This is a genomic window from Psychrobacter sp. GTC18467 (assembly GCF_055397455.1).
On the sequence record NZ_AP038920.1, the window covers coordinates 1,609,946 to 1,666,805 of the forward strand.

At 46.0% G+C, this 56,860-nt stretch carries 54 protein-coding genes (2 of these 54 cut by a window edge); 31 read left to right on the plus strand and 23 right to left on the minus strand.

Going from position 1 to position 56,860, the window contains the following annotated elements; all coding sequences use genetic code 11:
• Positions 1-56: the 5' portion of an electron transfer flavoprotein-ubiquinone oxidoreductase gene (locus tag ACZ5XY_RS07025; protein ID WP_464743811.1), read on the minus strand. 1,582 nt of this gene lie to the left of the window's left edge; 56 of the gene's 1,638 nt are visible here — the first part of the coding sequence; the start codon lies at positions 54-56; the stop codon falls past the left edge of the window.
• Positions 57-717: 661 nt separating this feature from the next.
• On the opposite strand from ACZ5XY_RS07025, the gene ACZ5XY_RS07030 reads away from it, so the two are divergent.
• From ACZ5XY_RS07030 to ACZ5XY_RS07045, 4 genes are all read left to right on the plus strand, one after another.
• Positions 718-1,359, plus strand: coding sequence for a DUF1285 domain-containing protein (locus ACZ5XY_RS07030; RefSeq protein ID WP_464740231.1), 642 nt, complete (start codon positions 718-720; stop codon positions 1,357-1,359).
• Between the two features lie 61 nt (positions 1,360-1,420).
• Positions 1,421-2,317 (plus strand): glutamate racemase, encoded by an 897-nt coding sequence (murI, locus tag ACZ5XY_RS07035; RefSeq protein WP_464740233.1) that lies wholly within the window; start codon positions 1,421-1,423, stop codon positions 2,315-2,317.
• Positions 2,318-2,467: 150 nt separating this feature from the next.
• Positions 2,468-3,499 carry a DUF4062 domain-containing protein gene (locus tag ACZ5XY_RS07040; RefSeq protein ID WP_464740235.1) on the plus strand — a complete coding sequence of 344 codons (1,032 nt, stop codon included), beginning with the start codon at positions 2,468-2,470 and terminating at the stop codon, positions 3,497-3,499.
• A 139-nt stretch (positions 3,500-3,638) separates the two neighbouring features.
• The gene (locus ACZ5XY_RS07045) at positions 3,639-3,926 is read left to right on the plus strand and encodes a hypothetical protein (RefSeq protein WP_464740237.1); all 288 of its coding nucleotides are present in this window, start codon (positions 3,639-3,641) and stop codon (positions 3,924-3,926) included.
• A gap of 93 nt (positions 3,927-4,019) precedes the next feature.
• On the opposite strand, the gene ACZ5XY_RS07050 is transcribed toward ACZ5XY_RS07045, so the two are convergent.
• The 3 genes from ACZ5XY_RS07050 to msrA form a co-directional block, all read right to left on the minus strand.
• On the minus strand, positions 4,020-5,456 hold the full coding sequence (locus ACZ5XY_RS07050) for a lytic murein transglycosylase (RefSeq protein WP_464740239.1): 1,437 nt from the start codon (positions 5,454-5,456) through the stop codon (positions 4,020-4,022).
• A 205-nt stretch (positions 5,457-5,661) separates the two neighbouring features.
• On the minus strand, positions 5,662-6,333 hold the full coding sequence (gene tmpT, locus ACZ5XY_RS07055; protein WP_464740241.1) for a thiopurine S-methyltransferase: 672 nt from the start codon (positions 6,331-6,333) through the stop codon (positions 5,662-5,664).
• 184 nt (positions 6,334-6,517) lie between these two features.
• Positions 6,518-7,039 carry a peptide-methionine (S)-S-oxide reductase MsrA gene (gene msrA, locus ACZ5XY_RS07060; protein WP_464740243.1) on the minus strand — a complete coding sequence of 174 codons (522 nt, stop codon included), beginning with the start codon at positions 7,037-7,039 and terminating at the stop codon, positions 6,518-6,520.
• A 121-nt stretch (positions 7,040-7,160) separates the two neighbouring features.
• On the opposite strand from msrA, the gene cmoA reads away from it, so the two are divergent.
• Together cmoA and cmoB are read left to right on the plus strand one after the other, a co-directional pair.
• On the plus strand, positions 7,161-7,934 hold the full coding sequence (gene cmoA, locus ACZ5XY_RS07065) for a carboxy-S-adenosyl-L-methionine synthase CmoA (RefSeq protein ID WP_464740245.1): 774 nt from the start codon (positions 7,161-7,163) through the stop codon (positions 7,932-7,934).
• Positions 7,935-7,985: 51 nt separating this feature from the next.
• The gene (gene cmoB, locus ACZ5XY_RS07070) at positions 7,986-9,005 is read left to right on the plus strand and encodes a tRNA 5-methoxyuridine(34)/uridine 5-oxyacetic acid(34) synthase CmoB (RefSeq protein WP_464740247.1); all 1,020 of its coding nucleotides are present in this window, start codon (positions 7,986-7,988) and stop codon (positions 9,003-9,005) included.
• Between the two features lie 90 nt (positions 9,006-9,095).
• Here cmoB and ACZ5XY_RS07075 read toward each other — a convergent pair whose 3' ends face one another.
• Positions 9,096-9,314 (minus strand): DUF2788 domain-containing protein, encoded by a 219-nt coding sequence (locus ACZ5XY_RS07075; protein ID WP_201533622.1) that lies wholly within the window; start codon positions 9,312-9,314, stop codon positions 9,096-9,098.
• A gap of 286 nt (positions 9,315-9,600) precedes the next feature.
• Here ACZ5XY_RS07075 and argS point away from each other — a divergent pair, with 286 nt between their 5' ends.
• From argS to ACZ5XY_RS07090, 3 genes are all read left to right on the plus strand, one after another.
• Positions 9,601-11,430: an arginine--tRNA ligase gene (argS, locus tag ACZ5XY_RS07080; RefSeq protein ID WP_464740249.1), complete on the plus strand. Its 1,830-nt coding sequence runs from the start codon at positions 9,601-9,603 to the stop codon at positions 11,428-11,430.
• A gap of 154 nt (positions 11,431-11,584) precedes the next feature.
• Positions 11,585-12,403, plus strand: a complete 819-nt coding sequence (locus ACZ5XY_RS07085) for an SPOR domain-containing protein (protein ID WP_464740251.1) — start codon at positions 11,585-11,587, stop codon at positions 12,401-12,403.
• A gap of 90 nt (positions 12,404-12,493) precedes the next feature.
• A complete protein-coding gene (locus ACZ5XY_RS07090) occupies positions 12,494-13,585 on the plus strand; it encodes a PTS sugar transporter subunit IIC (protein WP_464740253.1) in 1,092 nt (363 codons plus the stop codon).
• 96 nt (positions 13,586-13,681) lie between these two features.
• On the opposite strand, the gene ACZ5XY_RS07095 is transcribed toward ACZ5XY_RS07090, so the two are convergent.
• From ACZ5XY_RS07095 to rdgB, 5 genes are all read right to left on the minus strand, one after another.
• A complete protein-coding gene (locus ACZ5XY_RS07095) occupies positions 13,682-14,659 on the minus strand; it encodes a c-type cytochrome (protein ID WP_464740255.1) in 978 nt (325 codons plus the stop codon).
• Between the two features lie 560 nt (positions 14,660-15,219).
• The gene (gene clpX, locus ACZ5XY_RS07100) at positions 15,220-16,497 is read right to left on the minus strand and encodes an ATP-dependent protease ATP-binding subunit ClpX (protein ID WP_464740257.1); all 1,278 of its coding nucleotides are present in this window, start codon (positions 16,495-16,497) and stop codon (positions 15,220-15,222) included.
• Between the two features lie 168 nt (positions 16,498-16,665).
• Positions 16,666-17,244: an ATP-dependent Clp endopeptidase proteolytic subunit ClpP gene (gene clpP / locus ACZ5XY_RS07105; RefSeq protein WP_464743813.1), complete on the minus strand. Its 579-nt coding sequence runs from the start codon at positions 17,242-17,244 to the stop codon at positions 16,666-16,668.
• Between the two features lie 328 nt (positions 17,245-17,572).
• Complete coding sequence (gene tig / locus ACZ5XY_RS07110; protein ID WP_464740259.1) at positions 17,573-18,907, minus strand: trigger factor; 1,335 nt, start codon at positions 18,905-18,907, stop codon at positions 17,573-17,575.
• A gap of 187 nt (positions 18,908-19,094) precedes the next feature.
• A complete protein-coding gene (gene rdgB / locus ACZ5XY_RS07115; RefSeq protein WP_464740261.1) occupies positions 19,095-19,760 on the minus strand; it encodes an RdgB/HAM1 family non-canonical purine NTP pyrophosphatase in 666 nt (221 codons plus the stop codon).
• Between the two features lie 417 nt (positions 19,761-20,177).
• Here rdgB and ACZ5XY_RS07120 point away from each other — a divergent pair, with 417 nt between their 5' ends.
• Positions 20,178-20,807 (plus strand): superoxide dismutase, encoded by a 630-nt coding sequence (locus ACZ5XY_RS07120; RefSeq protein ID WP_201533606.1) that lies wholly within the window; start codon positions 20,178-20,180, stop codon positions 20,805-20,807.
• A 59-nt stretch (positions 20,808-20,866) separates the two neighbouring features.
• On the opposite strand, the gene ACZ5XY_RS07125 is transcribed toward ACZ5XY_RS07120, so the two are convergent.
• The 4 genes from ACZ5XY_RS07125 to ACZ5XY_RS07140 all read right to left on the minus strand — a co-directional run bounded on the left by ACZ5XY_RS07125 (position 20,867) and on the right by ACZ5XY_RS07140 (position 23,862).
• Positions 20,867-21,439 carry a hypothetical protein gene (locus tag ACZ5XY_RS07125; RefSeq protein WP_464740263.1) on the minus strand — a complete coding sequence of 191 codons (573 nt, stop codon included), beginning with the start codon at positions 21,437-21,439 and terminating at the stop codon, positions 20,867-20,869.
• Positions 21,440-21,504: 65 nt separating this feature from the next.
• Positions 21,505-21,894: a hypothetical protein gene (locus ACZ5XY_RS07130; protein WP_464740265.1), complete on the minus strand. Its 390-nt coding sequence runs from the start codon at positions 21,892-21,894 to the stop codon at positions 21,505-21,507.
• A gap of 27 nt (positions 21,895-21,921) precedes the next feature.
• Positions 21,922-22,740: a DUF72 domain-containing protein gene (locus tag ACZ5XY_RS07135; RefSeq protein ID WP_464740267.1), complete on the minus strand. Its 819-nt coding sequence runs from the start codon at positions 22,738-22,740 to the stop codon at positions 21,922-21,924.
• An 81-nt stretch (positions 22,741-22,821) separates the two neighbouring features.
• On the minus strand, positions 22,822-23,862 hold the full coding sequence (locus ACZ5XY_RS07140) for a polyprenyl synthetase family protein (RefSeq protein ID WP_464740269.1): 1,041 nt from the start codon (positions 23,860-23,862) through the stop codon (positions 22,822-22,824).
• Positions 23,863-24,316: 454 nt separating this feature from the next.
• On the opposite strand from ACZ5XY_RS07140, the gene fadB reads away from it, so the two are divergent.
• The 3 genes from fadB to ACZ5XY_RS07155 all read left to right on the plus strand — a co-directional run bounded on the left by fadB (position 24,317) and on the right by ACZ5XY_RS07155 (position 28,604).
• A complete protein-coding gene (fadB, locus tag ACZ5XY_RS07145) occupies positions 24,317-26,476 on the plus strand; it encodes a fatty acid oxidation complex subunit alpha FadB (RefSeq protein ID WP_464740271.1) in 2,160 nt (719 codons plus the stop codon).
• Between the two features lie 110 nt (positions 26,477-26,586).
• Complete coding sequence (fadA, locus tag ACZ5XY_RS07150) at positions 26,587-27,759, plus strand: acetyl-CoA C-acyltransferase FadA (RefSeq protein WP_464740273.1); 1,173 nt, start codon at positions 26,587-26,589, stop codon at positions 27,757-27,759.
• A 269-nt stretch (positions 27,760-28,028) separates the two neighbouring features.
• Positions 28,029-28,604 carry an isochorismatase family protein gene (locus tag ACZ5XY_RS07155; RefSeq protein WP_464740275.1) on the plus strand — a complete coding sequence of 192 codons (576 nt, stop codon included), beginning with the start codon at positions 28,029-28,031 and terminating at the stop codon, positions 28,602-28,604.
• Between the two features lie 103 nt (positions 28,605-28,707).
• Here ACZ5XY_RS07155 and asd read toward each other — a convergent pair whose 3' ends face one another.
• Complete coding sequence (gene asd / locus ACZ5XY_RS07160; RefSeq protein WP_464740277.1) at positions 28,708-29,553, minus strand: archaetidylserine decarboxylase; 846 nt, start codon at positions 29,551-29,553, stop codon at positions 28,708-28,710.
• A 167-nt stretch (positions 29,554-29,720) separates the two neighbouring features.
• On the opposite strand from asd, the gene dtd reads away from it, so the two are divergent.
• The 4 genes from dtd to ACZ5XY_RS07180 all read left to right on the plus strand — a co-directional run bounded on the left by dtd (position 29,721) and on the right by ACZ5XY_RS07180 (position 33,316).
• Entirely contained in the window at positions 29,721-30,173 is a 453-nt protein-coding gene (gene dtd, locus ACZ5XY_RS07165) for a D-aminoacyl-tRNA deacylase (RefSeq protein WP_464740279.1), read from the plus strand.
• Between the two features lie 148 nt (positions 30,174-30,321).
• Positions 30,322-30,972, plus strand: coding sequence for a winged helix-turn-helix domain-containing protein (locus ACZ5XY_RS07170; RefSeq protein WP_464743815.1), 651 nt, complete (start codon positions 30,322-30,324; stop codon positions 30,970-30,972).
• An 18-nt stretch (positions 30,973-30,990) separates the two neighbouring features.
• Positions 30,991-32,406: a phosphate regulon sensor histidine kinase PhoR gene (gene phoR / locus ACZ5XY_RS07175; RefSeq protein ID WP_464740281.1), complete on the plus strand. Its 1,416-nt coding sequence runs from the start codon at positions 30,991-30,993 to the stop codon at positions 32,404-32,406.
• Between the two features lie 232 nt (positions 32,407-32,638).
• Positions 32,639-33,316: an LOG family protein gene (locus tag ACZ5XY_RS07180; RefSeq protein ID WP_464740283.1), complete on the plus strand. Its 678-nt coding sequence runs from the start codon at positions 32,639-32,641 to the stop codon at positions 33,314-33,316.
• Positions 33,317-33,563: 247 nt separating this feature from the next.
• On the opposite strand, the gene ACZ5XY_RS07185 is transcribed toward ACZ5XY_RS07180, so the two are convergent.
• Positions 33,564-35,165: an FAD-dependent oxidoreductase gene (locus ACZ5XY_RS07185; RefSeq protein ID WP_464740285.1), complete on the minus strand. Its 1,602-nt coding sequence runs from the start codon at positions 35,163-35,165 to the stop codon at positions 33,564-33,566.
• 478 nt (positions 35,166-35,643) lie between these two features.
• Positions 35,644-36,243 carry a YceI family protein gene (locus ACZ5XY_RS07190; protein WP_464740287.1) on the minus strand — a complete coding sequence of 200 codons (600 nt, stop codon included), beginning with the start codon at positions 36,241-36,243 and terminating at the stop codon, positions 35,644-35,646.
• Between the two features lie 325 nt (positions 36,244-36,568).
• Here ACZ5XY_RS07190 and ACZ5XY_RS07195 point away from each other — a divergent pair, with 325 nt between their 5' ends.
• Complete coding sequence (locus ACZ5XY_RS07195; RefSeq protein ID WP_464740289.1) at positions 36,569-36,838, plus strand: type B 50S ribosomal protein L31; 270 nt, start codon at positions 36,569-36,571, stop codon at positions 36,836-36,838.
• 90 nt (positions 36,839-36,928) lie between these two features.
• Here the strand turns inward: ACZ5XY_RS07195 and ACZ5XY_RS07200 are convergent, their stop codons facing one another.
• Positions 36,929-37,702, minus strand: a complete 774-nt coding sequence (locus ACZ5XY_RS07200; protein WP_464740291.1) for an SGNH/GDSL hydrolase family protein — start codon at positions 37,700-37,702, stop codon at positions 36,929-36,931.
• A gap of 2 nt (positions 37,703-37,704) precedes the next feature.
• Positions 37,705-38,754, minus strand: a complete 1,050-nt coding sequence (locus ACZ5XY_RS07205) for a bifunctional nicotinamide-nucleotide adenylyltransferase/Nudix hydroxylase (protein ID WP_464740293.1) — start codon at positions 38,752-38,754, stop codon at positions 37,705-37,707.
• A 208-nt stretch (positions 38,755-38,962) separates the two neighbouring features.
• Here ACZ5XY_RS07205 and nfuA point away from each other — a divergent pair, with 208 nt between their 5' ends.
• Positions 38,963-39,622, plus strand: coding sequence for a Fe-S biogenesis protein NfuA (nfuA, locus tag ACZ5XY_RS07210; protein ID WP_464740295.1), 660 nt, complete (start codon positions 38,963-38,965; stop codon positions 39,620-39,622).
• 153 nt (positions 39,623-39,775) lie between these two features.
• Complete coding sequence (locus ACZ5XY_RS07215; RefSeq protein WP_464740297.1) at positions 39,776-41,074, plus strand: O-acetylhomoserine aminocarboxypropyltransferase/cysteine synthase family protein; 1,299 nt, start codon at positions 39,776-39,778, stop codon at positions 41,072-41,074.
• Between the two features lie 95 nt (positions 41,075-41,169).
• Here ACZ5XY_RS07215 and ACZ5XY_RS07220 read toward each other — a convergent pair whose 3' ends face one another.
• Complete coding sequence (locus tag ACZ5XY_RS07220) at positions 41,170-42,192, minus strand: adenosine kinase (RefSeq protein WP_464740299.1); 1,023 nt, start codon at positions 42,190-42,192, stop codon at positions 41,170-41,172.
• A gap of 53 nt (positions 42,193-42,245) precedes the next feature.
• Positions 42,246-43,160: a 16S rRNA (cytidine(1402)-2'-O)-methyltransferase gene (gene rsmI / locus ACZ5XY_RS07225; protein WP_464740301.1), complete on the minus strand. Its 915-nt coding sequence runs from the start codon at positions 43,158-43,160 to the stop codon at positions 42,246-42,248.
• Positions 43,161-43,346: 186 nt separating this feature from the next.
• Between rsmI and ACZ5XY_RS07230 the strand changes: the two genes are divergently transcribed.
• The 8 genes from ACZ5XY_RS07230 (at position 43,347) to hisC (ending at position 50,942) form a co-directional block, all read left to right on the plus strand.
• Entirely contained in the window at positions 43,347-43,757 is a 411-nt protein-coding gene (locus tag ACZ5XY_RS07230; RefSeq protein ID WP_464740303.1) for a YraN family protein, read from the plus strand.
• 210 nt (positions 43,758-43,967) lie between these two features.
• Positions 43,968-44,738: a BON domain-containing protein gene (locus tag ACZ5XY_RS07235; protein ID WP_464740305.1), complete on the plus strand. Its 771-nt coding sequence runs from the start codon at positions 43,968-43,970 to the stop codon at positions 44,736-44,738.
• 117 nt (positions 44,739-44,855) lie between these two features.
• The gene (locus tag ACZ5XY_RS07240) at positions 44,856-45,839 is read left to right on the plus strand and encodes an alpha/beta hydrolase (RefSeq protein ID WP_464740307.1); all 984 of its coding nucleotides are present in this window, start codon (positions 44,856-44,858) and stop codon (positions 45,837-45,839) included.
• Positions 45,840-46,001: 162 nt separating this feature from the next.
• The gene (locus ACZ5XY_RS07245; RefSeq protein ID WP_464740309.1) at positions 46,002-46,247 is read left to right on the plus strand and encodes a BolA family protein; all 246 of its coding nucleotides are present in this window, start codon (positions 46,002-46,004) and stop codon (positions 46,245-46,247) included.
• A 76-nt stretch (positions 46,248-46,323) separates the two neighbouring features.
• Entirely contained in the window at positions 46,324-47,595 is a 1,272-nt protein-coding gene (gene murA / locus ACZ5XY_RS07250) for a UDP-N-acetylglucosamine 1-carboxyvinyltransferase (protein WP_464740311.1), read from the plus strand.
• A gap of 88 nt (positions 47,596-47,683) precedes the next feature.
• Positions 47,684-48,385, plus strand: a complete 702-nt coding sequence (gene hisG, locus ACZ5XY_RS07255) for an ATP phosphoribosyltransferase (protein ID WP_464740313.1) — start codon at positions 47,684-47,686, stop codon at positions 48,383-48,385.
• Between the two features lie 129 nt (positions 48,386-48,514).
• The gene (gene hisD, locus ACZ5XY_RS07260; protein ID WP_464740315.1) at positions 48,515-49,813 is read left to right on the plus strand and encodes a histidinol dehydrogenase; all 1,299 of its coding nucleotides are present in this window, start codon (positions 48,515-48,517) and stop codon (positions 49,811-49,813) included.
• A 31-nt stretch (positions 49,814-49,844) separates the two neighbouring features.
• Positions 49,845-50,942: a histidinol-phosphate transaminase gene (gene hisC, locus ACZ5XY_RS07265; RefSeq protein WP_464740317.1), complete on the plus strand. Its 1,098-nt coding sequence runs from the start codon at positions 49,845-49,847 to the stop codon at positions 50,940-50,942.
• 95 nt (positions 50,943-51,037) lie between these two features.
• Here the strand turns inward: hisC and ACZ5XY_RS07270 are convergent, their stop codons facing one another.
• Positions 51,038-52,636: an anthranilate synthase component I family protein gene (locus ACZ5XY_RS07270; RefSeq protein WP_464740319.1), complete on the minus strand. Its 1,599-nt coding sequence runs from the start codon at positions 52,634-52,636 to the stop codon at positions 51,038-51,040.
• A 34-nt stretch (positions 52,637-52,670) separates the two neighbouring features.
• Entirely contained in the window at positions 52,671-53,906 is a 1,236-nt protein-coding gene (locus ACZ5XY_RS07275) for a beta-ketoacyl-ACP synthase II (protein WP_464740321.1), read from the minus strand.
• 383 nt (positions 53,907-54,289) lie between these two features.
• On the opposite strand from ACZ5XY_RS07275, the gene ACZ5XY_RS07280 reads away from it, so the two are divergent.
• The 3 genes from ACZ5XY_RS07280 to rpsG all read left to right on the plus strand — a co-directional run.
• Positions 54,290-55,564, plus strand: coding sequence for an EcsC family protein (locus ACZ5XY_RS07280; protein ID WP_464740323.1), 1,275 nt, complete (start codon positions 54,290-54,292; stop codon positions 55,562-55,564).
• A 345-nt stretch (positions 55,565-55,909) separates the two neighbouring features.
• Positions 55,910-56,284, plus strand: coding sequence for a 30S ribosomal protein S12 (gene rpsL, locus ACZ5XY_RS07285; RefSeq protein ID WP_025646352.1), 375 nt, complete (start codon positions 55,910-55,912; stop codon positions 56,282-56,284).
• A gap of 146 nt (positions 56,285-56,430) precedes the next feature.
• Positions 56,431-56,860, plus strand: the 5' portion of a protein-coding gene (gene rpsG / locus ACZ5XY_RS07290; protein WP_464740325.1) for a 30S ribosomal protein S7. The gene runs 44 nt beyond the window's last position; 430 of the gene's 474 nt are visible here — the first part of the coding sequence; its start codon is at positions 56,431-56,433; its stop codon lies off the right edge, out of view.

The window sequence follows — 56,860 nt, forward strand, 5'->3', positions numbered from 1 at the left end:
ATTGCCGCCGACAGTCCGGCAGGACCGCCGCCAACGACAACCACATCAAATTCCATCGACTCACGCTCAATCTCAGGGGCGCTTACTTGCGGCTCAACCGTTGCCGTTGGAATCACATCGGGCGCCAAAGCCCCATCAATGACTTCAACCGGTTCTTGATTGGCTAAAGCTTCAGGGCTGAGCTCTGCTTGGTTGGTGGGCGTTGAAAGAGGTGGGTTCATGACCGTATCAGCATAGGCGGGCGAGGTGTCTTGTTCTTGCATAGCTACTCCTAGATTTTTCGGGGCTTCTCTGCGGCAAGCGGCGTGACAATAAAATGATGGCGCTTTGATTAGCCTCAGTCACAAGCGATCTTAACCCCACTTTGATGTCATCAAAGACAGTTGCCAAACTAACAATTTGGCATGATATCAAGATGCGGTGTGAAATTGTGATTAAAACGGACACTCGTAAGACCATTTTAATTCAATGACTTTATATAAAAATTGCTTAGAAAATGTTTTACAATCGTGATACGAAATCAGGATTCTGATCGCGCTATGTTGGTTTATATTCTCAAAATTGAATAACCGAGCAACCATCATACCGCAACCGCACAAAAACTTAAACAAAAACGACAGGGTCTGCCGATGATAGCAAACTTTACCGCAGCCTTAAGGCAAAAAGCAAAAGGTTTTTAACAATTTTTAGCGCTGATTTTAGCTAAGGTGACCACTCATGAATCGCAATTCAGAAAAGCAAAAAAATCCTCAATATAAGGCGGATTTCGCCATCGAGCAGTTGACGACGCAGTTGCCCTCAACCTGCCAATCTGGCTTGCGCATTCCTCCGCTTGAAAACTGGCATCCCACTCAACTTGGTACTATAGATATTGTCATCAAAGCCAATGGCGAGTGGTGGCATGAGGGGCGACCGATATTGCGGCAAGCGTTGGTTGACTTGTTTGCGACCATTTTATGGCAAGAAGTGATCCATGGCGAGGTGCAATATTTTTTAAAAACGCCCGTCCAAAAGCTGAAAATCGAGGTGGAAGATGCGCCCTTATTGATTGATTCGGTGGCAGAGGTTATTGAAAATGGTGTGTCGATCCTTGAGTTTTATACCAAAACCGGTGATGTCGTTCGTTTGGATGATGAGCATTTGATAAGCTTACGACCTTGTTTTGCTAAAACAGCCACTCAAGCCACCGACATTCGCCCTTATATGATGGTTCGTCAAGGTTTGACCGCCCTCATTCATCGCAATACTTTTTATCATTTGGTTGACATGGGAGAGCTGATTGAAGAGGAGGATAGCACAAGTTTGCTGTTATCAAGTGGCGGTAAAGAATATCGGCTTACGATGCCTACGGCAGGTTAAAAAGTGCGGGTGATTGATGATAAACTGGTATTTTGCCATCTTGATTGGGTAGGTGAGGACAATGATTGCACAACCTATGGCTGATTTAAGCGATTTTTTTAGGGAGCCGGCAGCTCAGCTAACGTCTTTAACCGCTAAAAAAGTGGACGCTCACTCGCCGATTGGGCTTTTTGACTCAGGCGTTGGCGGCTTGTCGGTGTATCAGCATTTGGCAAAGACCTTGCCCAATGAGCGTTTTGTCTATTTTGCAGATACGTTAAATGTCCCTTACGGCAGCCGCGACAGTGCAGAGATTGAAGCTTTAACTTTAACGGCGGTTGATTGGTTATGCGCTCAAGGTTGCAAATTAATTGTCATTGCTTGCAATAGTGCCTCAGCTTATGGTTTGGTGGCAGCGCGCCGCCGTTATCCAAAAGTGCCTATTGTGGGATTGGTTCCGGCGCTAAAGCCTGCGGTGCTGGCCAGTCAGTCGCGGCACGTGGCAGTCTTGGCAACCCAAGCCACGTTAACAGGTGAGCTGCTTAATCAGGTCATTGCCGAGGTAGCAACGCCGCATCAAACCCAAGTCACTAAGCACTTTGATCCTGAGTTGGTGCCGTGGGTAGAATCGGGGATGCCGACCACTGCCATTACCGCCCGCAATCTTTGCCAAAAACTTGCGGACTTTGCGGAGCAAAATGTAGATCACTTGGTGCTTGGTTGTACCCATTATCCTTTTTTTAAAGATTTTTTAATGGAAGAGATCACTAAAAATAAGCTTAATATTCAAGTGATTGATTCAGGACAAGCCATTGCCGCTCGTGTTCGCCAATTACTAATGCTGCACCAATTAACGGCGCCCAATTATCAAACAACCTCGACCGCGCAATTGCTGTTTCATGCCAGTAAGCTTGATGACCACACCAAACCACTAGTTCAGCGCCTGATAGGAGAGGATTTTTTTATGGCATCGTTATAAAACCTTAATAAAACAAGGGTTTTGTTAACATCCGGCAATATTTTTCGAATTATGCTTAGAAATTTCGGCGATAAAGCCAAGATTATGCTAGGCTATTGAGTTTAATTGTGAGCTAATTTTAACATCATGACGTAAGTTATAGAGGTTACTGTGCCCAATCGTCGCTATCATATTCATATCATTTGCGCTGCAAACGATCAGCTGTTGGTGCTTGATCGGCTGGCAATTTTTTTTCAATCGCGCGCATTTTTGACGTATGATGTGTCCAGTCAGTTGCCGCAAGCCGCGCTTTATGGTCGCCAATGTATTGACGCTTGTGATTTTAGTTTGGTGGTTATTGGTGAAACTTATGGCGCAACTCACAAAACAGGGGTCAGCCAGCTGCATTTGAGTTATTTAAGTGCCAAAGCCAAGCTAAAGCCCATGCTGATTTTAATCAAAACGCTTCCTGAGGGCACATTAATTACGCGCCAGTTGCAGGACTTCACCCGAACGGTTGAGCAGCAAGCCAGTCACGTTTATTATTATGATGATCGCACCGACTTCAATCAGCTGCTCACTTATGCGTTTAATGACTTGCTTGAGCGCTACTCAGCAACAGGCTGGATTCGTGCTGAGCCAACCAACGCGGCTTCAAAGGCTGCGCCGAAAACCACCAGTGGCATTCCGGCATCGGCGCTATCTTCCATCAATACCAACTCGCCAAACCGCTTGTTTTCCCCCAATCGCTTGTTTGTGGATAAAGCGGCGGCGCTCGATGACGAGCCTCATGATGACGCTGTCACCAGACCGCTTAATTTGCAAGACGATTTTAATTTTCAATACAATGCCCAAGCTTATGAAGGTGGCAATTTAAGTGATGTTACCATGACCTTAAGCTGCTCTTGGGGTGAGATTTTACAAGCGCTGATTAGAATTCCAGCAGCGTTTTCAAGCTATGGTCTGCAAAGCTGTATCAATCGCTTAATCGTTCCTAAAGCTGAGCGCGATATCAAAAAAATGATGCCCAATGTTCATGCCGTTTCGCGCTGCCAAATTCATCAAAAAGACGTTATTCGCTTGCAAAAGCTACTGGTTGCTGCCAATTGGATTCAGCTCACTGCTTCGGGTAGCCGATCAACTCAAGAGCTTTGGAAACTGACCTTTTACGCCAAAAAACTGTTTGACGAAAACTATAAGTAAGTTAAGTTTGCCGTTTAAACTACGATTTGTAATAAAACTGCTACTGTCATGGCAAACCCTTTGGGCAATAATAAGATAACTGCCAATTATAATAACGACACAGTTATAGACATAATTATAAGAGCTAAAGGAGTCAACCATGACAGACCAAAAAAAATTGCAAGAACTGGAAGCCCTTGAAAGAACCATGCACGACACGGAGCAGTTTCATACGCTAGAAGAGCAAGTGGCGGATATGAAGCGGCGCGGTCTTGACCCAAGTAAGACCTATAACGATTGGGATGCCAAAGAAGACGAGGATTGGGGCGATGCCACGTGGCGTGAAAATGGCAAATGGGAGCACAAAACGCCTGCGGATTTAGACGAAAAGGCGCGCGAAAATTGGGATGGCGACAACGGTAAGCCCATTCCGCCGCCGTTTGTTTAAACCCTAAAACGGTTATCTGGGTTTCTAAATCCAGTTGCTTTAAAATAAAAAAACCACGCTCATAAGCGTGGTTTTTTATTGCGGTTAACTCAACTATTGACCCTCATCTACCCGAACGAGGCGCACCACGCCGTCCGCGCCTGCCATTCGGCGATAACGGGCATTGCCAACTTGGGCGGATGGCGCAATCTTCGTTGGCGTTGCATTGGGGCTATAGGTAGGAGTGCTAGAGGGTTTGGGCGCTTGCTGTAAAATCAGTTGCCCGATGCGGTCGGTGGATGATGATACAGGCGCTTGCGCGGCTTTGTTGGCAGCGATTTGGTTATAAAACTTTTTGCCGGCGCGACCATCGGCGGGGAAAATGCCGCGACTGGCTTGATATTCTCTAATGGCTTTTCGCGTATTGTCACCGATAATGCCATCAACCGCGCCGATATCGTAGCCGGCGTTTAATAGCGCTTGCTGAATGTCTTTGGCTTCTTGACGGCTGATGCCAGGGTCATCGGTTGGCCAAGCAGTAATAAAGTCAGTCTTTGAGCTGTCCTCGCGAGTGATTAAGTCGGACAAATGAGCAATGGCTAAGGCGTAATTTTCTGAGGCGTTATAAGAGTAGAAGGTATCAAAGTTTTTGCCAACCAAAAACGCAGGACCATCTTTTCCGGCAGGCAATAACAATCCGGCGCTGCTTAGGTCATAAGGCAATGGGCTACCGTTCGCAAGCGTTAAGCCTTGGTCGCGCCAGTGGCTTATCGATTTTTTATCTTTACGATTGGACGCTGCCCAATAGCCGCTTGGGAGTTTGACTTCATAGCCCCAAGGCTCGCCGGATTTGTAGCCGCGTTTTGCTAAGAAATTGGCAGTAGAAGCAAGGGCGTCCGGAACGCTATTGACCAAATCACGGCGACCGTCACCATCAAAATCAACTGCCAATTCTAAAAAGGTGCTTGGCATAAACTGCGTTTGCCCAAATGCGCCTGCCCAAGAGCCGGTCATGTCACTGGCGTTAATGTCGCCGTTTTGCACGATTTTTAGGGCGTTGGCAAACTCACCGCGAAAATAGCTTTGGCGGCGGTCAAAACAAGATAAGGTGGCAAGCGACTCAAACAACGGCTTTTTGCCAAGCGTTTGCCCGAAGTTGGATTCAACGCCCCAAACGCCTAGCACGTGCTCCGCTTTGACCCCGTAACGCGACTCAATCTGACGCAGCACGTCCGACCATTGACGCTTAGCGCGAATGCCATCTTCAACGCGCTCTTTATCGACAAGCGAGGATAAGTAATCCCAAACGTCCTTTTGAAATTCAGGCTGATAGTTCAGCGATTGAATGACGCTTGGGTCAGGATTGCTTGGGCGATAGCGCTCAAAGGTTGCCGCGCTCACCCCGCGAAACTGACTGGAGTTTTTAAGGGTAGTTAAACACTGCTGAAGCTCGCTGTTGGATAAATTGGGCGCCTCAGCGGCTTGACTGGTAGCCGCTAACATCAGTCCTGCAGCTACGGTTAGGCTTTGATAAAAGGTGGTGCGATTCATAAATTTTGACCTCAAGTGACCCTTTTTCTTGTTAATTGCAAAATTAAGCTGATAATTCGGCGTTGATTTTAGCTTTAGTTGTCATTATGACTGCTAGGGTAACGAATAATTTCAACAATTAAAAGAAAATTGCACATCTTCTTACTATAAGCGGACGTTCAATCAGATTGCCGTAAGATGATGGGCGTGCGCTGGCGTATTTGGTTTACTCGACCTCAGGTTTTGGGCACAGCAGCCAAGCCTGCTCTGTCACCGCAAGCTCTGGGGCAGCGTTTAATGTTGAGGCGGCATTAAAAATCTTCTTAATCACATAACGATGTTGATAATAGTCTAAAATTTGCTTCGGGGTTACGGAAAATGGCGGACCTTCAAAAGCGCTTTGGTCATAATTTAAGGTAAGAATCAACTGCGGCGCGTTTTGAGTGAGCGCTTGGATTTGAGAGCTATACGCCTCGCGCATGTCTTTGGGTAAGGCAATAAGGGCAGCTCGGTCATAAACACCGTCAATTTCGCCCAAATTCTTATCGGTAAGCGCAAACATATCGCCGGTGATAATGGTGATGCTTTGCTTATTGATTTTGCTGCGATAAAAGCGAATGCTTGAATGATAAAGGTGCGGGGTCACGGTAAAATCAAGCTTATTTTCTTGAAAAAATGCCAGTACCGCTTCTTCAACAAGCTCAGCCCCAACCACGTGAAAGCCTTGCTCAGCAAGCCAAATCATATCCACCGACTTGCCGCAAAATGGTACAAACACTCGACTGCCAACGCTCAGTCGCAACGTTTCAAAATACTTGATTAATAACGGGTTGGGCGCTTCTTGGTTAAAGCCAATGCGACCGGTTTGCCAACGCGATTGCCAAAATTCAGGATTCATAATACCGCCTTGATGATAAAACGCTTATGTCATAACCTATTCAAAGCCCTTATCATGACCCATATGGCTTAAAAAATAAACCCAAAAGCGGCGCAAAGGTTTAAAAATAGGCAACCGCTTTTGGGAATCTAAGTTTTAGGAGGCTAAGTTTTAGAAATATAAGAAGGGTTGAACCAAAACCGCCTTAACTGGTCATATACTGACCAAGCGACTGTCGCAATTTGGCAAGCTTGGGCGGGATAGAAAAGTTGCAATAGGCTTGATTGGGGTTTTTATTATAAAAGTCTTGATGATAATCCTCGGCCTCATAAAACTGACTTGCCGGATGAACCTCGGTCACTACGTTTATGTCGCCATCGCGAAGCTCATTAATCACGCGGTCAACCGTTGGTTTTTGGTCGTCATCGGTATAAAACACCACGCTTCGGTATTGACTGCCAACATCGTTGCCTTGGCGGTCGCGGGTCGTTGGGTCGTGAGTGGTGAAAAAGGCATCAAGGATGATTTCAAGCGGAATCACGGTGTCATCAAAAGTGACTTTAATCACCTCAATGTGACCGGTATCACCACCACAAACCGCTTGATAATTTGCCGTTGCTGCCTCCCCGCCCATGTAGCCTGAAACGACCGACTCAACACCTTTTAAATTTAAAAAAACCGATTCGGTGCACCAAAAGCAGCCACCGCCTAAGATAATGGTTTGCATAAGTTATCCTTTTGATTCACAGTAAAAAACGCGTTTTGATTAGCTTATCAGCCTAATTGCGCCGCTATTGTCACAAACAGTAATGTTATAATGCGCTTTTGCTAAGTTAAAGAGTGCTGCCATGACCACGACTTCCCAAGCCGGACTGGATACCTTATTCACCACGCCCCTTGATAAAGCGGCGCGGTTTTCGTTTGATGAGCAAGTGGTGGCGTGTTTTCCGGACATGATTCGCCGAAGTGTCCCCGGTTACGGTCAAGTTTTGGCGATGCTGCCTATTTTTGTTCGCCGTCATGCCAAGTTTAATCAGCAAAATGCGGCAGGACTTCGGGTCAGCCGCGTTTATGATTTGGGCTGCTCACTTGGGGCGGCAAGTATGGCGCTGGCAAGTGACTTTGCGCCGAGCGATTTGCAAATCAGGGCGGTCGATATCTCCCCTGCGATGACCCAAAAAGCCAAAGCAGTGCTTGACGAGCATTTCCCTGAGCATGATATTGAGGTCATCACCCAAGACGTTCGTGAGATTAATTTTGAGCCTTGCGATGTGGTCATTTTAAATTTAACGCTGCAGTTTTTGCCCAAAGATGACCGCTTGGCACTATTGACCAAAATTTATAACGCGTTAGACAGCGGCGGGATTTTGATTTTAACCGAAAAAACCCACGCCTTAGATGAGCAATTTGATGCTTGGCTGATTGAGCGCTATTATGATTTTAAACGCGCTAATGGCTACAGCGAGCTTGAAATCAGCGGCAAACGCAATGCTTTAGAGAACGTATTAATCACGGATACCATTGACGAGCATCATCAGCGCTTAAACATGGCGGGATTTGAGCGCCAGTTAACATGGTTTCAGTTTTTAAATTTTGCCTCAATGATTGCTTTTAAAGCTTAACTAATTTTCTAACTTTTTCATTTTTTTATTGTTCAACAATCACGGTTTTTTATGAGTTCTGACACCATCATCAGCGCCGAGCGCGAGCTTTATTTAACCTTGCTTAATTTGGCAAAATACCACCCCAAAGCTTTTGAGTGGCTCAAATTGCTTCCCGATTGGCTCGGCGATATTAAAGATAAAAATAACTACGCCCATGCGCCCGAATATCAAGCCGTTATCAATAAATTGCCAAAAATTGCTGCTAACAAAGTCGCGCTTGATTCGGACAATCTGCAAATTGAAGTTTGCTTTACTCAAGCGGAGTTTAAGCAAACTGAAGCCTTATTAAAAAAGCTTGCGCCATGGCGAAAAGGGCCTTTTTTAATCGGTTCTGATGAGACGCAACTCTTTATCGATACCGAATGGCGCAGCGATTTTAAATGGCAGCGCGTTGCCCCGCATTTATCCAACCTTGAAAATCGGCGCATTTTGGACGTCGGCGGCGGCTCAGGCTACCACGGCTGGCGAATGGCAGGACTTGGCGCCAAAACGGTGATTATCATTGACCCGTCGTGCTTGTTTTACCATCAATTTATGGCGATTCGGCATTTTATCGGTGATAAAGACGGCTTTCGAACTCATTATATCCCCGTGCCGCTTGAGGCGCTTCCTGAGCAAAGTCAGCTGTTTGATACCGTCTTTAGCATGGGCGTTTTGTATCACCGAGCCTCACCGTTTGAGCATTTGCAGCAATTAAAGGGTCAGTTGGTGAAAGGTGGTGAGTTGGTGCTTGAAACTCTTGTGGTTGATGGTGATGAGACCACCGTTTTAGTGCCAAGTGACCGTTACGCGCAAATGAACAACGTTTATTTTTTGCCGTCGATTGCAGCCCTCACGCTTTGGCTTAAAAAAGCAGGATTTAGCGAGGTTCGCTGCGTTGATGTGGCGGTCACAAGCCTTGAGGAGCAGCGCAAAACGGACTGGATGACCTACCATTCACTTGAGGACTTTTTAGACCCCAATGATTTAAGCAAAACCATTGAAGGTTATCCTGCGCCCAAACGCGCCACCTTCATTGCAAAAAAATGATAGGTCACCATAAATATAACGAGTATTGACGACCGCGATGAACGCTTAGAAAGTTTGAAAGCGGCTAAGCGCTGCAATCTTATCTTAATTTTAAATAAACCAGCGCTTAAAGCCTTCTTCAATCAGCACCTTTAAGATAAAACCAATAAACCCTGCCCCTAACGCTAAAAACATCCAAAACGTGCCGGCGCGACCGGCTTCAGATTTTTTGGACAAATCCCAAATAATAAAAAATAAAAACGCAATAAAAATAGGCAAAAGGACATAAAGTCCCCAACTGGTTACCGTACTTGCGGCAATGGCAAACATAGCATCTCCTTAATTTTGTGATATTTAAACCAATAAGCTTTGAAGTGACGTTAATTATACGCCCAAAGCGCCTTTACTATAAACGAACAAAACGCTTGGGCAACCGAAACGCTACAATGATAGGTCGGTCAATGCTGCTTGATACTTGCTTAACGCCCGCAAAATAAATTTTTTTCGCAAAAAAACGGTCTCAAGGCAGCGCTAATGGGTGCAATGGCGACTAAAGCTTGTTATATTTATCAGTTATCCGCTTTTTGCCAATTTTTATTTTTTGAGTGCAATTGTTATGTCCCAATCCCAAATCGACACCTTAGCCGCGCTAATTTTGCAGGCAACCCAAACGTTAAAAGAGCAAGGCGAGTTGCCGCCGGATTTTGACAACAGCGGTCAGATTACCCGAACGCGCGACCCAAGTCACGGCGATTTTGCCAGTAACATTGCGCTTGTCGCGGCAAAAGCTGCGAAAACCAACCCGCGAGCGCTTGCGCAAAAAATCGTTGACGCCCTCCCTGAGAACAGCGACATCCGCCAAGTTGAAATCGCAGGCCCCGGATTTATTAACGTATTTTTAAATTCAGACGCCAAATTTGCGGTTCTTGATGACATTTTAGCCAAAAAAGAGCGCTTTGGGCTTAGCGATGAGTTTGCCGGCAAGCGCGTTCAGGTGGAGTTTGTATCAGCCAACCCAACGTCAAGCCTTCACGTCGGTCACGGCCGCGGCGCAGCTATCGGCATGAGCGTTGCCAATTTGCTTGAAGCCATTGGCTATGACGTCACCCGCGAGTATTACGTCAATGACGCCGGTCGGCAGATGGATATTTTGGCAACGAGCACTTATTTGCGCTATTTAGAGTTAAACGGCGAGCAAATCAAATTTCCAAGCAATGGCTACCAAGGCGATTATGTTACCGATATTGCCCAAACTTTAAAAAATCAGCACGGCGCTAGCTACGTCCATCCGTTTAGCGACGTTGCCGGCGGCGTTGCTGATGATGCGGTGTTTGAAGTGAGCGTTACCGGTGAAAAAGTGCTGTTGTCGGGCGATAAAGAAGCTCATATTGACGGGTTGATTGCCAACAGTAAAGCGCTGCTAGGCGAAGGCTACGCGCTGTTTTTAAACGCGGCGCTGTCAAGCATTTTGGCGGACATTAAAGACGATTTGGGTGAGTTTGGCGTTCATTTTGAATGCTGGTTTAGCGAAAAATCAATTGAAGATAAAATTGCGCCGGTACTTGCCGAGCTTGATGCCAACGGTTATTTGTACGAAAAAGACGGCAATACGTGGTTTAAATCAACCGAGTTTGGCGATGAAAAAGACCGCGTGGTTCGCCGCGCCAACGGTCAAACCACTTATTTTGCTTCCGATATTGCCTATCATAAAGACAACTTTGACCGCGGTTTTGATAAAGTGGTCAATGTTTGGGGCGCTGACCACCACGGCTACGTTCCACGTGTGAAAGCAGCGCTCAAAGCCCTTGGCATTGATGATGATAAATTGGATGTGGTTTTGGTTCAGTTTGTTGCCCTTTGGCGCGGTGATCAAAAAGTTCAGATGTCCTCGCGCTCAGGAAGCTTTGTCACCTTACGCGAATTGCGCGAAGAGGTGGGCAATGATGCGGCGCGTTTTTATTACGTGGCAAGAAAGCCGGAAGTTCACGTTGATTTTGACTTAGAATTGGCAAAATCGCAAAGTAAAGACAACTTGGTGTACTACATTCAGTACGCCCATGCTCGCAATTGCCGACTGTTTGAAAAAGTGGCAAGCTTTGGTTTAAGCGTTGATGACGCTATGGGCAAAGCTGAGGAATCACGATTGACCGCCGCTAATGAAGAGGCGCTGATTAAACTGCTCGCCGCGTATCCTGCCACCATTCGCCGCGCTGCAACGGGTTATGAGCCGCACATTTTAACCAACTATTTAAAAGAGCTTGCCGCCTTATTTCACGGTTGGTACGACAGCAACCGCATTTTGCCGATGGCACTGAGCCAAAATGATGCCCCAAGTGATGAGGAGTTAAAACTCATGCAAGCTCGACTGCGCTTGTCAAAAGCGGTGTCGCAGGTACTTGCCAATGGCTTACAACTTTTAGGATTGAGCGCTCCTGAAAGCATGTAGCCGCTTTTATAACGCTTGATTTTTGCGCGGTTGGGATTGGGATTTGGGGTTTTTGCCGTCATATACCAAAGCTTACGATAACTTGCGCAAAGTCTTGCTACTATAGCGCCGATTTATATGTCCTGATTTATCGACTCGCGAGGGAGAAGATGTTATGTTAGCCAAAAAACCCAAAGGTGCCACCGCCAAGCGCCAGCCGAGTAGCGCATCAGGACTGTTATGGATGTTTGTGGGCGCGGTTTTGACCTTAATGATTGGGGTGTTTTTGTATTTGTCGCCGCTGTTTGATTTTAAACCGGCGGCAACGGCGGAACCTGAACGGCAAGTTCAGCCTAAAGTGGCAACAAACCAAGATGACGGCGATTATGAGTTTTATGACATTTTGCCCAATCAAGAAATGGCAACCATTCCCGATGAAAATATTTTAGACCCCAGTAAAGCGCCCTCAAGCAATCCGTTTGAGCCTGATGTGGTGGTGGTTCAGCCGCGCGAGGACAACAGCACGCAAGCGCAAGACAATAACAATGCTCAGGCAGGCGCTAATAATGACTCAAGCCAAAACCGAGAGCCTGCGGTAAGCGGCGATGACGACATTGTGATTATTGAAGAAAACTCCACCTATGAAGGGTCGCCAAGCCAAAACAATCAAAATGGCAATGCCCCAACTCCTGCCGCCAATCAAAACCGCTCAGGCGCAGAAGCCACCGGCGCAAGCATTCAGCGAAGCGCTCCTGCAGCAACTTATATTTTGCAAATCAACAGCTTTAGCAATGCCGATGAAGCTGACCGCCGCCGCGCTCAAGTGTTGATGGCAGGGGTTGATGCTAAAGTGGTAAAAAATAAAACCGCCAATGGCGAGCCGATTTATCAAGTGGTATCAAGACCGATGGACAACCGCAAAGCCGTTTCAGGGGCTCAGCAGCGATTGCAAAATAACGGCATTGATTCCATCATCGTCGAGCAGCGCCGATAACGGTTTAAAAAAGCGTCCATGATGGCGCTTTTTTCAAATTTGACTAAATTATTTAACGGGCGATTTTCCAATGGATGGTGAGCGGACATTATGAGTCAACTTGCAGCAGCCGAGGCGCGCTTGACCCTCAAAGCGTTTTTTCAAAAATACTTTATCGATGCCTTTACCGGAATGGCACTTGGGCTGTTTGTCACCTTAATTGCAGGGCTTATCATCTCGCAAATTGGCGGCTGGGTTCATCTGCCGGTGCTCGTTGCGGTTGGCAAATTGGCATCCGTGTTGATGGGTGCTGGCATTGGCGCGGGGATTGCTTATTATTTAAAAGCGCCAACGTTAGTGATTTTAAGCTGCTTGGTGGCAGGGATGCTGGGCGCGCATTCTGAAGCGCTCATGGCAGGGTCGTTATTTATTGCTCAAGAGAACGCGCCTGCAACCTTTGCCGCCGTTCCGGGCAATCCCATTGGCGCCTATTTAGCCGCCGTTTTTGCCTATCGCGCCGGAAGCTTGATTGCCGGAAAAACGAAATTGGATATTTTGCTCATTCCGCTGACCGTTTGCGTGGTGGCGCTTGCGGTTTGCGCGGTTTTAAATCCGCCGGTCGTTGCTGCCATTGACGCCATTGGTCATGGTATCCAAGCCGCAACGGCATTGCAGCCGCTGCTTATGGGGATTGTTATTGCTGTTGTCGTTGGATTGCTGCTAACCCTACCAACGTCAAGCGCAGCCATTTGTATTGCCATTGGTCTTGGCGGCGTTGCTGGCGGGGCAGCGGTCGTTGGCTGCGCAGCGCACATGGTCGGCTTTGCGGCGGCAAGCTTTAAAGATAACGGTGCAAGTGGCGTTATCTCGCAAGGTCTTGGCACCAGTATGCTGCAAATCCCCAACGTCTTTAAAAAGCCCATTATTTTATTACCGGCAGTGATTGCAAGCGCGGTGGTTGGTCCTATTGCAACGGTCGGCTTTAACTTAGCTTGTACCGCAACGGGTGCGGGCATGGGAACGGCAGGACTGGTGGGCGTTTTTGGGGTGATTGACGCCTCAAAAGATATCATGAGCCCTTTGCAGCTGTGGTCAGCGATTATTTTACTGATGTTTGTGCTGCCTGCCATCATTGCTTGGGGAGTCGCATTTATCATGCGCCGAATGGGGCTGATTGTTGATGGCGATATGAAGCTGCCTTAGCGTTTTTTTTATTTTTTTAAAGCTGAAATAAACCTCCCAACCACTTAAGTAAAGCAGTTGGGATTTTTTTAACGGTAAATTTTTACTAATAAACGCTTATTTTCGAGCATCTTTTGGCGCATCGCCATTTGGCCAGTCTTTGTCTTTATTGGCTTTGACGGGTCTTGGCAAGTGGGTAAAGTACTGCGCAATGTCCACCGCTTCTTGGTCAGTTAGGGTGTTACCTTGACCAAACGGCATTTTACCTTTAATAAAGGCCGCTGCGGTATAAGTTCGCGCCATTCCTGCGCCATCGTTGAATGAGTCCTCACCGGCAACCGCAGGATAAGTGTATGAGCCATCTTCATTATACTGACCTTCGCCGTTCGCACCGTGACAAACCGAGCATTTTTCAGCAAACAGCTTTTTGCCGTTATCCTCGTTAGGGGTAAGCGACTTGTCAATTTTCACAAAGCCGCGACCTTCAGGGGATACGCCCATCGGTAAGCCTTGTGACAGCCAATTCATATAAGCCACCATTGCATTCATGTCGTCGGAGTCAAGCGGTAAAGGCTTGCCGTTCATCGAGCGCTGAAAACAGCCATTAATCCGCTCTTGAATGGAGTTGACCCGACCAGCGCGCGAGCGATAAATCGGATAAATTCCTGACATGCCATTCCAAGGCGCGGCAAATGCTTCTGAGCCGTTTCCTAAGTGGCAACTGGTGCAGTTAAGCCGGTTGCCCACATAATCTGGAAGTTCTTTATAAGTGTGGTTGGCAATCTGCATGCCGCGGCGGATGGCTTCACCGGTTTCATCATCAGGAATCGTTGACTCATCGGGCATTTTAATTTCAGCGCTACCACCTGTTGCAGGCGCTGCTGCCTCGCCACTGGCTGCAGGAGCAGGGGCGTTGCCCTCAAGCTGCGCCGCCCGCGCTTCCAAATCTTGAACCCGAGCAATGGCCTCCGCCTCGCTAACGCGGTCGGTAGCTTTTACGTCTTTATCATTGCTACAGCCTGCCATTCCCGTTGCCGCCGCTGCTATAAGCATCGCGGAAGCCAAGGTTGTTTTGGCGGTTAAAAATGTTTTCATGAGCATATCCTTATAATGAAAAATAATATGTAAAAGGGTTTTAATATGATAACTTATCCGGCAGCATCCCTAATTGCAGCTCAAAATTAACTGGCAGCTATCGCCACAAACTTTACCGCAAACCATTAGTCATCATTGATAAGGGTCAAAAGCTATGGCTGCTTGGATTTTTAATGGCATCTTAAGAAGATAAAAACCCAACGTGGCTAAGCTTGCTATAGAACCGCCTTTATTTTTAATAACATTATAGCAAGCACGGCAATGCTAAATGTTATCAATCTGCCATCAAGTATTAATTCACGTAACGACGCGGCGACCGCTAACCGCTCAATACTGCTCAGTAATTTAGGAACGACAAAAATAGGGCGACCAACCGCGCCGCCTTCAGTGAATCCCAGCTGAACTATCAAAAAAACCTATTCTACAAAAATTAAAAAAATAACCGCCAAGCACCCCTATGTTTTTCATAGGGCGCAAGTAGGTTATCAGCACTATTAAGTTTTGAGTGAACGCTTAAGCAAGAGGGCTTAAACGCTCGGCGGGGAATTGTAACACATTTTTTAAGCGATTTTAGGCGTTTTGCCGTCGTTGATGACCGCCTCGTCAACGGTAACCGTGGTGATGCCTTCCATGGAGGGGATTTCATACATGGTATCAAGCAGCGCATTTTCAACGATGGAGCGCAGACCACGGGCGCCGGTTTTACGTGCCATGGCTTGTTTGGCAATGGCTTTGAGCGCATCTTCGGTGAAATCAATCGCCGCGCCTTCCATTTCAAACAAGTAGCGGTATTGCTTAACCAAAGCATTTTTTGGCTCGGTTAAAATCTGCATCAGCGCCGCTTCATCAAGTTCTTCTAAAGCCGCAATGACTGGCAATCGACCAATCAGCTCAGGAATTAAGCCAAATTTGATTAAATCTTCCGGCTCAACTTCTTTAAATAAGTCTGAGCTTTTGCGGCTGTCGTCTTTTGAGCTGACGGCAGCGTTAAAGCCAATGCCGGTTTTTTCAGTGCGCTGCTGAATGATTTTATCAAGCCCTGCAAACGCGCCGCCAACGATAATCAAAATATTGCTGGTATCAACTTGAATCAGCTCTTGCTGCGGGTGCTTGCGACCGCCGTGCGGTGGAATGGCAGCAACCGTGCCTTCAATCAGCTTGAGCAGCGCTTGCTGAACGCCTTCGCCTGACACGTCACGGGTGATGGATGGATTGTCGCCTTTTTTGCTGATTTTATCGATTTCATCAATATAAATGATGCCTTGTTCGGCTTTACTGACGTCATAATCTGACGCTTGCAGTAGCTTTTGAACGATATTTTCAACGTCTTCACCCACGTAACCGGCTTCGGTTAAGGTGGTGGCATCCGCCATAGCAAATGGCACATCCAAAAGGCGAGCAAGGGTTTGCGCCAGTAGCGTTTTACCTGACCCTGTCGGACCAATCAGCAAAATATTACTTTTTGCCAATTCAACCATGGCGTCATCGGCGCCGATTTTGGCTTTTTTGCTGTCTTGGGCAAACTTTTGGCTCACTTTTAGGCGTTTATAGTGGTTATAAACGGCAACGGCAAGCGCCTTTTTGGCGGCATCTTGACCGATGACGTACTCATCTAAATGGGCGCGAAGCTCTTTTGGGGTAGGCAGTTTTTTATTGACCCAAGAGGTGTCAATATCCTCGTCTAAAAAGTCGCTGTCACGGTCGCTATCGGCGATCAAATCGGTGCAAAGTTCGATACATTCGTTACAAATATTGGCATCATCGGCGGCAATGAGTTGTTTGACTTCATTTTTGGCCTTGCCGCAAAACGAGCAGTGGGGAGTGTTGTCATCGGCCATAAACGGCGCTCCTAAATGTTCACGCAGGGTTTACGCTAATTGGGTGGTCAATGTAACGCATCAAAGCGCAGTGACGGCACTTTGATGGTCATAGCTATCATTGTTAAGATAGTTATCATTGTTGGATGATTGGCATGGTTAAATAAAGGTCGGAGTCAAAAGCCAAAATTATAACCCTTCAGGGCGGCGCTCAAGCACTTCATCGACAAGACCGTAAGCTTTGGCAGCAGCGGCGCTCATAAAGTTATCGCGGTCAGTGTCTTTTTCTAAGCGCTCAACCGGTTGACCGGTATGCTCAGCCAATAAGCGGTTGAGTTTGGCTTTTAATTCGATGATTTCGCGGGCATGGATTTCGATGTCGGAGGCTTGACCGCGAAAGCCGCCTAACGGCTGATGAATCATCACGCGCGAGTTGGCAAGGGCGTAGCGTTTGCCTTTGGCGCCTGCCGATAACAAAAACGACCCCATCGATGCCGCTTGACCTAAGCAAATGGTTGACACGTCAGGCTTGATAAAATTCATGGTGTCATAAATTGCCATTCCCGCCGTCACCACGCCGCCAGGGGAGTTGATATATAAATGGATGTCTTTGTCGGGGTTTTCTGCTTCCAAAAATAAAAGCTGAGCGACAATCAAATTTGCCATATTGTCTTCAACTTCGCCGGTCAAAAAGATGACGCGCTCGCGAAGCAGGCGTGAGAAAATATCAAATGAGCGCTCGCCGCGAGAGGACTGCTCAACGACCATAGGAACTAACGCGTTTTTGGCAGGAATGGCGTTAAGAACGGTCTCAAAATGCGGATTTGACGTGATACGATCATAATCGGTCATAAAAATATCCTAAAAAATAAACTTTTAACGAAAAAATAAAATTATTGGAAGCAAGCGCCAAAATAAAAATTAAGTGACCTATTAATAAGGCGTTTGGTATGAATTATCAAGACTTGAAGCGTAATTGAGCGGCAAATTTAGCAATTTTGCTACAAATTTCGCCAAGCTCCTGCGTTATTTTTAATTGCTTGAAGAAAAATGCCCCAACAACAAGTCAGGGCATTTTTTTAAAACCTAGCTTTGATTACATCGCTTGCTGCTGAGCGGCAAGTAGGTCTTGGTAGCTGACTTCTTTGTCAGTGACTTTGCCTTGAGCGATTAAATAATCAACCACTTGGTCTTCTAATACCACTGACTCAATGTTAGCGCGTTGCTGCTTGTCATTGGTGTAGTATTCGATAACTTCTTCTGGGTCTTCGTAGTTTTCAGCGGCTTCTTTGATGAAGGCTTCAACGCGGTCTTGATCCACTTCAAAGTTGTTGGTATCGATAAGGCGCGCGACAATAATACCAAGGCGAGCGGCGCGAAGGGCTTGGTCTTCAAACAGCTCGTTTGGCAGCATGTCTTTGTTAAAGCTGTCGGCAGCGGCACCAAATTGCTGAGCAAAGCGCTGCATCATCATGTTGCGCTGACGGTCGATTTCTTGCTCAAGCATCGCGCTTGGAACGTCAAATTCATTTTTTTCAAGAAGGGCGTCAAAAGCGGCTTGCTTAACTTGGTTGCGAGCGGCGTTTTTGATTTCGCGTTCCATGTTTTTGCGAACGTCGGCTTTGAGCTTATCAACGCCGCCCTCTTTTACGCCGAAAAGTTCTAAAAACTCATCGTTGATTTCAGGCAATTTTGATTCTTCAACTTTTTTCACGTTGATTTTAAATTGCGCTTGTTTGCCCGCTAAGTTTTCTGCTTGGTAATCTTCAGGGAAGGTCACATCGATGGTTTTTTCGTCGCCCGCTTTCATGCCTTTGATGCCATCTTCAAATCCTGGAATCATCTGATTGCTGCCAAGCACCAATTTGAAGTCTTCCGCAGAGCCACCTTCAAATTTTTCACCGTCGATTGAGCCTTCAAAGTCAAAAATGACTTGGTCGCCGTCATCTGCTGCGCCGTCTTTTTCAGCAAATTCTTGGCGCTGCTTTTGCAGATTTTCAATCATAGTGTCAACGTCTTCATCGCTCACCTTAGCGCTTTGACGCTCAACTTCGATGTCGCTGACGCCTTGAACGTCGATTTCTGGGAAGATTTCAACGGTGGCTTGATACACCAAAAACTCGTCTTCAAGTTTTACATCATCGATATTTGGCATGCCAACGGCGCGGATGTCCTCTTCTTTGATGGCTTCAAAAACGGTGTCACGGATCACGTCATTAATGACTTCTTGCTGAATGCCAGCGCCGTATTGGGCGCGGATGTGAGACATTGGGACTTTGCCTTTACGGAAGCCGTCGATTTTAGCCGTTTTTGCCACTTGGCTGATTCGGCTTTCCACTTGTTTTTGGATTTTTTCGACAGGGACTTTGACGGTCAGCTGAGTTTCTTTGTTGTTCAGCTTGTTGGTCGTCACTTGTAAATCTGTTGCCATGTTGGTTGCACCTTTAGGATAATGGGTTGGCATTCGCGGATGCCAGTTTTGGGATACTAAAACTTAGGGTAATAAAGTCAGTATTGTAATAAAAATTTAAAAGTAGGTCAGTATAATCTATCTACTAATCAAAGTAAAAACTAATCCCTGCAAAATTGCGCCTAGGCTGGCACTTAAAAGTTAGCGCTTAAACTCGCGAATTTATTTGTTCAAGCAATCGTGCAATCGCTTGACCGCGATGGCTGATTTGGTTTTTGTCGGTCATGCTAAGGCTTGCCGCGCTTTGCTGTAATTCCGGCAACCAAAACAGCGGGTCATAACCAAAGCCGCCCTCGCCAAAAGGCGCATCCAAAATTTCCCCCTGCCAAAGCCCTTCGGCAATAATCGGTAAGGGATCGTCGGCGTGCTGAACCATAGCTAATACGCAAACAAACATGCCTTTAATAGGGGCATCAGTTTGCGTGCGAAGTGGGGTAAGCTCATCAAGCAATTTGGCGTTGTTTTTGGCGTCATTGCCGTGCTCGCCTGCAAATCGCGCCGAATAAATCCCCGGCGCGTTTTTTAATATCGGAACGCAAAGCCCAGAGTCGTCAGCAATGGCAGGAAGTCCGCTTTCACGGCTGGCGTGACGGGCTTTGATAATGGCATTTTCGACAAAGCTTAGTCCGTCCTCAATGGCGTCAAGAATGCCAAGCTGACCTTGCGGAATGATTTCGACGTTTAAATTTGCCTCAGAAAATAAGCGCTGAAACTCGCTCAATTTGCCTTTATTGTTGCTGGCAAGCACCCAATTTGGCGCCCATTGGCTTGAGTTGGATGGGTTTGGCGTTAAAACAGGGTTTGTATTGGTCATAAAATTCTCAAAGTCAATTTTAACTTATTTTAGCAAAATTTATTTTGATAGCATGAGGTTTGATAGCCTAATTGGTAATATCAATCATAATCATTGAAAAATGCAATAGTATCTATAACATACGGTAACGGATATTAAAGCTTGGCTTTGCTATAATAAGCAACAAGTTTATAGTGAATTACTACTTATCAGTCCTCAATAAAAGATTAACAGTTTGAATGCTGTGATGACTTTTATTGTGTTTTTAATGCCAATGACTGATAATAGCCTCGGGGCGAACGCTTGCCCAATTTTACCCACACTCAGCCACTTTAGCCCAATAGGATATCTTTTTTGGCGTCAAAAAAAAGAGGTTCTGTTGCGGTGAGGATTGCACTTTGCAATCCAATCGGCTAAACCAGCAAAGGATATAATAATATGTCACAGATTAAACTGCCAGATTTGCCTTACGCCAAGGACGCTTTAGAGCCAAACATCAGCGCTGAGACGCTTGAATACCATCACGACAAGCACCACGCCGCTTATGTGAACAAACTTAACGAATTGCTTCCAGGATCAGGTCTTGAAGGTAAAACGTTGCCTGAGATCATCAAAGCTACTGCTAAAGATGACAGCACCCAAAACATCTTTAACCAAGCCGCTCAAGTTTGGAACCACACGTTTTATTGGAACTGCATGACGCCAAACAACGGCGGCGGCGAGCCAACGGGCGACTTAAAAGGCAAAATCGAAGAAGCCTTTGGTAGCTACGACAAATTCCGCGATGAGTTCAAAACTGCTGCGGTTTCTCAGTTTGGTTCAGGTTGGGCTTGGTTGGTTGCGGACACTGAAGGCGGCAAATTGTCCATCATGAAAACTGCCAACGCTGACACGCCAATGGCGCATGGTAAAGTTGCAGTATTGACTTGTGACGTTTGGGAACATGCGTACTACATCGACTATCGCAACCGTCGTCCTGACTACGTGGACACGTTCCTTGATAAGCTTGTGAACTGGGACTACGCGAACGCAAAATACAAAGGTCAAGACGCAGGCGTTGAAGAGTAATCTTTAAGCTTATGATTGATTTAAAAAAAGACGCTGAGAGGCGTCTTTTTTTGGTTTTGTTAACTTCCCAAAGTTTTTGACCAAAAGTTTTTCCAAGCTTCAATATAGCCATCGACATCGCTTTCAGTTAAAGCAATATTTCCGTTTTTAATAAGATTAGGAAAATTTTTTTTAACTTGTAATCCAGATTTACTATCCAAACCATGCTTAATTGCATTCGCAATTTGTCTTAACTCCTTATTTAAGATCAGCCAATCTTTACAGGAGTCCAAAACATGACCGTTTTTAGCAAGTTTTGGTTTTAATATATTAGTTTTGTCTGAACCTAACACTATCTTTTTTTGTTTTTCAAAAGTATGAAATATTGTAATGGCAGAAGAGTTTAAAAAATTTTCCTTTAACAATTTCTCAGTAGATATATGGTTGATTTCAGCAAAATAAGCGCCTTCTTCTATGAGCGCATCATCGTCTAGGTCAGGATCAAATGCTTTTGATCTTTTATCTAAATATGATTTCTTCTTTTCCTGAGCTTCCGCTTCAATATCATTGAAGCATCTTAATATTCTATAGATATTCTTCTTAAAATTATCGATTTCTGAATCAACATTAATTTTTACAATTTCAGGATACATAGTATTTTTTTCTTCTCGACGATTAATATTTATTATAAATATATATTTATAATCAAATGCCTTAATCAAAAATTTTGGATGAAGTCGGCATAGCATATATCAATATCTTTCGACTTATGACAATACATGATCTCTTCATCTTTAGGCTTTGGCGTCATAATATTATGGTATCGCGGGTCACGATAATAGACTTTAGCGCGTATATTGTTTAATTTAGTTATAGTAGGATCGTTTCTTCCATTCTCATAAATCTTATAATTTTTTCCTTCAAAGGATAGTTCAATGTGAGATTCACCATAGCCGCTTTCTGATGAAATCAAACAAACGCCTTTTTTTAGCAGTTTATTATCTTTGAACAGGTAACAGCTAGCCGCTCTGTCATGATATACAACGGCACTTGCCGTCATAGAGATAGCTAAAATCGCAAAAGTTAAATATACATTTCTAATTTTCATATATTACCTTATTTTTTAGTTTGTAAATCACAACACCTCAATCCCAAACCCCTCAAGCGCTGCTTTGAGCATCTTAATATTATAGTACGAATGCGCGTTGACCGTATTTTGAAAAAACACGAAAAGCGTATCAAAATGCTGACGCTGATTGTCAATCGCTTGCGCCCAGTCCTGCATTTCCGCCTCAGTATAGCGATAGTCGTGACGGTCGCTTGCGCTCATAGCATCCCACCAGTTTAGATTGTTGCCATGCATCCGCAAATAGCCCGTCCGGCTTGTGAAAATCAGCCGTGAGGGCGGCAGCCCCGACACGTCAGGATAATCCACGCTGCACCAAATCAGCCCTTGCTTGACAAAGCTGTCCACCACTTGCGGCGTGTGCCAACTGTTATGACGAAACTCAATCGCAAGCGGATAGCCTGAAAACCAACTAACGAGCTCGCTAAGATACAAGCGGTTGGCTTGGTTGCGGTCAAAGCCGTGCGGAAACTGCAAAAGTAGCGGCGCTAAGGCATCGGCGTCCACAAGCGGCGAAAGCGCCTTTAAAAAAGCTTCGGCGTGCGCTGCTGTGCCTTTGCGGGCGTGGGTGAAATCTTGGTGCAGTTTGACGGCAAATTTAAGCTGACTTCCGGCTTGGTTGTAAGCTTTGTCAACCATGCCTGCAAAGGCTTTTTGACCGATGGGCGCGTAAAAGGTGCTGTTCACTTCAACCGCGCCGTAATGCTTGGCGTACTCTTTTAAAAAGTCGGTTTTTTTCGTTCCAGTGGGATACAGCGCTCCTAATAAATCGGTGTCGCTGTAGCCGCCCGTGCCAAGATAAACGGTAGGTTTTTTATTATCAGTCATGGCTCATCCTTGATTTTTTCTTATTTCGCGTTATTTTTTTATGATTCTTTTTTTTAATAATTGTCAAAATCAGCCTGTTAGTTATTTTTGCCGCGCCCAAAGCCAGTCGATAAGTTCAAGTAGCGCTTTATGGTTCGGATTGTCTTTTAAAGTGGTGGTAATGGCTTGGCGACCTTGGTCAAATAATCTTTGCGCGTAGTTACTTGCTGCCTCAATTCCCATGAGTTTTACGTAAGTGGATTTGTCCAATTTTTCATCGCTGCCGGCAGGTTTGCCAAGCGCGTCGGTGCTCATAGTGACGTCCAAAATGTCGTCTTGAACTTGAAAGGCAAGACCGATATGTTGCGCGCAATCTTGCAGGGCAATGCGCTCAGGAGCGGTGGCGTTACCGCAAATTGCGCCCATGAGCATGGCGGCTTCAATGAGTGCGCCGGTTTTGTCGCCGTGGATGGCTTCAAGCTCGGTTTGGCTGACATTCGCTTTGGCTTCGGCATTTAAATCCAGCATTTGACCTGCTACCATTCGCCGCGCTCGCGGGGCAAAAACGGCTAAAAGCTCACCGGCTATCAGCGGATTAAACGGCGCAAAATTAGGCAGCTTAATGGTTAATACTTCAAAAGCAAGCGTTTGCAGCACGTCGCCTGCCAGCAGCGCGGTTGCCTCGTCAAACGCCACATGAGCGGTGGGCTGACCACGGCGCAGCGCGTCATCGTCCATACACGGCAAGTCATCATGAACAAGCGAATAAGTATGTAAAAGCTCAACGGCAAGGGCAGCGCGGCGGCACATATCAAAGTGGCTTTGGATTTCTAACTGCTCATTGACTTCGTTTAATAGCTCAGTTTCAGCATCATTTGCGTTCTTGATTTGGTCGGTGCTTAGGTCTGGCGTCTCAAAGCTGTCTTCGTGACTGGTGCTGATAAAAGCGGCGGCAACAAGCAGCGGTCGCACCAATTTGCCTTGATTGCTCATCACGTAGCGGCAAGCGTCAATTAGCGGGCTTGGCAAATCGGTTGCTGCAAAAAGGGCGTCCAAATCTGCGGCAATTTGCAGTTGCAGCTGACGCTGAAAGTCTAAAAATGAGGTGAACGGGGCAAATCGCGGGGCAGCTAAAGCGCTCATAAAGGGGGCAACCTTAAAAAGAAAAGCTTAAAAATGGGGCATAACTTATCACCGTTAATTGTAGCATGATAGCGCGCGGCAAGGCTCGGCTTGGTTTATGGCGCGTGACAATCGGTTGTTTCTCGGTGATTTTGGACGCTCAATAATACGCCTTAGGATTTGGTTACGTATTGGCGGTTTAACTTGTGCCCTGATTATGATTTGATAATTGCTGAGCAAAATTTTGCTTTTTTTGCCACAACTTAACCTTTTCAGGAAATGACTAATCAGTCATGACTTATGAGTTTGGATTGGCTTATGACAGCAGGCGGCGCAATCTTCTACACTAATTGCGCAAAACCGTTTGGCAAAGGGCACTAATTTTTGCTCAATGGTCAAATTTTAATTTCATCAATTTTTATAATAAATTTTATAACACGTTAAAAAAACAACGTTCACAATCAAGGAGCCGGACATGATTTATCAAGGAAACCGCATCACCGTCAGTATGCTGGAGGATGGCATTGCCAACATGCATTACGACGCACAAGGCGAGAGCGTCAATAAGTTTGATAAAGAGACCAACCAGCAATTTAGCGAGGCGGTCAGCGCCCTTGAAAATAATGATGCGGTTAAAGGGTTGATTGTCACCTCAGGCAAAAGCGTGTTTATCGCAGGCGCGGACATTACCGAATTTGTTGCCTCATTTAAGCAGCCTGAGGACGATATTAAAAATTGGCTGATTGAAATCAATGACAGCTTTAACCGCTTTGAAGATTTGCCGTTTCCAAAAGTTGCCGCGATTAATGGCGCAGCGCTTGGCGGCGGCTGCGAGATGACCCTTGTTTGTGATTACCGCGTGATGGGTGACAAGGCGATTATTGGACTGCCGGAAACTCAGCTTGGCATTTTCCCCGGCTTTGGTGGAACGGTTCGCACCACGCGCTTAATTGGTATTGATAACGCGCTTGAGCTGATTGCCACCGGAACGCCCAAAAAGCCGCTGGATGCGTTAAAGCTTGGTTTGGTTGACGCCACCGTTCCAAATGATGACTTGCAAGATGCGGCGATTGATTTGGTGAAAAAATGTATCTCAGGCGAGCTTGATTGGCAAGCGCGCCATGATGAAAAAATCAATCCGGTGAAATTGAACCCGCTTGAACAAACCATGGCGTTTAACAGCGCCAAAGGGATGATTTTTGCCAAAGCTAATCCAAAACAATATCCTGCGCCTGCCTTAGCAATAGAGGCGATGGAAAAGCACGTCAATCTGCCGCGTGATAAAGCCATTGCCGTTGAAGCAGCAGGATTTGCCAAAGCCGCTAAAACCCCGCAAGCGGAAAGCTTGGTTGGTTTATTTTTAAATGACCAACTCGTTAAAAAACTTGCTAAAAAACACAGCAAGCAAGCTCATGACATTAATGAAGCGGCTGTTTTGGGCGCTGGCATCATGGGCGGCGGCATTGCTTATCAGGCGGCGAGTAAAGGCTTGCCAATTATCATGAAAGACATCAAAGCTGAGCAGCTTGATTTAGGGATGAACGAAGCCAGTAAATTGCTTGGCAAACTCGTTGACCGCGGTAAAATCAACGCTACCCAAATGGGGCAAACGCTCAGCCACATTCGCCCAACGCTGAACTACGGCGATTTTGGCGATACCGACATCGTCATTGAAGCGGTCGTTGAAAATCCAAAAGTCAAACATGCGGTGTTAAAAGAAGTCGAAGGCTTGGTCAAAGACAACTGCATTTTGGCATCGAACACCTCGACCATTTCCATCACGTATTTAGCGGAAGTTTTGCAGCGCCCTGAAAACTTTGTGGGCATGCACTTTTTTAACCCCGTTCACAAAATGCCGCTCGTTGAAGTCATCCGCGGCGAAAAGTCGTCTGAAGAAGCCATCGCCACAACGGTAGCCCTTGCTACCAAAATGGGCAAAGTCCCCGTTGTTGTCAATGACTGTCCTGGGTTTTTGGTGAACCGCGTATTGTTCCCGTACTTTGGCGCGTTTGATTTGCTGCTTAAACAAGGCGCGGATTTTGTTCACGTTGACCGCGTTATGGAAAGATTTGGCTGGCCAATGGGACCTGCCTATTTGATTGATGTGGTTGGTCTTGACACCGGCGTTCATGGCGCGGAAGTCATGGCAGAAGGCTATCCTGACCGCATGAAGCCGGATTATAAAGGCGCAATTCAAGCACTTTTTGAAAACAACCGCTTGGGTCAAAAAAATGGCGTAGGCTTTTATAAATATGAAACCGACAAGCGCGGTAAGCCAAGCAAGCTTGCTGATGACGTCACTTATGAGCTGTTAAAAGCCACCACCGACAGCGATAAGCAAGCGTTTGACGACCAAACCATCATTGACCGGATGATGCTAGCGTTCTGTAACGAAACCGTTCGCTGCCTTGAAGACAATATTGTCGCAACGCCAGCGGAAGCCGATATGGCAATGATTATGGGCGTTGGTTTCCCGCCGTTCCGCGGGGGTCCTTGCCGCTATATCGACCAAATGGGCGTGAAAAACTACCTTGAGCTTTGCGAAAAATACGCGCATTTGGGCAAAGCTTATGAAGCCCCGCAAAAAATCCGCGAGATGGCAGCTAATGGTGAAACCTTTTATCCAGTGGCTTAATTTGCCGTAAATAAAATTTTTTAACTCAAAATTTAGCGGCAAAGCTTGGATTAATAAAGACAATAACAATCAGCACGCTTTGCCCAAACCAATTAAAAAAGGATATTGATATGACAACGCTTAGTCCAAAAGATGTGGTCATCGTTGATGGCGTCCGCACCGCCATGGGAAAATCAAAAAATGGCATGTTTCGCTATGTTCGCGCGGACAGTATGTCGGCGGAGCTGGTGCGAGCGCTGACAACACGCAACGACTTTGATACCCGCGAAGTAGAAGATATTATTTGGGGCTGCGTCAACCAAACGCTTGAACAAGGCATGAACATTGGTCGCAATATTGGGCTGCTTGCCGACATCCCAAAAACGACCGGCGGTCAAACGGTGAACCGACTTTGCGGCTCATCGATGCAGGCACTGCACACGGCAGCTGCGCAAATCATGACGGGTCAAGGCGATATTTTTATCATCGGCGGCGTTGAGCACATGGGTCACGTCGGCATGATGCACGGCATTGATTTGAATCCCGAAGCCTCAAAGCATTACGCCCGCGCCTCCAACATGATGGGGCTGACTGCTGAAATGCTAGGGCGTATGAACAATATCAGCCGCGAGGAGCAGGACGCCTTTGGTCTTGAATCGCATCGCCGAGCTTGGGATGCCACCGTGAATGGTCGCTTTGATAACGAAATCGTCGGCATCGAAGGTCACGACGAAAACGGTTACTTGCAGCTTTGCACCATTGATGAGGTCATCCGTCCTGATGCGACTATTGAGCAAATGCAAAAATTGCGCCCTGCTTTTGACCCCAAAAATGGTACGGTCACCGCAGCAACATCATCCGCATTATCCGATGGCGCATCCGCCATGCTCGTCATGAGTGCCAAAAAAGTGCAGGACTTAGGGTTGAAACCACGAGCGCGAATCCGCAGTATGGCGATTGCCGGTTGTGATGCCGCGATTATGGGTTATGGTCCCGTTCCTGCCACCCAAAAGGCGCTCAAACGCGCCGGCATGAGCCTTGACGACATGCAAACCATTGAATTAAACGAAGCCTTTGCCGCGCAAAGCCTTGCGGTCATTAAATCATTGGGGCTAAGCGACAAGCAAGATATCATTAACGTTAACGGCGGCGCCATCGCTTTAGGTCATCCGCTTGGCTGCTCAGGCGCTCGCATTACCGTAACTTTGCTTAACGCCATGGAGCAAATGGATACCGAAATCGGTCTTGCCACCATGTGTATTGGCTTAGGTCAAGGGATTGCCACGGTGATTGAGCGGGTTTAATAAATAGTTAATTTTTAAGTAAAAATAGTTTGATTTGTAATAAAAAACCTCTTGTTAAAAGGGGTTTTTTTGTGGCAAGTTAATACTGAGTAAAATTTATCAGCTTTAAAATATAAAGCGCTAACTTAACTAAGCAATTGCAATAAGTTGTTACCGAAAGTTATCGTCATTGACGATGTCGACAAAATATGACTAAATAAGAGAGGAACAAAAACAATAAATGATGGCTATTTTGGCGCGCCGAATTGGCAGCCGACAAGGAGCGTACTATGTCGACCATGATTTCTGATAAAACCTACCGAATTTCCCGCGAAAACACCCAAGCGATGGTGATTGATGTTCAAGAGCGCCTGACCCCGCATATCGAAAACCATGACGCCGTCGTAAATAAAATCGTCACCTTAATCAAAGGTCTGCAAGCGCTTGATATTCCCATCATGCTCAATGAGCAATATAAAAAAGGTCTTGGGGATACGCTTCCTGAAGTTCGCGAACTGCTGCAAGGCGACAACGCCAAAAGCTTTGAAAAAGTCACTTTTAGTGCTTGCGATACGGATATCTCTTGGCACTATTTAGCCCAGCAAAACCGTAACACCGTTCTGCTTTGCGGCGTTGAAACTCATGTTTGCGTGCTGCAAACCGCGCTTGATTTACTCGATAACGGTATGCAGCCGGTCATTATTGGCGATGCGGTCGGCTCGCGATTTCCTTATGATAAAAAGCAAGCCTTGCGCCGGATTCGCCGAGCAGGTGGCGTGGTGACCACGGTTGAAACGGTTTTGTTTGAGCTTTGCCGCTCAAGCCAAGACCCTGCCTTTAAAACGATTAGCAGTTTGATTAAATAGCCTTTCAATCAGGTTTAAAGCCATTGAGAAGTTAGCTTAATAAAAGCTAAAGCGGTAATTTAATCACGGCTTTAGCTTTTTATTTGGCAATTGGTTTTTATCTTTAGTCAGATAATGCTTCTTGATTAACCCCAAGCAATTGCCCCATTTGAACGGTACTTCCGGCGGTTAAATCAGCTTGCCAAATGGTTTTTGCCGCTTTTGGCAACACCACAATCGCCGTTGAGCCCAAGTAAAATCTGCCAAGCTCGTCACCTTTATTTAGGTTTAACTCATGGTTTTGCAATTGAATATGGGGCGTTCGCTCAATTTTTCCCGTGGCGACCGTTTCAATGCCGGCAACAATCATTGCGCCAACCATCACCACCGCCGCGCGACCAAAATCGGTATCAAACATACAAACCAAGCGCTCATTGCGGGCAAATAAATCCGGAATGTTTGCTGCCGTTATGGTGTTGACCGAAAACAGCGATCCGGCAACGTAGCGCGTCTGCACGAGTGTGCCATCAAACGGCATATGAACGCGGTGGTAATTACTTGGCGCCAAATAAACGGTCGCAAAGCTGCCATCTTTAAAATAATTGCCGTCGTCATTGTCGGCAAGCAATTGACCGATGTCATAATAACGACCTTTAGCTTGCAACACTTTATGCTTATCAATCGCGCCAAGTTGCGAGATGACGCCGTCCGCCGGACTTAAAATTCCGTTTTCGGTTAAGTCCAAATGGCGAGCATCGGCTTTTAACTCGCGGGTAAAAAAGTCGTTAAAGCTGTCGTAAGCATTCAGGCTTTCGCGCTCATAATCGTCAAGGGTGATGCCGTAAGCTTTGGCAAAGCTTCGGATAATGGCGCGCTTAACGACGGGGTGGCGGCTTTCGGCTAAGCGCCCTGCAAGTTGGCTGAGCTTTTGCTGTGGGACGATTTGCTGAAGTGAGGTAAATAAGGTCATGGGGTTATCCAAAAAAATTTATCAAAATAAAGGTCAAAATAAAGCGGTAAAATTGGCTTATGGTATCATGCCAGCAAGCCTTGCCATAATTTCAATGGTAATCGTAATCACATTATTTTGATAAAATTTTAAGCAAAATTATAATTGGCTACCATAAAAGGAGCATTATGAAAGCGGTCATTCAGCGGGTCAGCCGCGCTTGCGTTCGCGTTGATGGCGACACGATTGGCGCAATTAATCATGGCATTTTGGCATATATTGGCATCGGTCATGACGATAATATTGACACGGGCAAAAAACTCATTGATAAAATACTGACCTACCGCATTTTTGAAAATAAGGAAGATGCGGCAAAAGCTGGCAAGCTTGATTTAAACGTCGCTCAAGTTGGCGGCGGTTTGCTTTTGGTGCCGCAATTTACCTTAATGGCAAACACCAACAGCGGTCGCCGCCCTGATTTTGGCGGGGCAATGCGACCGGATTTAGCAAAGGCGTTGTTTGATGAGGTAGTAACTTATGCCAAAGCCAATTTTGCAAGCGTTGAAACGGGTCAATTTGGCGCAGACATGCAAGTTGATAACATTAATGATGGTCCTTTAACCTTTTTATTGGAAGTGTAGGGGATAAAATTTTACCCTCAGCTATAGCTATCTTGTTGTCATCACGTTGTCATAATTTTCAGGTTTAATAAGGCAGCATTGTTAAAGGAGAATTGCTGTGAGCCAAAAGCCAATTTTAATTGTGGAAGATGAAGCCGCCATTCGCGAGATGATTGTGATGACGCTTGAATTGGCGGGGTTTGACTGTTTGCAGGCAGGCGATGTGGCAGAGGCGCATCAGTTGGTGGTGGATTGCAGGCCAGCACTGATTTTACTTGATTGGATGCTGCCGAATGACCAAAGCGGCGTTGATTTTTGCCGAATGCTTAAAAAAGACGCGCTACTTTGTGAAATTCCGGTCATTATGCTCACCGCAAAAGGTGAGGAAGACCATAAAGTTCAAGGTCTTGATGCTGGCGCGGACGATTATATCACCAAGCCATTTTCAACGCGTGAGTTGGTATCGCGAATCAATGCCGTACTGAGGCGAGCGCAAGGGATAACTGCCGATAAGCGCATTAAAGCCGGCAACCTTTGCCTTGACCATAGCAGCCGCCGTATCAGCGCCAGTGGTCAGCATTTAGAGCTTTGCCCAACCGAGTATCGCCTGCTGGCGTTTTTTATGAGCCACCCTGAGCGCGCTTATTCTCGTGACCAACTGCTTGACCAAGTTTGGGGTAGCACCGTTTATATCGAAGATAGAACCATTGACGTTTATATTCGCCGACTGCGCCGCTTGCTTGAGCCTTACGGCTGCGCCAAAGCCATTCAAACCGTTCGCGGCATTGGCTATCGCTTTTCCATTCAAAACTCGCCTTAATTCAAGATTATATTGACCATGCCGCCACAACCGCCTGAACCTACCTCAAGTCTTGAGCCAAATGCGCTTGAGAAAACTGCTACCCCTGAGCTGACCGACGCGCTGCCGCCGATGAGCGCACCCAATACGCCTGACCAAAGCGCCACTTTTAAGGCGCCCTCTGTTTGGTCAGATGCGCCCGTATTTTTGCTTTGGCTGATTGTGGCGCTCGTTATTGGTTTGTATAGTCAGCATTGGGGGCTTGGCTTTTTTATCGCCTTTATCGGCTACGGGATTTGGCGGCTTTATCATACTCAGCGTTTTTTAACGTGGATTGCTGAGCCTACCAACAATCCGCCGCCTGAAATGATAGGGACGCTTGGCGCGGTGGCAACCCACCTTTATGAGCGGCGAAAACAAGAACGGCAAGCTCAGTTGCAACTGCTTGGACTGAGTAAAAAAATTCGCAGCTCGCTATTGTCGCTACAAAACGCGGTAATTTTGCTAAATGACCACGATGGCATTGAATGGTGGAACCAAGCCGCCGAAAAACTGTTGTCACTCACCTCGCAGGATAAAAACAACAGCATTCTAAATTTAATTCCGGTGGCAGAATTTCAGCATTATTATAAAACGGCTGCCACACCCAACAACGGCATTCATTTGGTATTTTGGCAAAACCCCAACCGTTATTTAAAATTTGAAGTCACCCATTTTGGCAGTGAAAAGCTGCTGATGATTTATGACGTCACGCGACTTCAGCACTTAGAGCACATGCGCCGCGACTTTGTGGCAAACGTCTCGCACGAACTGCGAACGCCCTTGACCGTATTGATGGGCTATTTAGAAACTTTTTCCGACCAAGCCGACCTTGCGCCAAACTGGCAGCGCGGCTTTGAATTGATGACCCAGCAGACCACGCGAATGAACAACATCGTTAATGATTTGTTGCTGCTGTCACGGCTTGAAAACGACGAAGCGCCCGACCAAACTTGCATTGATATGCCGGCACTCATCACCCAAATTTTTGAGGAAGCGCAAACATATAATAAAGACTTTGGTCATGACATTACTTTGGATATTCAAAGTCAGCAGCATATTTTTGGTGCGGCGCTATATTTAACCAGTGCGCTACAAAACCTTGTCATTAATGCCATCAAATACACGCCAAAAGGCGGCAACATTACCATCGTTTGGCAGGCGGGCGCTGACGGCATGGAGTTTTTAGTATCCGATAACGGTATTGGTATCGCCCCGCAGCATATTGAACGCCTCACCGAGCGCTTTTACCGCGTTGATAGCGGTCGCAACCGCAACGCTGGCGGCACAGGGCTTGGTCTTGCCATCGTCAAACACGTCCTTTATCAACATGATGCCAAACTGCAAATCGACTCAGTTGAAAATCAAGGCTCGACCTTTCGCATTATTTTTGCCAATCGTCGAAATTGTCTTTGATTGGCACGGCAAAACATGAAAAGCTTGCCGCAATCTGCCTTTAGCTTGCGCCCAAACTTCCCGCCACTTTATTTTCTTAACCTTGCTTGAACAACATATTCGTTACGCAGCAATAAACTGTAGTAACTCAGAGCAGTTTTAGCGTATGCTAAGATGACTGCAGGGCGAGTTTTGGCATTAAATAATAAGATGAATTGCTGAATTGCCAACGATTACCATTTAAGGAGATTTTATGCAAATGACGATTAATAACCACAATTATGACGTGTTAACCGGTCGCGATATTGCCCATATTGAACAAGCGATTGACAAATCTAGTTTAGAGATGCCACTGGTTGCGGTTTATTGCGGCTCAAGGCTTGGCAATGATGTGGTCTATGAAATGGCAGCACGTGAGCTTGGTCAAAAATTGGCGCAAAACGGCATGGGACTGGTTTATGGCGGCGCAAGCATTGGACTTATGGGCGCGGTTGCTGACGAAATCATTAAAGGCGGCGCGCAAGCGGTTGGGGTCATTCCAACCTTTATGCTCAAGCACGAAATCGCCCACGATGCCTTGACAAAGCTGCATTTAACCGACACCATGCACACGCGCAAAACGGTCATGGCAGAGTATGCCGATGCGTTTATCACCTTACCGGGTGGTTTGGGAACGCTTGAGGAAATCATGGAAATCGCCACATGGCGTCAGCTGTATCAGCACGAAAAGCCGATGATTATTTTAAATATTAATGGCTTTTATGACCGCTTGATTGAGCATTTGGCATTTACCGCTGAGCAAGGCTTTATGAAAAAAGACGACCTTGAGCGCTTGGTGGTTTGTAATACCATTGATGAAGCCATTGATTTGCTTCATGTATTGGTTAAAATTGATGAGCCGGTGGATACCGATAAAATGGCAGGAAGTTAATAAAAACTGAGTTCAATAAAAAGCTGACCAATAAAGAGTCAAGACAGTAAAAACAGGCAAATAAGTCAGCAACTCCCAACAAAAAAGGCGGCATTTATCCCGCCTCTTTTTTTATTCAATATTTAATCCCTAAAACTTTAATAATTGATTTTTCATAATTGGTTTTTCATAACTGAGGTGTTAATAACCTAGGTGTTAATAACCTAGGTGTTAATAACCTAGGTGTTAATAACCCAGTTTTTAATAGCTATGGCGTCAAACTACAAAGCGCCGCTAAGCGCATGCCTTTATTGACCCACGCCATATCTGCCGGAAAATCGCGATTGACCGCCAGCATTCGTGCCACGGAATCAATATGGGTATCATCATTGTGAACCAAATACTGCCACTCGTGATTTTTGCGGTAATGGTCATCGGCAGCCGATTTATCAATCATATTGAGCGTAACCAGTTGCTTGACGATTTCATCAGCCGCAATCAAGGTTGAGGAGGCTTTCACATTTTCAGCGCGAGCGTAGTGTAAGTTGGGATAAAGGCTGACGTCAGCCACTCGAAGCGTGTCATCCTCACCGGGGATTTGCTGAGCGCCAAACAAGGCATTTTGGGTCGTTCGAGCGCTAGTAAATTTTGGCACAAACTCCGCCACATAATCGATGGCTTGTTGAGCTCGGGCTTGCAGCGCCGATTTGTCCCAACCGTTATCGATATAATCGACATATTTTTTGGCAAGTTTTGGCTGAGCGCTGTCTTTACTTGAGGCAACCAAGCCATCATCAAACAAGGTGATAAATTTGCTCATGCCATGAATTTGAAAATAGCCGTTCGGATACGGCGTCAATTGCGCCATACCCTCAGGCGTTCCGCGCTCCCCGTAAATGATGATTTCAGGGATTTGACCGCCGGCGTTGTCCCAATGGGTCACAAACGAGGATTTAAACTCCACCATTCGCGTGACCGAAACCCCAACCAAATCATCAATAATTCCCGTTCGAAATCCTGCCGCATTAATCAAAAAATCGACCTCAACCGATTGTAGCGCGCTGTCTTCTTTCGCGTTTGACGATGCCTTTTGATAATCAATCCGCCATTTGCTGACGTGATGGTTGGCATTGCTGCAATTTTCACATTCAAGCGGCGCAACGTTTTGAACAATAGTGTTGGTCAGCACATGAGCATTTGGGTATTCTTCAAGGGCAAGCTTTGCCGAAGCTGCCAAGCGAAAAATATTCCAGCCGTACTCTTGAACGGCAATCAAGGGAAATTTCACTTTGTTTAAATCCAAGTGTTTGGCAACCGGAATCAGCCATTCATCAAGGGTCGCAGGAACGGCAACTTGCGGCAATTTTGCCAATTCAAGCAAGCGCTCATGCGAGTACAGCTGATAATAATTATCTGGCTCGCCCAGCACTTTGTTATTAATATCGCTGTCAACTAACGCTTGATAGGCGTTTTTTAAGGCATCAAGCCGTGGCAGTAAGTCTTCTGGCGCGCCATCATCACGGGTTGGCACGGCAAATACCGTTGGGCGAATATCGATGGTGTAGGGATAAAGCCTAACAATATCAATGCATTGCTCAAGCAGCGCCACGCAATCCTCATCAGGGATTTCGCGGTACAAATTGCCGCCGGCGTGCAAATGACACATCGGTGGACCATCAATCAGCGATGCTTTTTTTTCAAATAAGTAAGTTTCAACCCCAAGCGCTGCCAAGCGAATGGCAATGGTTGACCCTGCCGTCCCGCCGCCCAAAATTCCCACTCGGGATTTTGGCTTAGCCTGAGCTTTTGCCGTAAGGGCTTGCTTGGCGTCAACCGCAGAAAAATCGTTTTGGTTCATCAATGAAGTCATTTCGGTGATGATGTCCTTTGTTGAAAGTCATGAAAAGCAGGCAAGAATAAGCGCCAAAAGAAGGTTTGATTAAGCTATATCTTGGAGATTATTTGACCATTTCAAGAGGTAAGTTGGCTTTCATTAACGGTCTATAATTGCAAATCGCTGTTAAAGTGCCGAGCAATTAACCAGACCGGATGAGCAACTGTTAAAGTTTTCTAAAGATAACCCCATTTTACCGAAAAATTTTCTTATCAAATATAAAGATGCGTAACGGGCTGCATAAGTTTTGTCAATGCCGCCCATGATTCCTCAAGCTTAAATTTCTAATTATAACAAGCAACAAAATTAGCGCCGCATTTATTATTCTTATAAAAACTCGTTTCTTAAGAGTTTGCTCACTTATTTATTCGCGTTGATAAACCATAAAAAACAGCAACCTAGATTGCTGTTTTTTTGATTGTGAATTTTGAAAAGCTGATGGGGCTTTATGGTCTTATTTGCTCGTTTTTTCGACCAATTCGCCATCGATTTGAATCGGAACTTTGGTGGTGATGCCATCAGCAAAGCTGGTCATGCCAAATTCAGTGCGGTCAATGACGCCGGTGGCGCGAAAGCCAATTACCGGTTTTTTGGTCATCGGGCTGTTGGCAATTTTTTTAATGGTGACGTTTAAGGTGACCGGTTTGGTGACGCCAAGCAAGGTCAAATTGCCATCCACTTTGGCTTGCTGCGGGTTATAAAAATTGACCTTGGTAGATTTAAAGGTCATCGTTGGGTATTTTTTAACGTTAAAAAAGTCGTCCGAGCGCAAATGCTTGTCGCGGGCTTCAAAGGCGGTGTTGATGCTGTTTGTGTCAATCACAAAGTTCATCGTGGTTTTGTTTGGCGCTTTGATATTGTAGTTTAGGGTGCCGTCAACCTTGTCAAAATGCCCCATGGTGGTTGAAAAGCCTAAATGCTCGACTGAAAAACCAACGCGGGTGTGCGAGTTGTCAAGCTGCCATTGGGTAGGCAGGGCAGCATGAGCCGCGCTGGCAAGCAGTAAACTTGCGCCAACTAAACTTTGCAGTAAGGGGTTGCTAATAAGTTTCATAACTGTTTCCTTAAAAAGACCGAATAAGCGATTGGCTTATCAGGAGGGCTAAAAATTATAATAATCAGATTGTTTATACCTTATTTGCTTAACAATGTCAGTATATTTATAGCTATATTCTTAACAGTAAGCGGTTAATTAACGCAATCTTCTTGCAAATTTTAGCAAAAACCGCTAGAATCGCGATTTATTTTTCCCGCTGGGGAAGGCTAAGCGTGCATCAATGTGGTGGCAAGTGCCAAAATGAGTTGGTGACTTTTTTGCTAGATTGACAATGTCCTTAGTGCCTCAGTTGAGCCAAGCTCACCGGACTTGAGAGTATATTATGCGCAACGATATCCATCCTGATTACCACGACGTTTTATTTCACGACACCAACGCTGACGTTTACTTTTTGACCCGCTCAACGGTTAAAACCAAAGCCACTCGTGAATATGAAGGCAAAGAATACCCATACTTCCCACTTGATATCTCAAGCGCGTCGCACCCATTCTACACCGGCGAGCAGCGTAAAGCGTCAAGCGAAGGTCGTGTGGCAAGCTTCAACAAGCGCTTTGGTGCGTTTGGTGGTCGTAAGAAAAAAGCCGCTGAATAAGCTGGTTTTTACCTTATTGCTAAAAAAGCCGCTGAATATTTTAGCGGTTTTTTTTGGTTAAAATTTAATGAAAGTTTTTAGTTTAATTTTTTAGTTTAATAAAGAATTAATATAATCAGCAAGCTGGCTTGCCCAAAGCTGATAAGCGCTTGAACTTGGGTGAACGCCATCGTTTGCAAACATTTCGCTTAAGTTTTTGCTATCGGTTAATTTTGGCGAAAAATAATAAACGCCGTTCGTATTTTCACAAATTTGCTTTAAGTTTTCATCAAGCTGCTGAGCCTTTTGCCCTAAAAGTTGGTTCAATGGCGAAGGCAGGGCAGGCATATCGCCCATCGGCGGCAAACTTGAAAAAATAATAAAGCGCGCGCCAAATTTGCGCTGACTTATGGCAATGATTTCAGCAATGTTTTTTTGCCACGGCTGTAATCTCGTATTTTTGGTGACATCATTCACCCCGATGCAAATGACCATCACCTCAACCGACTGCTTAGGCGTGACAAACAATCGCCTTAGCAAATCAAAACTGCTGTCGCCGGATTTGGCATGAAGTGACCAATGAATGGCGCGATAATTTTGCTGAGTCGCGTTTTTACTAAAATTTGCTTGAAGGGTAGTCGCTAAATTTTGTGCCAAGCCCTCATTTTGCAACTTACAGCCAACGCTTGCCGCTGACGAGTCGCCAACAACCATAAGATTCAGCATTTGCGACGTTGGCAAATTATCATTAATGACAAGCATTCCTTGCCGCTCGCCTTTTGGTTCAGGTAAAAGCAGTGCTGACTTTTTGACCTGCTTTGCTTGGTATAAATAAACGGGCGCAAGGGCGGCGTGTTTTAGCTTAGCGAAATGAGATGTTGCCATGACTAAACCCCAATCAGCTTTTGGATAATGGCTAAATGGTCTTGAAACATTTGCTTCGGGTCAAGATTGGCAAGCGGTAGCCAAAAAGCGCGCGCCGCGTCATCACTGCCTTTGATTTGCGGTAAGCCTTTTTCTTTACTATTTAATTCAAAATAAAACGCTTGGGTAATGACGCGACCAAGCGGCGAGCGGTCGGGGTCATCAAAGGTCAATTGGCGCTGATAGGACTGCTTTAATTCAGTTTCCAAAACGTCAATTTGCGTCTCTTCAATCAGCTCGCGGATACAAGCGTCAATGAGCGCCTCATCGGGATTGAGAAAACCGCCCGGAAGCGCAAACTGACCCACGCCCGGTTGACCGCCGCGCTCAACAAGCAAAATATGCCCCGACTGAACCACCACGGCATCGACCGTTGCAAAAATCGGCGGGTAGGGCGCCGCTTGCCATTGGCGTTTATACTCGGCAACAAACTTTGCCTCAGCGTTGAGCGTTTTAAAGTCGTCAGTTGTTGCAAACTGGGTTAAAAACTGCTTCGTAGACTTTGGGATTGGCTCGTTATTTAAGTCGTCCGCTGATTTTTGATTTAACAAATACGCTTTGCGAAGTGGTGTTGCTGATAGATTTTGATAATTGGCAACTGATTCTGCGCCCCAATGCGGAAACAGCGCCAAATAATACGACGAGCGGTCTTTTAGATAACCGATAATGCCGATATTGTCGTTTAAATCATGAGTAACGCTTAGCACCGCAGATTGAACGTTTTTTAACCAGCGCGTGTCGTTATAAAGTGCGTCAGCTAAGGGTACGCAATGAATTCGCTTGGCGTCCGCTTCTGAATATGCGCCCAAAATCATCTGCTCACGCTCGCAAGTGGTAAACGGATTGCGAAGACTTCTTGGCTCATTGGCAGAGCCGATAAGCACGATGACATTGTCGGCTTTTTCAAGGGCCGCATCAATGACCGCTTTATGACCCAAATGAAACGGCTGAAAGCGACCGATAAAGACCAAATAACGGTAAGGTTTTTGCGTAATATGAGGGATTATTGTCATTATTGTAACCTTATTATTTTTAACTTTAATTTTGCTCATTTGATAGATTAAGAAATTCACAGCAGCAAGGTCGGAATTGTACCTTGATTGCACAAAAATTGCCCTTATAATATTGCTAACGAACGGTAAGCTTTGGGCTTGCTTTCACCCTAATTTTGATAAGGCAGCCGCCGGTTGACCGTTATCATTAGATTGCCAAGGACTCAATATGACTGACCACGCTCAACCTGATAACGTGTCTGCGCTTGATTTAGAGCAAAGCGACATTAAAAGCAATATCACCATCACCGAATCGGCGCAAGGCTATTTGGCGGATTTGCTTGCCAAACAAGATACCGATGGCATTGGCGTTCGTATTTTTGTTGAAAATGCCGGAACGCCGCGCGCGGAATGCTGCATGGCGTACAATCAGCCCGGTGAGGAAGATAGCGCCGATTTGCGCTTGGATTATGACGACTTTTCGGCATTTATTGATGCGCCGTCCGTACCGTATTTGGAAGATGCGGTGATTGATTACAACAAGGACCGGTTTGGCGGTCAGTTGACCTTTCGCGCGCCTAATTCTAAAGTTCCTAAAGTTGGTGCGGACGCAAGCGTTGAGGAGCGCATCAATTATGTGCTGCAATCGGAAATTAACCCAAATCTGGCAGCGCATGGCGGCATGGTCGAGCTGTTAGAGCTGATTGAAGAGGACGGTATTGGCTTGACGGCGGTGCTTAAATTTGGCGGCGGCTGTCAGGGCTGCTCGGCGGTCGATATGACGCTTCGTCAAGGCGTTGAGGTACAATTAAAGCAGCAAATCCCAGAATTGACCCAAGTGGTTGATGAAACCGACCACACGCGAACTGAAAATGCGTATTATAAATAAGTGCCCGTTAAGTAAGCGTTCGTTTAATTGGGTATAAAAGCGGCGCTGATTGGCGGTGTTAATCCTAAAGAAGCTGAGGTATGATAACTTCAGCTTTTTTATTTGCCAACATATAAACAATGCCATCACAATCATTTTTTTAAGGACAAAATTATGAGTCACGACAATCAAGCCCAAATGCAGCATTTAGAAACGCTTGCCATTCACGCCGGCTACACCCCTGAGGAAACCACCAAAGCCGTTGCCGTTCCGATTTATCACACCACCTCGTATGCTTTTGACAATACCCAACACGGCGCGGATTTGTTTGATTTAAAGGTTCAAGGCAACATTTATACCCGAATTATGAACCCAACCAATGCGGTATTGGAAGAACGCGTGGCGGCACTTGAGGGCGGCGTTGGCGCGCTTGCGGTTGCCTCTGGCATGGCAGCAATCACCTATACCATCCAGACCATTTGCGAGGCGGGCGACAATATCGTGGCGGTATCGACCCTTTATGGCGGCACTTACAATTTATTTGCCCATGCTTTGCCGCGACAAGGGATTGAGGTTCGCTTTTTTGATTATCAAAACCCTGAAGCCATTCGCGATTTGATTGATGATAAAACCAAAATGGTATTTGCTGAAAGTATTGGCAACCCGCTTGGCAATATCGTGGATATTCAAGCGCTAAGCGACATTGCTCATGAGTTTGGCGTGCCTTTGGTCATTGACAATACGGTGGCAACGCCTGTACTTTGCCGACCGTTTGACTTTGGCGCGGACATTGTGGTTCATGCGCTGACCAAATATATGAGCGGCACAGGAACGTCAATTGGCGGTGCGATTGTGGATAGGGGCAAGTTCCCTTGGGGCGATTATCCGGAGCGTTTTGCGCTGCTTAATACGCCGGATGCCAGTTATCACGGGGTGAATTTTGTCAAAGACATTGGCGCGGCAGCATTCATTGCTCGCGCTCGCGTTGCCCCTTTGCGCAATATGGGCGCAGCAATGAGCCCGTTTAACGCCTTTAGCATTTTGCAAGGGATTGAAACACTAAGCTTGCGAATGGAGCGCCACGTTGAAAACGCCCAAGCGGTTGCAGAATATTTAACCGGTCATGACAAAGTTGCTTGGGTAAAATATGCCGGACTTCCCGACCATCCCGACTTTAAGTTGTCGCAAAAATATATGAAAGGTACGCCGTCTGCGATTTTAACTTTTGGGGTAAAAGGAGGCAGGGAAGCCGGCGCGCGCTTTATTGATGCGCTCAAACTCATCACCCGATTGGTGAATATTGGTGATGCCAAATCGCTAGCTTGTCATCCGGCAACAACGACGCATCGTCAGCTCAATGGTCAAGAGCTTGAGCAAGCAGGGGTTAGCGAAGATATGGTTCGCTTGTCAATTGGCATTGAGCATATTGAGGACATTAAAGCCGATTTAGAGCAAGCATTAGCTGCGGTTTAATTGATTTATCGGTTAAACCAAAAAACCCATCATTGCGATGGGTTTTTTATTTTTTCATCTTTTTTATCAGGGTTTTAAAAACCATGTTAACGTGGTTAGGCGACCAAAACGCGCCTTGAAATGTCTTGATAAATTTCTGACTCAAGTCTTGGGCCAAATTGCTGAATCACTTGCGCGGCAACTTCACTGGCAAGGCGACCGCATTCATGAAGGCTATAATGCTGCGATAAGCCAAACAAAAACGCGCCGGCATAATTGTCGCCTGCGCCATTGGTATCGACCACGTTAACAACCGGCGTTGGAATGTCAAAAAAGACAGGCTCAAGGTTTGGCTTTTGAGTCATTTTTTGGGCAATCAGCGCGCCATTTGCGCCATCGGTGATGACTGCAATGTTGCAGTAGTCAAGAAGTGCTCGCGCTGCCGCTTTGAGCTGTTTTTTATCGGTGAATAATCGCGCCTCTTCGCTGTTGCAAAAAATCACTTCAACGGTATTGCCAAGCATATTTAATAAGCCCTCTTTGGCAAATTTAACCACGGCAGGGTCAGCAAAGCTTACCGCGATTTTGGCGCCATGAAGCCCTGCTTGCTGACGCAGCTGAGTCATCGCCGGCTGAATGCTCTCAGACATCGCCAAATAGCCTTCTAAATACAGCCAACCGGCTTGCGTTAAGGCGTCAAAATCGACGTTGTCGGCGCAAATCTCACTCGACGTGCCAAGATAAGTTTGCATCGTGCGCTCGCCATCATGAGTGACCGCCACCACACAAGAGCCGGTCACGCCGCCGTCATGGATCGATTTGTCAGACGTTGCTACGCCGGCTTGGTTTAAATCTTGCAAATAAAATTGACCTTGAGCGTCGTCACCCACGCGGCAAGCATAGAACGGCTTTCCGCCCAAGCTTGCAAAGGCAAACATGGTATTTGCCGCTGAGCCGCCGCCGGCTTGCTTGGAGGGCGCAATGTTGGCAAGCTGAAAATAGGCAAGCAATTGCTGCTGCTCATCAAGAGTGGCAAGGGTCATGTTGCCGCGCGTCAACTCGGTTTCTTCAAGTTCAGCATCACTTAACACAAACTCATGGTCAACCAAGGCATTGCCAATCGCCATCACATCAAACATGGCCGTCTCCTAAACGAAGTTAAAATAAAGTTAAAATCAGTTAAAATAAAAAATTACGAATTATCATTTTGCGATTGCAGCTCAAGCAAGCGCTGATAAAGGCTGTTTTTTTTCACGCCGGTAATGTCAGCGGCAAGGGCAGCCGCTTTTTTTACGCTTAAATCTTGCAGTAATCTGAGCAATAATTCATCAAAATTGTCCGCATTATCGTCTTCTTGCTGAGCGCCGGCAACGACCAGCACAATCTCGCCGCGCTGCTGATTGTCATCGTTTTTAACAAAATCAATCAGCGCTTTTAGCGTTGATTTATAAACGGTTTCAAAGGTCTTGGTCAACTCTCGGCAAAAAGTAATCACGCGCTCCTCACCAAAAACGCTTGCTAAATCCTCAAGGCTTGCCAAAATTCGGTGCGGTGCTTCATAAAAAATGAGCGTCTCGCTTCGTGATTTAAGCAATTCAAGCTGCTTTTGACGGCCGTGCGCTTTTGCCGGTAAAAAGCCAATAAAGCTAAAGCGGTCAGAGGGCAATCCTGCTACCGACAACGCGGCAATTGCGGCTGATGCGCCAACGATGGGGGAGACGCTCACGCCCGCCGCGTGCGCTGCTTGAACCAATTGAAATCCAGGGTCGCTAACCAGCGGCGTTCCGGCATCACTAATCAGCGCCACTGAATGACCATTTTGAATCATTTCAATCAGCTTGGGCGTTTGCACCGCGCTGTTATGCTCATGATACGCCCACAATTTTTGGTGCTGGCTTTCGTTATCGGCTGCCAATTGTTTGGTGGCAATGTTAAAATGGTCAAGCAGCTTTTTTGAGGTTCGCGTGTCCTCACAAGCAATAATGGCAACGCTTTTGAGCACCTCGATGGCGCGCGGCGTCATGTCCTGCAAATTGCCAATCGGCGTTGCCACAATGTAAAGCTGCGCCTCAGCCCTTGCTGTATTGACCAAATCGTTTGTTGCCATCACTTTTACCTTTTATAGCGTCAATCATTGCGCGGGGCAAAATCGAACTCAAATCCGAACAGTTTAGCATGATATGCTATGATGAAAAGAATTTGCAAAAAATTATGATGACAGCTTCCCAGTTTAAACTTTGACCCGATGGCTTTTTTGGATAAAGCGCTCATCGACAACGCTTGAGTTAAAAAAATGCCAAAAAAACCGCTAAAGCTTACCAGTGCTACTCAGCAATCAGGGGCAACCTTTGAAGCGCTGGCTTGTGAGTATTTGCAAAACCAAGGTTTAACCCTTATCGCGAAAAACTGGCAGCAACATAAAGTGGGCGAGATTGACCTTATTATGATGTCGGCAACGGAAAATAACGGCTTGGCAACCTTGGTATTTATTGAAGTTCGTAAACGCCGAGCGTCCAATTTTGGTAATGCGGCGATGAGTGTCAGCCCTGCTAAGCAAAAAAAGCTCATTAAAACCGCGCAATATTTTTTACAGCAGCACCCACAGTTTGCCGATTACGATTGCCGTTTTGATGTGGTGGCATTTGACGGTAACAATTTAACGCCAAATTGGATTGCCGGCGCGTTTTTAGCCCAAGCTTGGTAAAGTTTGTTGCAAAAATTAAGAAGAATTTTTTAAAGCCGAACATTAGTTTTTAAAAGGTGTCATTAGCAGCGATTAAGTAAGTTATCAACAAGTTAACGTTACCAAACATATTATCTAATTTTGTCATTTTTCAGTAAAGTAAGCGCCACCAGTGCCCACTATTCTAAAAGATTACCTTTAAAAGATTATTTAAGCCCTCAGAGGTATCCCATGACCCAAACCAACTCTTTTTTTCGCCAAGCTTTAGTCGCCGCTACCATTGCGAGCACATTACTTGCTACCGGCTGTACGACCAATTATTTGACCAACAGCACCAAAGGCACTTATGGCGTTCCGGCAACCGAGCGCACCATTCCGCAGCGCTTGCTTGACCGCAGTATTGAGCACACCGCCAAAGTCAACATTTACGGTCTTGAGCAAAATTTGCAGCAAAGCAGCCGAATGAGCATTGATAGCTTTAACAGTGAAGTGCTGCTGTCAGGAGAGGTGCCAAGTGAGGCGCTCAAAGAGCAAATCGGTAAAGTGGTGGCTTCCATGCCAGACGTCCGCCGCGTTTACAATGAGCTTAAAGTTGGGGTGGCGCGCGGGGCAAGCGCAACCGTTCACGATGGCTATATCAGCTCCAAAATTATGGCAAAAGTTGCCGCAAGCAACGCCCTTAAATCCTCGCAAATCAAAGTAGTTACTAATGATGGCATCGTTTATATCATGGGGCGCTTGACGCCAACTCAGCAAAGCAATTTGATTGACATGGCTAACAAAACCGCAGGGGTTATTGAATTGGTACTGATGACCACGCTGGTTGATGATTCAGGATCACCAATTAATGACAACGACATCATGTTTGAAAATAAAAGCTCGCTTGCTGCAAGTCCAAGCCCCGCGCCCGTAGTCAACTCCCAAACCGAGTATCAAGACATAAGCGACAACCAAAGTCGAACCCCCGTCATCGTGATTGATGAAGAAGACTTAGCGCCTTAGCCATTGTTTGGTTGTTAAATTTCACTTAAAAATTCATAACAAGACTTGCCTATAAATTGCCAATGATCGTTTTATAATAGCATTTAAAGCGAGACGCAATTTACAAGGCGGGCTGCTATGAACAAGACCAAATCTATTACCGCTTGGGCAATCAGCATTTATCAACCCCGCTATGGTTATAGGTGGCAAATTGCTCAATCAACGCGGCAGGCAATTGTGCAAGTAATCAGTTTGGGCACTTTACTGATACTGATGATGGGGCAAAACGCTTTCGCTTTTTCAGGACTTGAGGCGGTAAACCGAATCAGCTTAGCAGGGGGCGTTAGCGTTCAAAAAGACATCCCGTATGGTGATGAGGCGATGCAATATTTGGATTTGTATTTCCCAAAATCGCTGTCGCAAAGCTTTGAAGATAAAACCGCGGTGACCACAAGCTATCCTTTGGTGGTTTTTGTTCACGGCGGCTCTTGGAAAAATGGCAGCAAAGAAGATTATGCGTTTGTTGGTCGCAGCCTTGCTAAAGCCGGTTATATTACTGCGGTGATTGATTATCGCAAAGCGCCGGATCATGTTTATCCGGATTTTGTGACCGATACGGCTAAAGCCATTGCTTGGAGCTACCATAATGCGCCAAGCTTTTTTGCTAATCCTGATAAAATGGCGGTGATGGGGCACTCGGCAGGGGCATTTAACATGATGGCGGCGGTATCTAATGCCGATTTTTTGGCGCCCTTTGGCATGAAACCAAACGACATTAAAGCGGTCATTGGCATTGCCGGTCCTTACAGCTACGATTTTCGCCGTTATGGGGGCAGTGAGGCATTTTCAGCCGATGCCGACCCCAATGTCATCATGCCCAATTATTTGGTGAAAGGGGTTCAGCCCAACTATCTATTATTGACCGCTGAAAAAGACAAGTTGGTTCACGACTCTGATACGCAAATTATGGCTCGCGCGCTAAAAGCTCATGGGGCGGTTGTAACCACCGGGGAAATTAAAGGCGCCAGTCACGCCACCAGTATTGGCGCCATGGCAACCCCTTTACAGTGGCTGAACGACGTTCGCGCTCAAGTTTTGAGTTATTTATCCGCTGAACTTTAAGTTAAGCTTGGTAGGCGCTGATTGATGCTAAAAAATTGGCAAATCGAGGTGAAGATTGACCTACTGAGCCGAAGGGAACTTTGCTATAATAGCGCCATTTTATATAAGGCTTGATTGTTAATGATAATTGAGCTGATTTTGTGATTTTTTATAGGATAAATTATGACCGCTGATGATTTGATTGCTTTTTTGCAGCAGCATTTTCCCGATGCGTTTATTCAAGCCGCCAATCAAGGCAATAAATTTGACGTTCGCGTGGTTGACGCAAGCTTTGAGGGCAAACGCCTTGTTGCTCGTCAGCAAGCCATTTATGCACTGGTCAATGACAAAATTGCCAGCGGCGATATTCATGCGCTTAATATCCAAGCGCTTACGCCTGCGGAGTGGGACGCTCAGCAAGCTCACTAAATGTTATTAACGCATGACATGCCGTTGTCAGCGTTATTTATAAGCTCAGTTTTTATAAGTCAGGTTGTCACAATTTATGGATCAATTTTTAATCACCGGTAGCAGCCGCATCGCGGGGGAAGTTACTATTTCAGGGGCAAAAAATGCCGCGCTGCCCTTACTTGCTGCCATGATTTTGGCAAAAACCCCGATCACGCTGTTAAACGTGCCGTCATTACAAGATGTGCAAACGCTCATCAAGCTGATTGCCGGCATGGGGATTGACATTGAAAAAGACGGCTCAGTGGTCACTTGTGATACCAAAAATATCAACAGCTTTTACGCGCCTTATGATCTGGTTAAAACCATGCGAGCGTCTATTTTGGTGCTAGGGCCGTTGCTTGCGCGCTTTGGTGAAGCTGAAGTGTCGCTACCGGGCGGCTGCGCCATTGGCTCGCGACCGGTCGATCAGCATTTAAAAGCCTTTGAAGCCATGGGCGCAACCATCACCGTTGAAAATGGCTACGTCAAAGCGCAAGCGCCAAAAGGCGGAAAACTGCTTGGCTGTAACTTTTCGTTTGATATGGTGACCGTGGGCGGTACCGAAAACGTCATTATGGCGGCAGCGTTGGCAAAAGGCACCACGGTTCTTGGCAACTGTGCTTTAGAGCCCGAAGTCGTTGATTTAGCAAATATGCTCGTTAAAATGGGCGCAAAAATTAGCGGCATTGGCACAGCAACGATGACCATTGAGGGCGTCGATGAGCTTCACGGCTGTGAATATTCCGTCGTTCCTGACCGTATTGAAACCGGTTCGTATTTGGCAGGGGCGCTCATGACCCGCGGCGATGTTCTGACCAAAAACACCAAGGCGGAACTTTTAATTCCCGTGCTTGAAAAATTTGAAGCAATGGGTGCCACCATCACGACAGGTGACGATTGGATTCGCGCTCAAATGAGCACTCGACCAAAACCTGTCGATATCCGAACTCAGCCGCACCCCGGTTTCCCAACCGACATGCAAGCGCAATTAATGGCGGTTTGCTGCTTGGCAGATGGCACCAGCACCATCATCGAAAATATTTTTGAAAATCGCTATATGCACGTGCCAGAGCTGAAGCGCTTAGGGGCGTCTATCAAAATTGACGGTCATACTGCCGTGGTGATGGGGGTGGAAAACTTTACCGCAGCGCCGGTAATGGCAACGGATTTGCGCGCTTCGATGTCACTGGTCATGGCAGCAGCAGCGGCAGAAGGCGAAAGCTTAATCGACCGCATTTATCATATTGACCGCGGTTATGAAGACGTTGAAAACAAACTGCGCGCCCTTGGGGTGACGATCAAGCGTATCAATTCAAAAGATATCTGATACACTTAACCCTCAGCTAAGCTTAAACGCTTGGCTGACTTCTTATTTTTTATTAAATTTTTACTGTCAACTCAGTTAAACGGATTTTATGATGACCCAGACGCCAACGCTGAAACCTGCCGATGCCGATACTGCTTATTCGCAATTTGATGGCTTAACGCTTGCGCTGTCCAAAGGTCGTATTTTAGATGAAACCATGCCGCTGTTGAAGGCGGCAGGGATTGAGCTATTAGAAGACCCCTCAGCGTCGCGAAAGCTGATTTTTCCAACGACCAACCCCAACGTTCGCGTGCTCATTTTGCGGGCAAGTGACGTTCCAACCTACGTTGAGCACGGTGCGGCGGACTTTGGCGTTGCCGGAAAAGATGTTTTACTTGAGCATGGTGCAAGCCACGTTTATGAGTTGCTTGATTTGCAAATTGCCCAATGTAAACTCATGACCGCCGCAATCAAAGACGCGCCACTTCCTAATCGCCGACTCCGCGTTGCCACCAAATACGTTAACGTTGCCCGAGCTTATTTTGCCAGTCAAGCTCAGCAGGTCGATGTGATTAAACTTTATGGCTCGATGGAGCTTGCGCCGCTTGTTGGTCTTGGCGATTTAATCGTCGATGTGGTCGATACCGGCAACACCTTGCGCGCTAATGGTCTTGAGCCACGCGACCATATTTGCGACATTTCCTCACGGCTCATTGTCAATCAGGTCAGCTTTAAGCGCAAATTTGCCTTACTTGAGCCGATTTTAGACAGTTTTAAAGCCAGCATTGCCAAAAGTTCTACTAAAAACTGATTCAGTTTAAAAAATTATTTTAGCCATAATGAATGTTAGCAATAGCAGCAAAGTTTTTAGACGATGCTAAACTCAATCGATATTTCTTCTTTTTTACTTCCTTGAACCGTTCACAACAAAGGATGCGCCATGCGAAAGCTCAACTCCCAAGATGCCGATTTTGAGCAGCAATTAAGCCAGCTGCTTGCTTTTGAGACCGTTAATGATGCTGAGTTATTAAGCGTTGTTGATGACATCATCGCGCAAGTTCGCCAGTATGGTGATGATAAAGTATTGGAGCTGACGCAAAAGTTTGATGAGCATCCTGCCAAAACGATTAGCGATTTGGACATTTCAAAAGACAAGCTAAAAGCGGCGTTTGAGGAGTTAGATAGCGACTTAAAGTCGGCATTAACCACTGCTGCCGACCGCGTTAAACAGTTTCATGAAAAACAAGCCCAGTCGTCTTGGCAATATGAAGACGATTTGGGAAATATGCTAGGTCAAAAAGTGACGCCGCTTGATCGCGTCGGTATTTATGTTCCGGGCGGCTTGGCGTCTTATCCGTCGTCCGTTTTAATGAATGCCATTCCAGCAAAGGTCGCCGGTGTCAAAGAAATCATCATGGTCGTCCCTGCGCCAAAAGGCGTGTTAAATCCACTCGTTTTAGCGGCCGCTCATTTATCTGGCGTTGACCGCGTCATCACGATTGGCGGCGCTCAGGCGGTGGCGGCGTTGGCTTACGGTACCAAAACCATCCCGCAAGTGGACAAAATCACCGGTCCCGGTAACAAATTTGTTGCCGCTGCCAAACGCGCCGTTTTTGGTCAAGTGGGCATTGATATGATTGCAGGACCTTCTGAAGTGCTCGTTTATGCCGAAGGCGAGGCGGCAGACCGCGCCGATTGGTTGGCGATGGATTTGCTGTCCCAAGCGGAACATGACCGCGTGGCGCAAGCAATTTTTGTCACTACCAGTCCCGAGCAATTAAAAAACGTCGAAATGGAAATTGAAAAAGCGCTTGGTGAGCTGCCAAAATCGGACATTGCTCGCGATGCCTTGCAAAATCGTGGCGCGCTGATTTTGGTGAAAGACCGCGCTGAGGGGCTTCGCGTGATTAACCAAGTTGCTCCTGAGCATTTGGAATTGTCCGTTGATGACCCAAATAGCCTGATTGACGACATCCGTCACGCCGGCGCGATTTTTATGGGTCGCCACACGCCAGAGGCCATCGGTGATTACTGCGCAGGACCTAATCACGTGTTGCCAACGTCAGGAACGGCGCGGTTTTCCTCACCGCTTGGTGTTTATGATTTTCAAAAAAAATCGTCGCTGATTTATTGCAGCCAATCGGGTTGCAAGCCATTGGCAAAAACGGCAGACGTTTTGGCACAAAATGAAGACTTGGACGCTCACGCTAGATCAGCGCGCTACCGCTATCAAGATTAAAACACCTATTGGGCTTTTAGTAGGAAAACTCATGGATACTTCCGGCATTGATACCCGCCTTTGGTCAAAAAAAGCACAATCGCTGTCACCTTATGTCCCCGGTGAGCAGCCAAAACATGACAATTTATGTAAACTCAACACCAATGAAAACCCATTTCCGCCTTCACCAAAAGTGAGCGAGGCAATTAGCGCGGTGCTTAATAATCAAGCTGACCCGCTAAAATTATATCCGGCGCCTGAATCGGACGAGCTTCGTCAAGCTTTGGCTGATTTTTATGGTTTAAATAGCAATCAAGTGTTTGTCGGTAACGGCTCTGATGAAGTATTAGCGCTAGTTTTTGCCAGTTTCTTTTTAAAGGACTTGCCGCTATTAGCTCCTGATATCAGCTATAGCTTTTATCCGGTTTACGCGCAAACCTTTGGCGTTGAGTTACAGCAAATTGCGCTAAGCGCTGACTTTAGCATCAACCCTGATGACTATCAGCAGCCTTGTAGCGGTATTATCATTGCCAACCCAAACGCGCCAACCGGAATGTTAATGCCGCTATCAGCGATTAAAGCGCTTGCCAATCAGCACCCGAATAGCGTCATTGTCATTGATGAAGCTTATATTGATTTTGCGCGCGATGGCAAAGATGCGGTTTCAGCAGTCAGCTTAATTAATGACTTTGATAATATCTTAGTCACTCAAACGTTTTCAAAATCGCGCTCGCTTGCAGGGCTTCGCGTGGGCATGGCGTTTGGCAACCCGTCGTTAATTGAAGCGTTAACGCGAATGAAAAACAGCTTTAACAGTTATCCGCTGGATAAGTTGGCGCAAGCAGGAGCAACGGCAAGCGTTCTTGACGGTGATTATTTTAATGACATTTGCCAAAAAGTGATTGAGCTTCGCGAAGCATTAACGAGTGATTTAACTCAGCTTGGCTTTGAAGTTTTACCCTCGCAAGCAAATTTTGTGTTTGCCAAACCAAGTAATACGTCAGCAGTCGAGGTCGCTTCAAAACTTCGTGAGCAAGGTATCATCGTTCGCCATTTTAATCAGCCGCGAATTGAGGATTATTTACGAATTACCGTTGGAACGGCAGCGCAAAATCAGCGATTGATTGAAGCGTTAAAAGAATTGGTTTAACACTAAAAATGATCATAAAAAAGCTTACTGTGACGGTAAGCTTTTTTTATAAAAGTATTATTTTAAACGGCAGCGCTTTAAACTATCTTGGCTGGCTAGTTTGACTGACTAAGTACCGTCAAAACATTGCCCACTTTATCCAAGCATTCTTGGTATTCCGCCGCACAGTTTGACGCCACCGTAATGCCGCCACCTGCCCAAACGCTGATTTGCTTTTGACCATCATCATTAACGCTTGCCTGCAAAGTTCGGATTAACACGTTCCATTGACCGCTGCCATCAAAGTTCATAAATCCCATCGTCCCGCAATAGGCGCCGCGAGCTTGATTTTCAAGGCTTGAGATGATTTCAACCGCGCGTTTTTTCGGCGTTCCGGTGATTGACCCTGCCGGAAGACTGCCAAACAAAACGGTTAGCGGATGGACAGTTGGCTTTAAAGTGGCGGTGATGGTGCTGACCAAATGATGAACGTTGCTAAAGCTTTCAATGGCAAACAGTTTAGGGACTTTCACACTGCCAATTTGCGCATATTTTCCCAAATCATTGCGCAGCAAATCGACAATCATCACATTTTCGCTGCGGTCTTTTTCACTGTCCTGCAATTTTGCTTTGAATTGCTCGTCCTCAAAAGCATCGCGACCGCGTGGTACAGTACCTTTGATGGGTTTGGTAGTAATGGTTAAGTGATGATTATTTCGATTGAAAGTAAAAAATAATTCAGGAGAGCAGCTTAATAATTCAAATCCCAAATTATTTTTATGCTGATTTTCTAAAGCACCATTTTGAAAATAGGGCAGGGCTAAATAGCCGGCAAAGGGCGCTTGGGTTTTGGCGTCCAGCATCGGCAGATAATCAATCAACGCCGTAGACTCAAAAAGCGGTTCACTTCGCCAAGCTTGGGTGAGATTGATTTGGTAGCAATCGCCATTTAATAAATAATTTTGCGATTGCTCAAACGCCATTTGATAATCGCTAATCTGCCAAGCTGCTTGTAAATTTAGTGGTAACGGTTGATTTGTGGTCGCTGAATTTGATGCCAGTTGCTCATTAAAAGCATCTAGATAGCCAATGAGCTGATTAATTTTTGATTTTTTTGACCATTCAGATTTGGGCTGATGGATCATTAATTGCCAAAATTTTTCATCATTTTTTTGCACAGGTTTAAGATAAATGTCGTAATGACCAAGCATGGCGCAGGGTTGATTTGGTGCTTGTTGAATATCGGCGTTCGGGCTGAGCTCATTTGCCGAAATATCATAGCCGATAAATCCCATCAAGCCGTGATGATAGCTTGGGTTGTCTTTAATTTCATAAGCTTGATTGGGTTGCTTAAAGTTATCAGTATAATCAATCAATAACTGCTGCCAAGCCTCATAAGTCACTGTTGAGGCTTGAACGGTGGGCGAATCATCACGGCAAATGGTATTAAGATGATAAAGCGCTTTGCCATCATCATTTTTTTGGCTAGAAAAATATAGCGACCAACTCACCTTTGGCAAAATTCCAATGACCGGTTCGCCATTGTTGTGAAACCAAATCATTTGCCAAGGTAAGTTGCTATCTTGAGCGCTCAAAAACTTTTGTAGCTGAGTCACCAGTTCCGCCGCCGTTAAATTACCAAACGAACAATAAAGCGGCAAAGAAAAATCAGCCACCGATGCGGCAGCTGAGGTTGAATTTGATGATTTATTCATAAAAAGTGGTTCATAAAGACTTAATTTTAACAGGTTATTCAGCAAACTTTTTGATGATTAAGGTGGCGTTAGTACCGCCAAAGCCAAAGCTGTTGCTCATGATGCTATCAAGTTTAACATCGCGTTTTTCGGCAACAATATCAAAGTCTTGAGCATCTTCATCAAGGTTTTCAAGATTGATGTTCGGTGCGATAAAGTCGTTTTGCATCATCAGCAAGCAATAAATCAGTTCTTGAGCGCCAACTGCCCCTAAGCTGTGACCGGTCATGGATTTGGTTGAGCTGATGGGCGGCACGTTTTTGGCATCCTCACCAAATACTTTAGCAATCGCCCCAAGTTCGGTAATGTCACCAAGCGGCGTGCTCGTGCCGTGGGTGTTGATGTAATCGACCGTTTCAAGACCGGCTTGATGTAAAGCTTGCTGCATACAGCGAACCGCGCCTTCACCGCTTGGGGCAACCATTTCAGCACCGTCCGAGCTTGCGCCGTAACCGACGATTTCAGCTAAAATAGTTGCGCCGCGAGCCTTAGCGTGATCCAAACTTTCAATAACCACCATCGCGCCGCCGCCAGCAATCACAAAGCCGTCGCGGTCTTTGTCATAAGGTCGCGAGGCTTTGGTTGGCGTGTCGTTGTACTGGGTGCTCATTGCGCCCATAGCGTCAAACATACAAGACTGCGTCCAGTCCTCAGCTTCACTGCCGCCTGCCAGCACCACATCAGCTTTGCCAAGTTGGATAAGCTCTGCAGCGTGACCGATACAGTGCGTTGAGGTGGCACAAGCTGAGGAAATTGAATAGGAAATGCCTTGGATTTTAAGCCCTGTGGCAAGTGCGGCTGATACCGAGCTGCTCATGGTTTTTGGCACTGCCATTGCGCCCACGCCGCGAAGCCCTTTATCTTTCATCGCATCAACAGCATTGGTAATATCAAAAGTTGACGCGCCGCCAGACCCTGCAACCAGTGCCACACGCGGATTGTGATTGATGGTATCAAGGTTGAGTCCTGATTGCTCAATGGCCGCCAAAGCGCTGACATAAGCATAAAGGCTGGCATCACTAAAAAAGCGCTTCAGCTTTCGGTCAATTTTTGAGGTATCAAGCGCTGATTTGTCAATACTGCCGCTGACTTGCGACTTAAAGCCGTGCTCAGCATAGCTTTCGTTAAACACAATTCCTGATTGCCCCGATTGCAGCGCGGCTAATACGGACTCTAAATCTTGACCGATGCAAGAGACGATCCCTGCTCCTGTGATGACGACTCGGTGCATAAAGTATTCCTTTTATATCTTATTTTGGTGTGGGTTGGGCATCGACAAATCTTGCTAAGATTGCCCTAAAAATAAACAAAAATTCTTGCCACATCATACCGCAAATTACAGATCATGGCGCAAATAAAATTCAGCTTTTATGCTTTTGTCAGCGATAAGGCTTGGAATAGGGTCATTTGATTCGCGATACTTTTAGATACAAATTTTACTAGCGCCATAACATTGTTAACACTGACAAAGGCGCTCAATATTTTTTAAGATAATTAGGCATTGTTAAGACATTAATTAAAATTTAGTGCATAATTTTAACAGGGTTTTAATAACCCTGCTTTTTACTATAAACAATCATAAAAACCATTATTTTATTGGATAAGGACGTTGTCATGGCAAAGCAAAGTACGCTGTCTCAAGGCATAAGCTTGGTAGGTCGAGTTACGCGAAACAACCTTGAGCGCGTTGGCGCATTAATCGATACGGTCAATGCAAAAACGGATAAACCGACCCAGTTTACAGCCGTTGACCTAAATAATGCCGAGTCGCAGCAGGATTTATTCCGTGAGCAAACGTTAAAAACGACCGAGCAGCTGATAGGGCCGCGTTTCGCCACCTATGGTAAATTCGCTAAAAAAGTTGTTCCAGATAAACTGATGCAATCAGCACTTGATGGCGCGTTTGGGCAAGTGGCAAAGCTTGCAGACAGTTGGAGCCAACTGGATTTGCCCAATGAGCATCGTTTTTCAGATGTTGCAAGCCTTGATGAGGAAGAGCGTAACGCCCTTGTTAAAGCCATTGCCAACCAAAACCGCGCGTTAGCTACGCTTGGCGGCGTCTCGGGACTTGCCGGCTTGCCAGGAATGTTTGCTGATACGCTATGGCTGCTTTTAGTATCGCTAAGAACCGTTTATCAACTTGCCGCTGTTTATGATAAGCCGCTTACGGGCAAGCAAGGCGTCAAAATGGCTTATGAGCTGCTTGCGGCGGCTGATTTGAGCAAAATGCAAGAAAAACAAGCGCTGCTTGCCGGAATCAGTGTTGGCAAAGGGCTTCTTGACAATGCCCAAAGCCAAGGGCTTCATAACGAGCTTCAAAACTTAGGGCTTAAAAATCAAAGCGTTAACTATTACGCCGAACAAATTGACAACATTGCAAGCCAAGTAGGTATTGATTTAGACAGCATTAACTTATCATGGATTCGCAAACTCTTACCGGTCACTGCCGTTATCGTGGGAATGCGCTATAACAGTCACTTGATTGAAGAAGTGATTGGAACCGCAAAAGCGACTTTTGGTCCTGAGCCTAAGCTTGCTCAAGCGTTAATCACCGATGACAGCAAGAGCGAAGCGTCAATCAGCGACCTAAAAAATAGCGCCGATAACGAAGATAAAACAGACAGCAGCGATAAAGGCACTGATTCTAAAGCGGACAGTGACAAGGCGAAGCGTGACGCTAAAAATGGCGAAAAAGATAGCAACGCTTCACAAGATAAAGATAATCACTCTAAAACCGATGCTTCTCAATTAGACGTTAAAAAAGACAGTAACAAAGACGACAAGTCCGACAGTCAAAAAGACGATGAGACTAGCCATAAAAAAGATGACGCCAAGCAAGACGACAATAAGGCAGCGTCTAAAAAAAGCGAAAGCAGCGCCGTCAAATAAGTAGAGTAATTAAAAAAATTCACCTATGAACTTTGCGATATGAAAGGGATGATTTAAATTGTCCCTTTTTTCATGGCAGACTTTAAAAGCTTTGAATCACCTCCATAATAGCGCTTACAAAATCAGTGTTTTGATGGTTTTTTACAAATTATTAAAAATTGCGGTTTTAGCTGTCTCATAAAATTGCGGGCTTTATCACGCTTGCAAGATGCTAGATAAGTGGTTGAAATAGCAGCAACATATCTTTATAATATACTGTCCTAAAAATGGGCGCCATTGCCGCGAGCTATATCGCAGCTTTAGCACCATTTTTTTGTTTTAGACTAAACGGGAGAAGGATGCCTTATGGCAACAACTAACCAATTGATTCGTAAGGGTCGCAAAACCATCAAGGAAAAATCAAAAGTTCCTGCGTTACAAGCGTGCCCACAGCGCCGCGGTGTTTGCACCCGCGTTTACACCACCACCCCTAAAAAGCCAAACTCAGCAATGCGTAAGGTTTGCCGTGTTCGTTTGACTTCAGGATATGAAGTATCAAGCTACATCGGCGGTGAAGGTCACAACTTACAAGAGCACAGCGTTGTGTTGATTCGCGGCGGCCGTGTAAAAGACTTGCCAGGTGTTCGTTATCACACCGTTCGTGGCGCTCTTGACTGTGCTGGCGTTAAAGACCGTAAACAAGGTCGTTCAAAATACGGCGCGAAAAAGCCTAAAGCTTAATCTCTTTTAATAAGAATTACTGTTTTTTGACTTTTTTACCCCCATATTCACTGTGCATGGTTTTACCATGCAGTAAGGCTGACTGACAGCAGCTGCTAATATGATGCTGTGAATGTCAGACGCTCCTGAAGACAAGGAAATTTATTATGCCAAGACGTCGCGTTGTCGCTGCCCGTGAGATCCTTCCTGATCCTAAATTTGGTAGCAAAACTATCGCTAAATTCATCAACCACGTTATGATTGATGGTAAAAAATCAACGGCTGAGCGCATCGTTTATGGTGCTCTTGACACGGTAAGCCAAAAACGCAACATCGAAGATCCGGTTGCTTTTTTTGAAGACGTGCTTGAAAACGTTCGCCCAATGGTTGAAGTAAAAGCCCGCCGCGTTGGTGGTGCCACCTATCAAGTGCCAATGGAAGTACGCCCCTCCCGTCGTACCGCATTGGCAATGCGTTGGCTTGCTGAAGCGGCCTCTAAGCGTTCTGAAAAATCAATGGCCCTTCGTTTAGCCGGAGAGCTTGCTGATGCTTCAGAAGGTAAAGGTAACGCCATGAAAAAACGTGACGAAGTTCACC

What these genes read in the sequence shown, in the direction of transcription:
- ACZ5XY_RS07030 (WP_464740231.1), top strand. Translation starts at nt 718, where the DNA reads ATGAATCGCAATTCAGAAAAGCAAAAAAATCCTCAATATAAGGCGGAT.
- murI (WP_464740233.1), top strand. Translation starts at nt 1,421, where the DNA reads ATGATTGCACAACCTATGGCTGATTTAAGCGATTTTTTTAGGGAGCCG.
- ACZ5XY_RS07045 (WP_464740237.1), top strand. Translation starts at nt 3,639, where the DNA reads ATGACAGACCAAAAAAAATTGCAAGAACTGGAAGCCCTTGAAAGAACC.
- ACZ5XY_RS07050 (WP_464740239.1), bottom strand. Translation starts at nt 5,456, where the DNA reads ATGAATCGCACCACCTTTTATCAAAGCCTAACCGTAGCTGCAGGACTG.
- tmpT (WP_464740241.1), bottom strand. Translation starts at nt 6,333, where the DNA reads ATGAATCCTGAATTTTGGCAATCGCGTTGGCAAACCGGTCGCATTGGC.
- msrA (WP_464740243.1), bottom strand. Translation starts at nt 7,039, where the DNA reads ATGCAAACCATTATCTTAGGCGGTGGCTGCTTTTGGTGCACCGAATCG.
- cmoA (WP_464740245.1), top strand. Translation starts at nt 7,161, where the DNA reads ATGACCACGACTTCCCAAGCCGGACTGGATACCTTATTCACCACGCCC.
- cmoB (WP_464740247.1), top strand. Translation starts at nt 7,986, where the DNA reads ATGAGTTCTGACACCATCATCAGCGCCGAGCGCGAGCTTTATTTAACC.
- ACZ5XY_RS07075 (WP_201533622.1), bottom strand. Translation starts at nt 9,314, where the DNA reads ATGTTTGCCATTGCCGCAAGTACGGTAACCAGTTGGGGACTTTATGTC.
- argS (WP_464740249.1), top strand. Translation starts at nt 9,601, where the DNA reads ATGTCCCAATCCCAAATCGACACCTTAGCCGCGCTAATTTTGCAGGCA.
- ACZ5XY_RS07085 (WP_464740251.1), top strand. Translation starts at nt 11,585, where the DNA reads ATGTTAGCCAAAAAACCCAAAGGTGCCACCGCCAAGCGCCAGCCGAGT.
- ACZ5XY_RS07090 (WP_464740253.1), top strand. Translation starts at nt 12,494, where the DNA reads ATGAGTCAACTTGCAGCAGCCGAGGCGCGCTTGACCCTCAAAGCGTTT.
- ACZ5XY_RS07095 (WP_464740255.1), bottom strand. Translation starts at nt 14,659, where the DNA reads ATGAAAACATTTTTAACCGCCAAAACAACCTTGGCTTCCGCGATGCTT.
- clpX (WP_464740257.1), bottom strand. Translation starts at nt 16,497, where the DNA reads ATGGCCGATGACAACACTCCCCACTGCTCGTTTTGCGGCAAGGCCAAA.
- clpP (WP_464743813.1), bottom strand. Translation starts at nt 17,244, where the DNA reads ATGGTCGTTGAGCAGTCCTCTCGCGGCGAGCGCTCATTTGATATTTTC.
- tig (WP_464740259.1), bottom strand. Translation starts at nt 18,907, where the DNA reads ATGGCAACAGATTTACAAGTGACGACCAACAAGCTGAACAACAAAGAA.
- rdgB (WP_464740261.1), bottom strand. Translation starts at nt 19,760, where the DNA reads ATGACCAATACAAACCCTGTTTTAACGCCAAACCCATCCAACTCAAGC.
- ACZ5XY_RS07120 (WP_201533606.1), top strand. Translation starts at nt 20,178, where the DNA reads ATGTCACAGATTAAACTGCCAGATTTGCCTTACGCCAAGGACGCTTTA.
- ACZ5XY_RS07125 (WP_464740263.1), bottom strand. Translation starts at nt 21,439, where the DNA reads ATGTATCCTGAAATTGTAAAAATTAATGTTGATTCAGAAATCGATAAT.
- ACZ5XY_RS07130 (WP_464740265.1), bottom strand. Translation starts at nt 21,894, where the DNA reads ATGAAAATTAGAAATGTATATTTAACTTTTGCGATTTTAGCTATCTCT.
- ACZ5XY_RS07135 (WP_464740267.1), bottom strand. Translation starts at nt 22,740, where the DNA reads ATGACTGATAATAAAAAACCTACCGTTTATCTTGGCACGGGCGGCTAC.
- ACZ5XY_RS07140 (WP_464740269.1), bottom strand. Translation starts at nt 23,862, where the DNA reads ATGAGCGCTTTAGCTGCCCCGCGATTTGCCCCGTTCACCTCATTTTTA.
- fadB (WP_464740271.1), top strand. Translation starts at nt 24,317, where the DNA reads ATGATTTATCAAGGAAACCGCATCACCGTCAGTATGCTGGAGGATGGC.
- fadA (WP_464740273.1), top strand. Translation starts at nt 26,587, where the DNA reads ATGACAACGCTTAGTCCAAAAGATGTGGTCATCGTTGATGGCGTCCGC.
- ACZ5XY_RS07155 (WP_464740275.1), top strand. Translation starts at nt 28,029, where the DNA reads ATGTCGACCATGATTTCTGATAAAACCTACCGAATTTCCCGCGAAAAC.
- asd (WP_464740277.1), bottom strand. Translation starts at nt 29,553, where the DNA reads ATGACCTTATTTACCTCACTTCAGCAAATCGTCCCACAGCAAAAGCTC.
- dtd (WP_464740279.1), top strand. Translation starts at nt 29,721, where the DNA reads ATGAAAGCGGTCATTCAGCGGGTCAGCCGCGCTTGCGTTCGCGTTGAT.
- ACZ5XY_RS07170 (WP_464743815.1), top strand. Translation starts at nt 30,322, where the DNA reads ATGATTGTGATGACGCTTGAATTGGCGGGGTTTGACTGTTTGCAGGCA.
- phoR (WP_464740281.1), top strand. Translation starts at nt 30,991, where the DNA reads ATGCCGCCACAACCGCCTGAACCTACCTCAAGTCTTGAGCCAAATGCG.
- ACZ5XY_RS07180 (WP_464740283.1), top strand. Translation starts at nt 32,639, where the DNA reads ATGCAAATGACGATTAATAACCACAATTATGACGTGTTAACCGGTCGC.
- ACZ5XY_RS07185 (WP_464740285.1), bottom strand. Translation starts at nt 35,165, where the DNA reads ATGACTTCATTGATGAACCAAAACGATTTTTCTGCGGTTGACGCCAAG.
- ACZ5XY_RS07190 (WP_464740287.1), bottom strand. Translation starts at nt 36,243, where the DNA reads ATGAAACTTATTAGCAACCCCTTACTGCAAAGTTTAGTTGGCGCAAGT.
- ACZ5XY_RS07195 (WP_464740289.1), top strand. Translation starts at nt 36,569, where the DNA reads ATGCGCAACGATATCCATCCTGATTACCACGACGTTTTATTTCACGAC.
- ACZ5XY_RS07200 (WP_464740291.1), bottom strand. Translation starts at nt 37,702, where the DNA reads ATGGCAACATCTCATTTCGCTAAGCTAAAACACGCCGCCCTTGCGCCC.
- ACZ5XY_RS07205 (WP_464740293.1), bottom strand. Translation starts at nt 38,754, where the DNA reads ATGACAATAATCCCTCATATTACGCAAAAACCTTACCGTTATTTGGTC.
- nfuA (WP_464740295.1), top strand. Translation starts at nt 38,963, where the DNA reads ATGACTGACCACGCTCAACCTGATAACGTGTCTGCGCTTGATTTAGAG.
- ACZ5XY_RS07215 (WP_464740297.1), top strand. Translation starts at nt 39,776, where the DNA reads ATGAGTCACGACAATCAAGCCCAAATGCAGCATTTAGAAACGCTTGCC.
- ACZ5XY_RS07220 (WP_464740299.1), bottom strand. Translation starts at nt 42,192, where the DNA reads ATGTTTGATGTGATGGCGATTGGCAATGCCTTGGTTGACCATGAGTTT.
- rsmI (WP_464740301.1), bottom strand. Translation starts at nt 43,160, where the DNA reads ATGGCAACAAACGATTTGGTCAATACAGCAAGGGCTGAGGCGCAGCTT.
- ACZ5XY_RS07230 (WP_464740303.1), top strand. Translation starts at nt 43,347, where the DNA reads ATGCCAAAAAAACCGCTAAAGCTTACCAGTGCTACTCAGCAATCAGGG.
- ACZ5XY_RS07235 (WP_464740305.1), top strand. Translation starts at nt 43,968, where the DNA reads ATGACCCAAACCAACTCTTTTTTTCGCCAAGCTTTAGTCGCCGCTACC.
- ACZ5XY_RS07240 (WP_464740307.1), top strand. Translation starts at nt 44,856, where the DNA reads ATGAACAAGACCAAATCTATTACCGCTTGGGCAATCAGCATTTATCAA.
- ACZ5XY_RS07245 (WP_464740309.1), top strand. Translation starts at nt 46,002, where the DNA reads ATGACCGCTGATGATTTGATTGCTTTTTTGCAGCAGCATTTTCCCGAT.
- murA (WP_464740311.1), top strand. Translation starts at nt 46,324, where the DNA reads ATGGATCAATTTTTAATCACCGGTAGCAGCCGCATCGCGGGGGAAGTT.
- hisG (WP_464740313.1), top strand. Translation starts at nt 47,684, where the DNA reads ATGATGACCCAGACGCCAACGCTGAAACCTGCCGATGCCGATACTGCT.
- hisD (WP_464740315.1), top strand. Translation starts at nt 48,515, where the DNA reads ATGCGAAAGCTCAACTCCCAAGATGCCGATTTTGAGCAGCAATTAAGC.
- hisC (WP_464740317.1), top strand. Translation starts at nt 49,845, where the DNA reads ATGGATACTTCCGGCATTGATACCCGCCTTTGGTCAAAAAAAGCACAA.
- ACZ5XY_RS07270 (WP_464740319.1), bottom strand. Translation starts at nt 52,636, where the DNA reads ATGAATAAATCATCAAATTCAACCTCAGCTGCCGCATCGGTGGCTGAT.
- ACZ5XY_RS07275 (WP_464740321.1), bottom strand. Translation starts at nt 53,906, where the DNA reads ATGCACCGAGTCGTCATCACAGGAGCAGGGATCGTCTCTTGCATCGGT.
- ACZ5XY_RS07280 (WP_464740323.1), top strand. Translation starts at nt 54,290, where the DNA reads ATGGCAAAGCAAAGTACGCTGTCTCAAGGCATAAGCTTGGTAGGTCGA.
- rpsL (WP_025646352.1), top strand. Translation starts at nt 55,910, where the DNA reads ATGGCAACAACTAACCAATTGATTCGTAAGGGTCGCAAAACCATCAAG.